This window comes from Aequorivita sp. 609, assembly GCF_014212065.1.
Classification (GTDB): Bacteria; Bacteroidota; Bacteroidia; order Flavobacteriales; family Flavobacteriaceae; genus Aequorivita; species Aequorivita sinensis.
In genome coordinates, this window is the sequence record NZ_JACJVM010000036.1 from 57,672 (window position 1) to 115,342 (window position 57,671).

47 protein-coding genes and 1 pseudogene are annotated in these 57,671 nt (G+C 34.0%); 12 read left to right on the top strand and 36 right to left on the bottom strand.

Translation table 11 applies throughout. From position 1 onward, the window contains the following. Positions 1–226: 226 nt before the first annotated feature. On the top strand, positions 227–3,055 hold the full coding sequence (locus tag H4O20_RS12340; RefSeq protein ID WP_185099436.1) for a pitrilysin family protein: 2,829 nt from the start codon (positions 227–229) through the stop codon (positions 3,053–3,055). 105 nt (positions 3,056–3,160) lie between these two features. On the opposite strand, the gene purL is transcribed toward H4O20_RS12340, so the two are convergent. Beyond that, positions 3,161–6,856 carry a phosphoribosylformylglycinamidine synthase gene (purL, locus tag H4O20_RS12345; protein ID WP_185099437.1) on the bottom strand — a complete coding sequence of 1,232 codons (3,696 nt, stop codon included), beginning with the start codon at positions 6,854–6,856 and terminating at the stop codon, positions 3,161–3,163. Positions 6,857–7,040: 184 nt separating this feature from the next. Then, a complete protein-coding gene (locus H4O20_RS12350) occupies positions 7,041–8,252 on the bottom strand; it encodes an RsmB/NOP family class I SAM-dependent RNA methyltransferase (protein WP_185099438.1) in 1,212 nt (403 codons plus the stop codon). A gap of 310 nt (positions 8,253–8,562) precedes the next feature. Between H4O20_RS12350 and H4O20_RS12355 the strand changes: the two genes are divergently transcribed. The 3 genes from H4O20_RS12355 to H4O20_RS12365 all read left to right on the top strand — a co-directional run bounded on the left by H4O20_RS12355 (position 8,563) and on the right by H4O20_RS12365 (position 13,708). Continuing rightward, positions 8,563–9,606, top strand: a complete 1,044-nt coding sequence (locus H4O20_RS12355) for a YCF48-related protein (RefSeq protein WP_185099439.1) — start codon at positions 8,563–8,565, stop codon at positions 9,604–9,606. Positions 9,607–9,816: 210 nt separating this feature from the next. After that, complete coding sequence (locus H4O20_RS12360) at positions 9,817–10,554, top strand: hypothetical protein (protein WP_185099440.1); 738 nt, start codon at positions 9,817–9,819, stop codon at positions 10,552–10,554. Between the two features lie 355 nt (positions 10,555–10,909). Continuing rightward, a complete protein-coding gene (locus H4O20_RS12365) occupies positions 10,910–13,708 on the top strand; it encodes a GEVED domain-containing protein (RefSeq protein ID WP_185099441.1) in 2,799 nt (932 codons plus the stop codon). A gap of 94 nt (positions 13,709–13,802) precedes the next feature. On the opposite strand, the gene H4O20_RS12370 is transcribed toward H4O20_RS12365, so the two are convergent. The 10 genes from H4O20_RS12370 to H4O20_RS12415 all read right to left on the bottom strand — a co-directional run bounded on the left by H4O20_RS12370 (position 13,803) and on the right by H4O20_RS12415 (position 24,019). Further along, a complete protein-coding gene (locus H4O20_RS12370) occupies positions 13,803–14,372 on the bottom strand; it encodes a GNAT family acetyltransferase (protein ID WP_185099442.1) in 570 nt (189 codons plus the stop codon). A gap of 26 nt (positions 14,373–14,398) precedes the next feature. Next, complete coding sequence (locus tag H4O20_RS12375; protein WP_185099443.1) at positions 14,399–16,096, bottom strand: sodium:solute symporter; 1,698 nt, start codon at positions 16,094–16,096, stop codon at positions 14,399–14,401. Positions 16,097–16,218: 122 nt separating this feature from the next. Then, positions 16,219–18,711, bottom strand: coding sequence for a PIG-L family deacetylase (locus tag H4O20_RS12380; protein WP_185099444.1), 2,493 nt, complete (start codon positions 18,709–18,711; stop codon positions 16,219–16,221). Positions 18,712–18,764: 53 nt separating this feature from the next. Beyond that, a complete protein-coding gene (locus tag H4O20_RS12385; protein WP_139856398.1) occupies positions 18,765–19,328 on the bottom strand; it encodes a mechanosensitive ion channel domain-containing protein in 564 nt (187 codons plus the stop codon). A 1-nt stretch (position 19,329) separates the two neighbouring features. Then, on the bottom strand, positions 19,330–20,271 hold the full coding sequence (locus tag H4O20_RS12390) for a septum formation inhibitor Maf (protein ID WP_185099445.1): 942 nt from the start codon (positions 20,269–20,271) through the stop codon (positions 19,330–19,332). Positions 20,272–20,303: 32 nt separating this feature from the next. After that, entirely contained in the window at positions 20,304–20,891 is a 588-nt protein-coding gene (locus H4O20_RS12395; protein WP_185099446.1) for a Maf-like protein, read from the bottom strand. Between the two features lie 79 nt (positions 20,892–20,970). After that, on the bottom strand, positions 20,971–21,885 hold the full coding sequence (locus tag H4O20_RS12400; RefSeq protein WP_185099447.1) for a geranylgeranylglycerol-phosphate geranylgeranyltransferase: 915 nt from the start codon (positions 21,883–21,885) through the stop codon (positions 20,971–20,973). Between the two features lie 52 nt (positions 21,886–21,937). Beyond that, the gene (locus tag H4O20_RS12405) at positions 21,938–22,465 is read right to left on the bottom strand and encodes an HAD family hydrolase (RefSeq protein WP_185099448.1); all 528 of its coding nucleotides are present in this window, start codon (positions 22,463–22,465) and stop codon (positions 21,938–21,940) included. A 30-nt stretch (positions 22,466–22,495) separates the two neighbouring features. Then, the gene (locus tag H4O20_RS12410; RefSeq protein ID WP_185099449.1) at positions 22,496–23,251 is read right to left on the bottom strand and encodes a Rossmann-like and DUF2520 domain-containing protein; all 756 of its coding nucleotides are present in this window, start codon (positions 23,249–23,251) and stop codon (positions 22,496–22,498) included. Between the two features lie 180 nt (positions 23,252–23,431). Beyond that, positions 23,432–24,019, bottom strand: coding sequence for a Crp/Fnr family transcriptional regulator (locus H4O20_RS12415; protein ID WP_185099450.1), 588 nt, complete (start codon positions 24,017–24,019; stop codon positions 23,432–23,434). A gap of 78 nt (positions 24,020–24,097) precedes the next feature. Between H4O20_RS12415 and H4O20_RS12420 the strand changes: the two genes are divergently transcribed. From H4O20_RS12420 to ccsA, 3 genes are all read left to right on the top strand, one after another. Continuing rightward, a complete protein-coding gene (locus H4O20_RS12420; RefSeq protein ID WP_237608678.1) occupies positions 24,098–24,385 on the top strand; it encodes a hypothetical protein in 288 nt (95 codons plus the stop codon). 5 nt (positions 24,386–24,390) lie between these two features. Beyond that, a complete protein-coding gene (locus H4O20_RS12425; RefSeq protein ID WP_165148702.1) occupies positions 24,391–24,777 on the top strand; it encodes a group III truncated hemoglobin in 387 nt (128 codons plus the stop codon). Between the two features lie 174 nt (positions 24,778–24,951). Beyond that, positions 24,952–28,143, top strand: a complete 3,192-nt coding sequence (gene ccsA, locus H4O20_RS12430) for a cytochrome c biogenesis protein CcsA (RefSeq protein WP_185099451.1) — start codon at positions 24,952–24,954, stop codon at positions 28,141–28,143. Positions 28,144–28,641: 498 nt separating this feature from the next. Here the strand turns inward: ccsA and ggt are convergent, their stop codons facing one another. Next, complete coding sequence (ggt, locus tag H4O20_RS12435) at positions 28,642–30,357, bottom strand: gamma-glutamyltransferase (RefSeq protein ID WP_185099452.1); 1,716 nt, start codon at positions 30,355–30,357, stop codon at positions 28,642–28,644. Further along, on the bottom strand, positions 30,354–30,938 hold the full coding sequence (locus H4O20_RS12440; protein WP_185099453.1) for an ACP phosphodiesterase: 585 nt from the start codon (positions 30,936–30,938) through the stop codon (positions 30,354–30,356). The genes ggt and H4O20_RS12440 overlap by 4 nt, the downstream gene beginning before the upstream one ends. 40 nt (positions 30,939–30,978) lie before the next feature. On the opposite strand from H4O20_RS12440, the gene H4O20_RS12445 reads away from it, so the two are divergent. The 3 genes from H4O20_RS12445 (at position 30,979) to H4O20_RS12455 (ending at position 35,651) form a co-directional block, all read left to right on the top strand. Continuing rightward, positions 30,979–32,049: an acyltransferase gene (locus tag H4O20_RS12445; RefSeq protein WP_185099454.1), complete on the top strand. Its 1,071-nt coding sequence runs from the start codon at positions 30,979–30,981 to the stop codon at positions 32,047–32,049. Further along, the gene (glmM, locus tag H4O20_RS12450; protein WP_139856386.1) at positions 32,046–33,434 is read left to right on the top strand and encodes a phosphoglucosamine mutase; all 1,389 of its coding nucleotides are present in this window, start codon (positions 32,046–32,048) and stop codon (positions 33,432–33,434) included. Before H4O20_RS12445 ends, glmM begins: the two co-directional genes overlap by 4 nt. A 654-nt stretch (positions 33,435–34,088) precedes the next feature. After that, a complete protein-coding gene (locus tag H4O20_RS12455) occupies positions 34,089–35,651 on the top strand; it encodes a T9SS type A sorting domain-containing protein (RefSeq protein ID WP_185099455.1) in 1,563 nt (520 codons plus the stop codon). A gap of 345 nt (positions 35,652–35,996) precedes the next feature. On the opposite strand, the gene H4O20_RS15185 is transcribed toward H4O20_RS12455, so the two are convergent. The 5 genes from H4O20_RS15185 to H4O20_RS12475 form a co-directional block, all read right to left on the bottom strand. Beyond that, a complete protein-coding gene (locus H4O20_RS15185) occupies positions 35,997–36,275 on the bottom strand; it encodes a hypothetical protein (RefSeq protein ID WP_260402680.1) in 279 nt (92 codons plus the stop codon). 3 nt (positions 36,276–36,278) lie between these two features. Beyond that, positions 36,279–36,476: a phosphoethanolamine transferase domain-containing protein gene (locus tag H4O20_RS15190; protein WP_260402681.1), complete on the bottom strand. Its 198-nt coding sequence runs from the start codon at positions 36,474–36,476 to the stop codon at positions 36,279–36,281. Positions 36,477–36,626: 150 nt separating this feature from the next. Then, a complete protein-coding gene (locus H4O20_RS12465) occupies positions 36,627–37,061 on the bottom strand; it encodes a hypothetical protein (RefSeq protein ID WP_139856384.1) in 435 nt (144 codons plus the stop codon). Between the two features lie 225 nt (positions 37,062–37,286). Beyond that, positions 37,287–38,279 carry a hypothetical protein gene (locus tag H4O20_RS12470; RefSeq protein WP_185099456.1) on the bottom strand — a complete coding sequence of 331 codons (993 nt, stop codon included), beginning with the start codon at positions 38,277–38,279 and terminating at the stop codon, positions 37,287–37,289. A gap of 243 nt (positions 38,280–38,522) precedes the next feature. After that, entirely contained in the window at positions 38,523–39,737 is a 1,215-nt protein-coding gene (locus H4O20_RS12475) for an MFS transporter (RefSeq protein ID WP_185099457.1), read from the bottom strand. A gap of 480 nt (positions 39,738–40,217) precedes the next feature. On the opposite strand from H4O20_RS12475, the gene H4O20_RS12480 reads away from it, so the two are divergent. Further along, positions 40,218–41,219: a T9SS type A sorting domain-containing protein gene (locus tag H4O20_RS12480; protein ID WP_139856381.1), complete on the top strand. Its 1,002-nt coding sequence runs from the start codon at positions 40,218–40,220 to the stop codon at positions 41,217–41,219. A 447-nt stretch (positions 41,220–41,666) separates the two neighbouring features. Here the strand turns inward: H4O20_RS12480 and H4O20_RS12485 are convergent, their stop codons facing one another. From H4O20_RS12485 to H4O20_RS12510, 6 genes and pseudogenes are all read right to left on the bottom strand, one after another. Continuing rightward, positions 41,667–42,785, bottom strand: coding sequence for an oxygenase MpaB family protein (locus tag H4O20_RS12485; protein ID WP_158319143.1), 1,119 nt, complete (start codon positions 42,783–42,785; stop codon positions 41,667–41,669). 45 nt (positions 42,786–42,830) lie between these two features. Then, positions 42,831–43,226, bottom strand: coding sequence for an MFS transporter (locus H4O20_RS12490; RefSeq protein WP_260402683.1), 396 nt, complete (start codon positions 43,224–43,226; stop codon positions 42,831–42,833). A gap of 159 nt (positions 43,227–43,385) precedes the next feature. Continuing rightward, positions 43,386–43,652 (bottom strand): DUF4298 domain-containing protein, encoded by a 267-nt coding sequence (locus tag H4O20_RS12495; protein WP_185099459.1) that lies wholly within the window; start codon positions 43,650–43,652, stop codon positions 43,386–43,388. Positions 43,653–43,941: 289 nt separating this feature from the next. Next, positions 43,942–44,244 (bottom strand): annotated as a pseudogene (locus tag H4O20_RS12500) (HigA family addiction module antitoxin). Positions 44,245–44,255: 11 nt separating this feature from the next. Continuing rightward, positions 44,256–44,558 (bottom strand): type II toxin-antitoxin system RelE/ParE family toxin, encoded by a 303-nt coding sequence (locus H4O20_RS12505; RefSeq protein ID WP_185099460.1) that lies wholly within the window; start codon positions 44,556–44,558, stop codon positions 44,256–44,258. Between the two features lie 262 nt (positions 44,559–44,820). After that, a complete protein-coding gene (locus H4O20_RS12510) occupies positions 44,821–45,282 on the bottom strand; it encodes a hypothetical protein (protein WP_185099461.1) in 462 nt (153 codons plus the stop codon). Positions 45,283–45,592: 310 nt separating this feature from the next. Between H4O20_RS12510 and H4O20_RS12515 the strand changes: the two genes are divergently transcribed. Continuing rightward, complete coding sequence (locus tag H4O20_RS12515) at positions 45,593–48,190, top strand: DUF262 domain-containing protein (protein ID WP_185099474.1); 2,598 nt, start codon at positions 45,593–45,595, stop codon at positions 48,188–48,190. 78 nt (positions 48,191–48,268) lie between these two features. On the opposite strand, the gene H4O20_RS12520 is transcribed toward H4O20_RS12515, so the two are convergent. The 11 genes from H4O20_RS12520 to H4O20_RS12565 all read right to left on the bottom strand — a co-directional run bounded on the left by H4O20_RS12520 (position 48,269) and on the right by H4O20_RS12565 (position 57,656). Beyond that, complete coding sequence (locus tag H4O20_RS12520) at positions 48,269–48,907, bottom strand: IS3 family transposase (RefSeq protein WP_368856698.1); 639 nt, start codon at positions 48,905–48,907, stop codon at positions 48,269–48,271. A gap of 9 nt (positions 48,908–48,916) precedes the next feature. Next, on the bottom strand, positions 48,917–49,774 hold the full coding sequence (locus tag H4O20_RS12525; protein ID WP_185099463.1) for an IS3 family transposase: 858 nt from the start codon (positions 49,772–49,774) through the stop codon (positions 48,917–48,919). Beyond that, positions 49,774–50,169, bottom strand: a complete 396-nt coding sequence (locus H4O20_RS12530; protein ID WP_260402684.1) for a transposase — start codon at positions 50,167–50,169, stop codon at positions 49,774–49,776. Before H4O20_RS12530 ends, H4O20_RS12525 begins: the two co-directional genes overlap by 1 nt. 364 nt (positions 50,170–50,533) lie before the next feature. After that, the gene (locus H4O20_RS12535) at positions 50,534–50,821 is read right to left on the bottom strand and encodes a DUF6804 family protein (protein WP_185099464.1); all 288 of its coding nucleotides are present in this window, start codon (positions 50,819–50,821) and stop codon (positions 50,534–50,536) included. A 2-nt stretch (positions 50,822–50,823) separates the two neighbouring features. Continuing rightward, entirely contained in the window at positions 50,824–50,991 is a 168-nt protein-coding gene (locus H4O20_RS12540; protein WP_185099465.1) for a hypothetical protein, read from the bottom strand. Positions 50,992–51,002: 11 nt separating this feature from the next. Further along, a complete protein-coding gene (locus H4O20_RS12545) occupies positions 51,003–52,532 on the bottom strand; it encodes a DUF4407 domain-containing protein (RefSeq protein WP_185099466.1) in 1,530 nt (509 codons plus the stop codon). Then, a complete protein-coding gene (locus tag H4O20_RS14995; protein ID WP_221442848.1) occupies positions 52,513–52,728 on the bottom strand; it encodes a hypothetical protein in 216 nt (71 codons plus the stop codon). The genes H4O20_RS12545 and H4O20_RS14995 overlap by 20 nt, the downstream gene beginning before the upstream one ends. 385 nt (positions 52,729–53,113) lie before the next feature. Beyond that, entirely contained in the window at positions 53,114–54,928 is a 1,815-nt protein-coding gene (locus H4O20_RS12550; protein ID WP_185099467.1) for a protein kinase family protein, read from the bottom strand. Between the two features lie 5 nt (positions 54,929–54,933). Beyond that, entirely contained in the window at positions 54,934–55,506 is a 573-nt protein-coding gene (locus tag H4O20_RS12555) for a phospholipase D-like domain-containing protein (protein ID WP_185099468.1), read from the bottom strand. A 2-nt stretch (positions 55,507–55,508) separates the two neighbouring features. Further along, positions 55,509–56,522, bottom strand: a complete 1,014-nt coding sequence (locus H4O20_RS12560) for a protein kinase (RefSeq protein WP_185099469.1) — start codon at positions 56,520–56,522, stop codon at positions 55,509–55,511. A gap of 3 nt (positions 56,523–56,525) precedes the next feature. After that, the gene (locus H4O20_RS12565; RefSeq protein WP_185099470.1) at positions 56,526–57,656 is read right to left on the bottom strand and encodes a hypothetical protein; all 1,131 of its coding nucleotides are present in this window, start codon (positions 57,654–57,656) and stop codon (positions 56,526–56,528) included. Between the last annotated feature and the right edge of the window lie 15 nt (positions 57,657–57,671).

Here is a 57,671-nt window from a genome sequence, read left to right on the forward strand (position 1 = left end):
GTGAAATTATTCGATATTCCATATTTACTATTTTCAAAGTAAATATAATTATAAAAAAAAAATCTATAAATCGAAGCAGTTGGTTTATTACTATCTTAGCGGATTCTTTGTTTGCTAAGTTATTTCAAATTTTTACAACATAAAAACTGAATCTATTATAATAATAATCGCCGAGATAATTTAACGAACTACGATTGATATCTCACAAATTCTAATTTATTGAACTATGAAGCTTTTTAAATATTTAGCTCTTAATTTATTTTGTTTAACCCTTTTTATTTCCTGCGATAATGCTCAAGAAAAAGTTTCTGAAAACAAGGAATTTAAAGTCGATTTCGAAACGTACACTCTAGATAACGGTTTACAAGTTATCTTTCATATAGACCGTTCAGACCCTGTGGTGGCAGTAGCCTTAACAAGTCACGTAGGTTCAGCTAGAGAAATTGAAGGTAGAACTGGTTTTGCACATTTATTCGAGCATTTACTTTTCTTAGAATCAGAAAACCTAGGAAAAGGCGGACTTGATAAATTGAGTGCTCGTATTGGGGGTTCTGGCGCAAATGGTTCTACTAGTAGAGATAGAACAAATTATTTCCAAACCGTGCCGAAAGACGCTTTAGAAAAAATGATTTGGGCAGAAGCTGATAAACTTGGATTCTTTATCAATACAGTTACAGAACAAGTCTTGGCAAAAGAAAAGCAAGTGGTGAAAAATGAAAAACGCCAAAGAGTAGACAACGCTCCTTATGGTCATAATTTTTACGTGATTCATAAAAACCTTTATCCAGAAGGGCATCCTTATAGTTGGGAGGTAATCGGGTCTTTGGAAGATCTTCAAAATGCAACACTTGAGGATGTAAAAGACTTCTATAACCGTTGGTACGTGCCGAATAACGTAACGCTTACCATTGCTGGAGATATTGATGTTGATCAAGCAAAAAAATGGGTAGATAAATATTTTAGTGAAATTAAACGCGGCGAGGATATTCCTAAAATGGAAAAGAAGCCTGTTACGCTTTCTGAAACTAAAAAGCTGTATTACGAAGATAACTTTGCCCGTGTACCTCAATTAACGCTTACTTGGCCAGGGGTCTACCAATATCATCCAGATTCGTATGCCCTAGAGGTTTTGGCAACCTATTTAGCAAAAGGTAAAAAAGCACCTTTATACCAAACGCTAGTAGAAAATATGAAGCTAACCGACGAAGTGGATAGTTATCAATACAACTCTGAAATTGCGGGTCAGTTTATGATGCAGGTTACAGCATTTCCAGATACAAACTTGCAAGAAGTTTTAAATGGAATTGAAGAAGGATTAAAAAAGTTTGAAGCTGAAGGGATTTCTGAAGCCGATTTAAATAGAATTAAAGCAGGGCAGGAAACTGCTTTTTATCAAGGACTTTCAAGTGTATTAGGAAAGGGATTCCAGTTAGCTCAATATGAAATATTTGCAGGAGACCCTGGATTTGTAAATCAAGATGTGAAAAACATTCTTGCAGTTACGCCTGATGATGTAATGCGTGTGTACAACCAATATATTAAAGGTAAGAATTATGTGGCAACGAGCTTTGTTCCTAAAAATCAGAAGGCTCTAGCTCTAATAGATTCTAAATTAGCAGATGTAGTGGAAGAGCCAATTGTTGAAGGTGCTGAAGAAAGTTTTGATTCAAGCGTAGTTGCGGAATATGAAAAAACACCTTCAAGCTTTGACAGAAGTGTGGAGCCTCCTTATGGTGAAAGTCCAGATGTGAAAGTTCCAGAAGTATGGAAAGACGAATTGTCTTCAGGTATTAAATTATTTGGAATAGAAAACAATGAAGTGCCTTTGGTGCAGTACAGAATTCAACTTGATGGCGGAATGCTTTTAGAAAATTCAGAAAAAATTGGTGTTTCAAATTTACTAGCAAGTCTCATGACTCAAGGAACTGCTACTAAAACTCCTGAAGAGCTAGAAAATGCAATTGAAAGTCTCGGGGCAACTATAAATACTGTAGCTACAAAAGAAGCTATTATGATTTATGGAAATACATTGGCTAAGAATTATGATAAAACGATGAGTCTTATTGAAGAAGTTCTACTTCAGCCAAGATGGGATGAAAAGGAATTTGAACTTCAAAAGCAAAGTGTTCTAAGTCAAATTGAACGTCAAAAAGCCAATCCAAATAGTATTGCAGGTATTGAATTTGACAAGTTGATTTACGGTGAAAGCAATATCTTATCGCACGACAATTTTGGAACTAAGGAGTCTGTAGAGGCTATTACTTTAGATGATTTAAAAACATATTACAACACATATTTCTCGCCAAACATTACTAAATTTCACATAGTGGGTGCTGTGTCACAAGCTGAGGTTTCACGCTCGCTAACGTCATTAAATGATAAGTGGGCATCAAAAGAAGTATCGTTTCCTGAAATAGCTGAAATTAAACACCCTGAAACTTCAAAAATTTATTTTTATGATTTCCCAGGAGCGAAACAATCTGTTCTTAATTTTGGTTACCCAGCTATAGCTGCTACACACGCAGATTTTTATCCTGCTAGCCTTATGAATTACCGATTAGGCGGTGGTGGTTTTGCGTCGCAACTTACTCAAGAATTACGCGAAGGTAAGGGTTACACTTATGGTGTTCGTTCTGGATTTACAGGTTCAAGTATTGAAGGGACGTTTATGATAAGCAGTGGTGTTCGCTCTAACGTTACCTATGAGTCCACAGCCTTAATAAAAGAGATTTTAGAAAACTATGGAAAGAATTTCAATGAAAATGATTTGGAAATTACCAAAGGCTATATGCTAAAAAGCGGAGCAAGAGCTTTTGAAACATTAAATAGCAAGCTGTCTATGCTTTCAAATATTAGCAACTACAATTACCCAGTTGATTATGCAAAACAACGCGAAGCAACTGTAAAAGCGTTGACAGTAGAAGAAGTTAAAGCATTAGCAGAAAAATACATTCGTCCAGATAGAATGATATATGTAATAGTTGGCGATGCAGCAACTCAATTGGTTAAACTAGACCAACTAGGATTAGGAAAACCAGTGCTTTTGAATAAGTAATTAAAAATTGATAACTACGAGAAAATAACTTGTAGTTACTTTTATAAATGAAAAAACCGTTTACAAATTTTATGTAAACGGTTTTTTATTATTTATAGAATAGATCTATTTCTTTTCAATCCATTTTCTTGCATTAACTAAGGCTTCAACCCAAGGAGAAACTTTGTCATCCTTTCTATCTTGTGGGTAATATGCCCAGTTCCAAGGGAACGTAGAACGCTCTAAGTGAGGCATCATTACTAAATGGCGACCTGTTTTATCAGTCATCATAGCAGTGTTGAAATCACTTCCGTTTGGATTTGATGGCAATTTATCATAACCGTATTTTGCAACAATATTGTAGTGGCTTTCCTCTTTTGGGAAACTGAATTTTCCTTCCCCGTGAGCCGACCAAATTCCTAATGTGCTTCCTGCCATTGAAGATAACATCACAGAATTATTCTCCTGAATTTTTACCGAAGTAAACACACATTCAAATTTATTGGTATCGTTATGAAGCATTTTTGGTTTTTCTTCATCTTCAGGATTAAGTAATCCTAACTCCACAAATAACTGGCATCCGTTACAAACACCTAAGGATAATGTATCGTCTTTAGCAAAGAAATTCTTTAATGCTTTATTCGCTTTTTCGTTGTAAAGGAAAGCTCCAGCCCAACCTTTAGCACTTCCTAAAACATCACTGTTACTAAATCCACCAACAGCAACTAAGAATTTTATATCCTCAAGATCTTCACGACCTTCAATAAGATCGGTCATATGCACATCTTTTACATCAAATCCTGCCAAGTGCATCATATAAGCCATTTCGCGCTCACTGTTACTTCCTTTTTCACGGATTACAGCTGCCTTGGGTCTCGACTGCGCTCGACCTGACATTGTCTCCTCGAGCGCAGTCGAGAGGTTGCCTGTGAAATTCTTTGGAAATTCGAAAGTTAATGGCTGATTTTTAAAATTGTCAAAACGTTCTTTAGCTAGTTCTATACCGCTTTGATTTCTGTCTAATAAATATGAAGTTTCGTACCAAGCATCACGCATTTCAGGAATGCTGAATGAAAGTTCTTCACTGTTATTTTTAATGGTTAGGGTTTCATTAGTTGTAACAGTTCCAATCTTTTTGAAATCGATATTGTTTTCAGATAGAAGTTTTTCAACTGAAGTATCTTCCGAAGCTTGAATTACAAGTCCTGCGTTTTCAGCAAAAAGAACTTTTACCATATCACTTTCACCTAAGTTTGAAAGATCTAAATCTGCTCCAAGATTAACGTTGGCAAAGCACATTTCTAATAAAGTAGTAATCAATCCACCTGAAGCAACATCGTGTCCAGCAAGAATTTTACCTTCTTTAATGAGTTCTTGTAACGTATTGAAAACGGTTTTTACGTATTCAGCACTTTTTACATTTGGCGCTTCGTTTCCGATAGCGTTTAAAATTTGTCCAAAAGAAGATCCGCCTAGTTTAAAGTTGTCTTGAGATACATTGATATAGTAAATACTACCACCACCGTTCTGAAGAACAGGCTCAATTACTTTTTGAATATCGTTACAGTTTCCTGCAGCAGAAATAATTACAGTTCCTGGAGAAATAACCTCTTCGTTTTTGTATTTCTGCTTCATTGAAAGTGAATCTTTTCCGGTTGGAACATTGATTCCTAAATCAATTGAAAAATCTGAAACAGCTTTAACAGCTTCGTATAGTCTTGCGTCTTCACCTTCGTTATTACAAGGCCACATCCAGTTGGCTGAAAGTGAAACACTTTTTAAACCATCTTTTAATGGAGCCCAAACAATATTGGTTAGTGACTCGGTAATAGCATTGCGCGATCCTGCAGCAGGGTCTATTAAGGCTGTTAACGGAGAATGTCCAATAGAAGTGGCTACACCCTCTTTACCTTGATAATCTAAAGCCATTACACCGCAGTTGTTTAATGGTAATTGTAATTGTCCTACGGTTTGTTGTTTTGCAACACGACCAGTTACACAACGGTCAACTTTATTGGTAAGCCAATCTTTACAAGCTACAGCTTCTAATTGAAGAACTTGTGTAACGTACTCTTTTATTTTTGAAGCTTCGTAAACAGAGTTTTTATAGTTTCTATTTACGGTTTTGTCTTTCATTATTGTTTTTGGTGAGCTACCAAACATGTCTTCAAGAGCAAAATCCATAGGTTTTTTGCCGTCTTTGTTTTCAAAACAGAAACGTTGGTCGCCTGTAACTTTCCCTACTTCGTACATAGGAGAGCGTTCGCGGTCTGCAACTCTTTTAAGGTTTTGAATGTCTTTATCACCAATAACTAAGCCCATTCGCTCCTGGCTTTCATTCCCCATTATTTCTTTGTCGGATAGGGTAGGGTCGCCAATAGGAAGTTTGCTTATTTCTATACGTCCTCCAGTTTCTTCAACTAATTCACTTAAACAGTTTAAGTGTCCACCTGCACCGTGATCGTGAATAGAAACAATTGGATTGTGGTCGCTTTCTACCATTGCTCGAATGGCATTGGCAGCGCGTTTTTGCATTTCTGGGTTACTACGTTGAATTGCGTTAAGTTCAATTCCGCTGCTAAATTCACCTGTATCTGCCGATGAAACTGCAGCACCACCCATTCCAATTCGGTAGTTATCACCACCTAAAATTACAATATTATCACCTTCTTGAGGCTTGTCTTTTATAGCTTGACTTGCTTTTCCGTAACCGATACCACCAGCAAGCATTATCACTTTATCGAAACCTAATTTACGAGCGTCTTCTTCGTGTTCGAAAGTAAGAACAGATCCAGCGATTAATGGCTGACCGAATTTGTTTCCAAAATCGGAAGCTCCATTACTAGCTTTAATTAAAATATCTAAAGGCGTTTGGTAAAGCCAATCGCGTTCTTCCATTCCTTTTTCCCAAGGCTTTTCTTCGTTCAAACGTGAATAAGAAGTCATATAAACCGCTGTTCCAGCAAGCGGTAAAGAACCTTTTCCTCCTGCCAAACGATCGCGAATTTCACCTCCACTACCAGTTGCAGCACCGTTAAAAGGCTCTACTGTAGTTGGGAAGTTGTGCGTTTCAGCTTTTAATGAAATCACACTGTCGAAATCTTTTTCTTCGTACCAATCTGGTTTATCTGCGCTTTTTGGAGCCCATTGTTTTACCTTAGGTCCTTTTACAAAAGCTACGTTGTCTTTATAAGCCGAAACAATATCGTTCGGGTTTTCTGATGAGGTCTTTTTAATAAGTTTGAATAGAGAAGAAGGCATTTCTTTTCCATCTATTTCAAATACACCGTTGAAAATTTTATGACGGCAATGCTCACTATTTACTTGGCTGAAACCAAAAACCTCACTATCGGTAAGCTTTCTACCTATCTTTTTTGATAAGTTTTCTAGGTATTCAACTTCTTCAGCATTTAGCGCTAAACCTTCTTTTTCATTGTATTCAGAAATATTTTCAATTTCTAAAATTGGTTCAGGTTGCACGTTAATATCAAAAACCTCTTGATTTAGTTCCTGAAATTTTTGAGAAATCATAGGGTCGAAAGCCTCTTTTACAACTGAACTGTTGTGAAATTCCTCTATACGAATTACGCCTTCAATCCCCATATTTTGAGTGATTTCAACCGCATTAGTACTCCAAGGAGTAATCATAGCTGCGCGAGGACCAATAAAAAAATCCGACGTGTTTGTGGACAGGACGGATTCCTCTAACTTAGCCTGATTGCCAAAAAGCCATTCCAGCTTTTTAGTATTTTCTTCTGAAATTATTCCGTGGGTTTGAACTGCAAAAACAGCGTTTTCTACGTTACCAAAAAAGTGAATCATCTATTTTTATTTTGAAGCTGCAAAGTTAACTATTTTAAAGGATAATCTATTTATCTAAAAAGCTTCAAAATGCTCTAATTATCATTTTTAATTAACAACAATTCGATTTTTTGAAGTTCTAGAGGTGTAAAATAGAAAAGAGCAGGCTTTTGCCTGCTCTTTTCTTATATAAAATCAATCTTTTTTATGCCTTCTTTTGTAATAAAGAAATGTAAAAACCATCATAACCACTTTTGCTAGGCAAGATTCTCTCTTCATTTAATAACGTAAAATCCTTACCAGCTTCACTAGCTAAAAATGCTTTCACTTGTAATTCATTTTCTGAAGGCAGGATAGAGCAAGTAGCATAAACTAAATCACCACCTGGTTTTACCATTCTAGAGTAGCTTTCTAATAAATCCTTTTGAGTAGCTCTAATCTTATCTAAAAATTCAGGCTGAAGTTTCCACTTAGCATCAGGGTTTCTTCTTAAAACTCCTAATCCAGAACAAGGAGCGTCAATTAAAACCTTATCGGCCTTTTCTATCAACTTCTTTATAACTTTAGTGGAATCAATTACTCGAGTTTCAATATTGAAAATATCGTTTCTTCGAGCTCTACGCTTGAGTTCGTTAAGTTTATTCTCGTAAATATCCATTGCAATTAGCTGGCCTTTATTTTCCATCATTGTCGCAATATGAAGGCTTTTTCCGCCTGCCCCTGCACATGCGTCAATAACGCGCATTCCAGGTTTTGGGTCTAGCATAGCAGCTACTTTTTGTGAAGAAGCATCTTGTACTTCAAACAAACCGTTTTTAAAAGCATCTGTAATAAATACGTTTGAACGCTCTTTAAGTTTTAAAGCATCTGGATAACCTTTTATTGTTTCAGTTTCAATTTCAAGGTCCCATAATTCATTTTGTAAGGCTTCAACTGTAGTTTTTAATGTATTTACGCGTAAAACAACGTCGGCTTGTTTGTTTAAGGCTGCAATTTCCTTATCCCATTTCTTTCCTAATTCTTTTTCCCCTAACTCATCCATCCAATCTGGAATAGATTCACGGTATTTTCTAATTTTAGAAAGTTCGTCAAACCTTCCTTTTATACGACGGGTAGGAGTATCTTCAAATTGTTTCCATTCTGGAATTTTAATTCCGTTTAAGGTTGCCCAAACAGTAAATAGTCTAAATAGGTTAGGACGGTCAAAAGGTTCGCGTACTTCAGCAATTTCTGAATATAGGCGTTTCCACCTTACAATATCGTAAGTGGTTTCTGCAATAAATGCTCTGTCTCGCGCACCCCAACGTTTATCACGTTTCAAGGTGCTTTTTAATACTTTATCGGCTTGTTTATTTTCGTTGAAAATAAGGTGAAGTGAATCAATAGTAGCGAATACTAGGTTTCGGTGTAATTTCATTTAATAGGGTATTCAATTTATATAACACAAAACCAGATTAATTAATAAAATTACTCCTGAAATTTGTGCTTGACTTTAAGGCTTTCAATTAGTTGAAAACTTTTGCGAGTGCAAAGGTATCTCTTTGAAACTGAAATTGAAACTTAAATCGAAATCAAAAAAATATTTTATAAATTATTTTTTAAAATTAACTACCAAAAGACTTAAAAGTCGAAAGATATTTTCAATTTATCTTATGTTCTCAAGCATTTATAGATAGGTTATGATACTTGATATTTTAGAATGTTTACTTTTGCCAAAAAATTTACAGATGCGATTTCTTTTTACTCTATTAGCTGCTTTTATATTAGTTTCTTGTAACTCTAAACCTGAAGTAGAATTTAATTCTGTTGAAATTACACCAGTTTTTATAGACAGTTTGAGTATTCGCGCTATTCAACCCCTAGATGAAAACAGAGTTTGGTTTGCGGCAGATCAAGGAAAAGTTGGCTTAATTGACGGCGACACTCCAAAGTTAGCTGTAATTAAATACGAAGACACCTTGCTTCATTTTAGATCTATAGCATCAACAAAGGAAGCGGTTTTTGTCTTGAGTATCGCTAATCCTGCAGTGCTTTATAAAATTGGTTTTGACGGAAAAGAGGCAACTAACATAGAGGAGGTTTATTCAGAGAAAAGCGAGAATACATTCTACGACTCGATGAAGTTTTGGAATGATATGGAAGGGATTGCAATTGGCGACCCTACAGATGACTGTATGTCTGTAATAATTACCCGCGATGGTGGAAATACTTGGCAAAAGTTACCTTGTGAAAATCTTCCAAAAGTAGAAAAAGGCGAAGCAGCATTTGCGGCAAGTAATAGTAATATTGCCATTTATGGAGACAATGCATGGGTGGCAACAGGTGGCAAAAAAGCTCGAATTATGCATACTTCTGATAAGGGAAAAACTTGGGAAGTATATAAAACACCAATCATTCAAGGACAAGCAATGACTGGGATTTACTCTGTTGACTTCTTAGATGAGAAGAACGGCGTTATTTTCGGTGGAAATTGGGAAGACAAAGAGTTTAATGAAGGGAATAAGGCTATAACTAAAGATGGTGGTAAAACTTGGAAATTGATGGCAAATGGAAAGGAGCCAGGGTATCGCTCTTCTGTAAAATATATACCTGACACAAATGGGCAAGGGCTCGTTGCGGTAGGCTCACCTGGAATTTCGTTTAGCGGTGATGGCGGTAAAAACTGGAAGGAACTATCAAAAGTTGGTTTTTTCGCTATTGAATTTGTTAACGATAGTGTAGCTTTCGCTTCAGGCAATAAAAGAATTTCTAAATTAGTGTTTAAAAAGTAACTTCATAAATTCTTCACTTTTTGCTTAATTTCCAGAATACTTAATGCATTGATACTCTGAGCTAATGAAGGTTTGAGTTTGGAAAGTCTTTATAGCTATTAACACATGCTTAGTACTAATTTAAGAATAATTTAGGGCATTATATATATCATTTCAAAATATAGGCCGTTCTAGATGTTATAAGTCAAACTAATTCTAAAACCTAAACTTATGAATTTGATTAAAAATTTTAAAAAACCTTTATTCGCCATTGCTTTAGCGGGCGCATTTACAGCGTGTTCAGACGATGATGATTCATTGTCTGTTGAAGATGGAAATGGAAAGCTTGGTATTTACGCTTCAGCTAACTATTCTCCAAACGCAGGTAAAAACACTGTTTTAGATGGTCCAGTAGTTGAACTGTCTAAGTTCTTAATTAATTTAGAAGAAATTGAGTTGGAGTACGACGATATCATCGGCGATGACAACTTCTATAATAGTGAAGAAGAGATTGAATTAAAAGGTCCTTTTGAGTTGGATTTATTATCCCCAACTCCAGTTGTAGTTACTGTAGTAGATGCACCTAATGGTCGTCTTGAAGAAATCGAATTCGAATTTGATAAAAACGAAAATCCAGATAGCGAAATTTATGAGCAGAGTATAAAAATGGAAGGAACTATAGACGGTGTTCCATTTGTATTCTGGCACGATTTTGAAGAAGAACTAGAAGTAGAGTTCGACGAAGGAGAAACTAATACTGTTATATCAAACGATCAGAATAGTGTTGTTATTAATTTCGACTTAAATAGTGTTTTTGATGCTACCACAGGTGTAGATCTTTCCAACGCAGTTGATGGAAATGGTGATGGAATTATTGAAATTAGCCCTAACGATGAAGATGGAAACCGCGATATTGCCGAAGCAATGAAAGAACATATAAAAGATAAAATTGATTTACTTGACGATTAATCTAGTAAACAATTAATACCATTTTTATTACCGGCTCCAATTTGGAGCCGTTTTTTTTTTAATCATTATCACTTTCATAAAAAATTTAGGTTTTCTATTGTAGTTTACTAATTTTTCATTTTTTATTTAAAAATTTCATTTTTAAAAATGACATGAAATTTTTTATACAAATTTAATGGTCTAATAATTTGATTGTTTGTTCATTATCACAATTATCAAATAGAAAAACCGGACTATTTAATCTTTTAAAACTCTTCAAAAGCCCTTAATTAGCCCGTAAATCCTAAAGTCTTCATTTTGGATTCTGATATATTAATGACATATTTGGTGAAATTTTAATAATTAAACCAATATAATGAAGAACAAATTACTTAAAAAAGGGTCAATTTTATTAGCGTTGATGATTTCATTCGCTATGACCCAAACAATGAATGCCCAATACTGTGTTCCAGAAGGAACAAACTCTGATCGATTTATCGATAATTTTTCAACTACAAATGGAGTTGACAATATTTCAAACCTAGGCAGTGGATTTTCCACCGACGGTTATGGCGATTTTTTTGATACTCATACCTTATCACAAATTACAGGTGGTTCAGTTGATTTTTCTGTAGATATTGAAGACGAAACTGCTGGATTTAGAATTTGGGTTGATTGGAATCAAGATGGAGTTTTTGATGTAGCTAACGAAGTAGCATACACATCATCATCATACGATACAAGCCATTCTGGAACTATTAGCGTACCTGCTAATGCCTTAGAAGGTGAAACTAGAATGAGAGTTGTAAGCCATTGGTTAAGTTCATCTGGCGATACTGACCCATGTGTAACAGGCTTCACTTATGGTGAATTTGAAGACTATAAGTTTATAGTAACAGGTCTAACTGCTTGTACAGGAACACCTGATGGAGGGGTTGCATCGGTAGATCCAACATCTGGAAACCCAGGTTCTACATACACTGTATCAGCGCAAAACTATACAGTTGCCAGTGAAATGACGTACTTATGGCAGTCTAATACAAACAACGAGGGTTGGGAGGATCACGGTACAGCAGCTGCTTTTTATGAAGATTTTTCTGCAACAGCGTCTAGTGAGGTAGGAGATATTACAGAATGGAGATTAGAAGTAACTTGTACTGCATCTGGAGAAACTTCTTACTCTGATGTATCGACTTTCTCAACAGAAATTTCATACTGTGGCGCTAATAGTAGCACAGTTGAAGCAATTTCTAAAGTTGTTTTTGCAGGAATCGATAACGATTCGCCAGTGTCTAGTACTGAAGGATATGAAGATTTTACTGCTATTGTAGCACAAGTTGAAGCTGGTGGAACATATAGTTTTGCAGCCGAAGGTAATACAGGTGGAAATTTCACAAATTATTTTTCTGTGTGGATTGACTGGAACCAAAATGGTGAGTTTGAAACAAGCGAATTTGTAGAAATAGGTTCAATTGTAAATTCGGATGGAACAGATGGACAACAAGCAGTTAATGATATTGTTGTTCCTAGTGATGCGGTTGAAGGTGAAACTCGCATGCGTATCAGAAAAAACTTTAATACTCCTTCTTCAAGCCCATGTGGAACAAATACATATGGTCAAGTAGAAGATTATACGGTAAACGTTGTTGGTGCTGCGCCATTCCCAAGCCCTTATTGCGAAATTGAAGATGCTGCTGATGTAATTGTTGAAGAAATTACTAAAGTTGAATTTGCAGGAACAACTATTACAAACGAAGATACAACCTCTGTGTTAGTAGATAAAACTGATATTGTTGTGAATGTTACAGCAGGTGAAACTTATACACTTAGTGTAGAAGGTAATACTTATGGTGACTTTGAAACCAATATTGTTGCATTTATAGACTGGAATCAAAATGATATATTAGACGATTCAGGTGAAATTTATGAATTGGGAACTTTACAAAATTCGACTGGTGACGATGGAATTTCAGTGAGTATGGACATTTTAGTTCCTTCGGATGCTGTAGTTGGAGCTACTAGAGTTAGAATTACAAAAACTTATTTTGACGATCTTTCCGACGCAATTGTTACTCCTTGTGGTATTCAATTTGATCCATTCGGAATGGGAATTGAATCAGGTTATGGACAAGCTATAGATTTCTCATTAGAAGTTGAAGAAGCTAGTACCGTAGATTGTTCAGGAACACCTGAAGCTGGTATCGCAACGGTTACTCCAGAAGAGGGTGAGGTTGATACTGAATACACTGTTGCTGCGGCTGGATTTACAACTGGAACCGGATTGGAATACCAATGGCAATCTAATACTGACGGCGCTGGATGGGTAAATGAAGGAGCTGCATCTGATACTTTCGCTACATATTTAGCAACTGCACCTTCAGTAAGTGGAGTTACTGTTGAGTGGAGATTAGAGGTTACTTGTACTTTATCGTCTGAAACAGCATATTCTGAAATTGCAACGTTTACCACAATAGAGACTTCGCTTTATTGTATTCCTACATTGGATTGTAGTGATGGTGATAATATTGTAAACGTAACTTTCCAAGAGATAGATAATACTACAGACTGTAGTGCTGGCGGATATGGCGATTACACTTCAATGGCTGCAACAGTTGAGGCTGGTGGTACTTATCCAATTTCTGTAACTGTTGGTGATGGATGGGATGTTGAATCGGCTTCAGTTTGGATTGATTTTGATAACAGTGGAAGTTTTGATGAAAATGAATTCTTTTACATTGGAACAGGAAGTGGAGAAACTCTAACCGAGAATATTGCTATTCCTGCAGATGCTGCAGATGGAAACTACAGAATGAGAGTTCGTGTGGCAGCAGTTCCAGATACAGATGCTACTTGGGATATGTCTTGTGATGAAGATCAAGGATACGGTGAAACTGAAGATTATACAGTTACTGTTGATGGGGTAGCAGGAATTAATGACTACACAAGTTCTAATTTCACATACTTCCCTAATCCAATGGAAAATGAGTTAAACATTACTTCAAATAAAAACATTGAATCTATTTCAGTGTATAACTTATTAGGACAAGTTGTGATGAACAATGTAAACTTTGCAGCTGGTAAAGTGGATGTTTCTTCACTTTCTACAGGTACTTTCTTATTCCGTGTTACTTTTGAAGACGGAGTAGTTGAGAACTTTAAAGTTTTAAAGAAGTAGGAAATACTTTTTAAAATGTATTTTATAAAGCTGCCCTATGTAGGGCAGCTTTTTTATTGAATGAGTTTGGAAATATAAAACACCTAATAGCCGATTATTGTAGTAAAACCGAATTCTTCATATTAAAAGCTAAACTGATATAAGTGTTGTTGTTGAATTCAAACTCATCTATAATTACCCAGCCTAATTTTTTAGTGTGTGCTTTTATTGAAATTATATTCACTTTATTAATAAAGGTAATAGAGATAGGATACTTCTTATAAAACTCTATTCTCATCTCTTCAAAGAGCTGATTGAGTAAGCCAGTTCCTCTGTATTTTTTATCAATACAGATAGGTCCGTATTGGAAAGTGTTTTCGGTGGTGATTTTGTTTTCATTGAATGAAAGTTGAGGCAATCGGGCAATCATTAGCTTGAAAATATCCCATTGCTCAAAATACTTCCAACTTCCAGCGAAAGCATAAGCTACAACTTCGTTAGTTTCATTTTCTGCGATAAATAATCCGTTAAGACTGATTATTTCTTCCAATTGAGAAGTTGTAAATGGAGTTGTTACAAAACCTTGCTTCCGTTCGTCTTCACTTAAATTGCGATATAAATATTTCTCTTGAAGTAAAAGAACGCCTTCAATGTCCTGCTTATAAGCCAATCTCGTATTTATCACAATTTCAAAATTTAGAATGAGAACTACTATACAGCTATTTCTTCTTCTTTTTTATTGTTCGGCAACACAGTTTGAAGTATTACAGCAATAGTCATTACAATAACACACCCAACTAAGTTAAGCCATAAATAAGGCATCAAATCGATATACCAGAAGTAGATTATTATTATTTGAGTAATTAGCGCTGCAATGAAAACTGCTTTGCTACGCACATATTTTATGAAGAAGGCTAGTAGGAATATTCCTAAGACGTTTCCATAGAAAATAGATCCGATAATATTTACCAACTGAATAAGGTTGTCAAACAAATTGGCTGTACAGGCTACACCAATAGCAATTACTCCCCAAAGAAGCGTAAAGCCTCGCGAAGCTGCAACGTAGTGCTTTTCACGTTTCCCTGGTACATTTCTTTTGTAAAGGTCTATAGTAGTTGTACTTCCTAAAGCATTCAGCTCTGAAGCAGTCGATGACATTGCCGCACTTAAAATTACAGCAAGCAATAAACCAATAAGTCCGCGTGGAAGGTTTGTTAAAATAAAATGTATAAAAACGTAATCCTTATCGTTAGTTTCAGCATTAGGATTTGCTTTCTTTATAAGTGATACCGATTGATCGCGAAGTTTTTGTTCACTCTTGTTTAAGTCTTTTATCTTTTGTGCGATGCTTTGTTTTTCAGCATCTGTATCTGCTTTTGCATAATTTAATTGAGCTGAGTTTAATTGTAAATCAAGCGCACTTTTTTCCGCCTCTAAAGCAGTGTATTCATTTGAATACTTCGATTGTTTTACATCTTTAACTGCGGAGGGATTAAAGTGAAGGGGAGAGCTATTGAATTGATAAAACACAAAAACCATTATACCTACAAGCAGAATAAAAAACTGCATTGGTACCTTTAGCATCCCATTCATAATTAGGCCCATTTGGCTTTGCTTAACACTTTTTCCAGAAAGATATCGCTGCACCTGACTTTGATCTGTACCAAAGTAGGAGAGGGCTAAAAAGGAACCTCCAATAATTCCACTCCAAAATGTGTAACGATTATCAAAATCGAATGAAAAATCAAGAATGTCCATTTTTCCGTTGGTACCTGCAATTTCTAATGCTTTGGTAAATGTAATGTCTAGTGGAAGGTAGTTTAGGATTAGAAGAAAAGCAATCAGCATTCCGAAGAAAATCACAGCCATTTGTTGCTTTTGAGTAACACTTACGGCCTTGGTTCCACCACTTACCGTATAGATTATAACTAATACTCCAATTATAACATTTAAGTAAATAAGGTTCCATCCAAGAACAGCGGAAAGAATAATAGAAGGAGCAAAAATAGTAATTCCACAAGCCAAACCTCGTTGTATCAAAAACAGAATTGCCGTTAAAGTTCGAGTTTTTTTGTCGAAACGACTTTCAAGGTATTCGTAGGCTGTATAAACGTTGAGCTTGTGATAAATAGGAATAAATACCAAGCAAATAATTACCATAGCTATTGGCAATCCAAAATAGAATTGCACAAAGCCCATCCCGTCGTGAAAAGCTTGACCTGGAGTAGAAAGAAAAGTAATCGCACTGGCTTGTGTAGCCATTACACTTAACCCTATTGTCCACCAATGAGCGTTGTTTCCACCTTTTAAATAATCACCCGTATCTTTTTGCTGGCGCGATTTCCATGTGCCATAAAGCACGATAAATACTAGGGTTCCAATTAAAACAATCCAATCTATCTGCTGCATTTAGGCGAAGTTTTGCATTAGTAAATAAAACAAATAGATGTACACAGCATTCAAAAGAAGTACTATTGTAAAACTTCTTTTCCAAACAAATTTTTGTTTTTCCTCATTCATAATTTTATAAATTACTTTCCTATTGATAACATATTAGCAAACAATCTAAAAGCTCCTGGAACACCTGCAGGAAGTTCTCTGAAAAAACTTAAACCTGTATAAATATAGTGTCCTTTGCCATATTTGGCAACCAAGAGTGAGCCTTTTGTTTGAACTTCCCCACTATCTTTCATACCCAGAATTGGAGTAAATTCTTTTGCCCATTCATCAGGGAAATACAAACCGCGTTCTTGTACCCAACCTTCAAAATCTGCTTGAGTGATTTTGTTTGGGCTGTTCATTACTGGGTGTTTTGGTGATAGAAACTTTACATCAGAAAACTCATCAGTAACTCTGTCTCTTGAAAGTTTTAAGGAGTAAGGTGCAAGATCTTGAGTAACCAAGGCGTGGCTTGTGTTGTATTGTACAATCATTGTTCCACCGTTTTCAACGTATTTGTTCAAAATAGGTTGTGCAAAAGCTAAGTCTGAAACTACGTTATAAGCGCGTATTCCAACTACAATTGCATCAAAATCTTTTAATGATTGTTCTGAAATGTTTGAAGGATTTATAGTTGTAACTGAATACCCAATTTGCTTCAGACTTTCTGGAATAGCATCGCCAGCTCCGTTTATATATCCAATACTCTGTCCTTTCTTTTGAATATCAATTTTCGCAACCTTTGCTTCCGAAGGTAATAGTACACTTTGATAAGGAATATGGTCATAATCGATAAGCACTAACTCCTTATCAAAAGTATCATTTTCAGCATTTATAATTGTTTGTAAATACCCTTCACTTTGATTATTTGGTGGAGTAACTTTAAAACTAAAAGCTTTTGTTTCACCTTTTCGGCTCAGCTCAAAGTTTTGCTTACTTGGTTCAATTTTCCAGCCTTCAGGATGTTTTAAACTTACATTCCCTGAAATATTATCTTTTCCAGCTCTAACAATTACCGAAACATTTCTTGAACTATTATCTGCGAAAATTAAAACCTTCTCAGGAATTGAAGCGGTAACCTTTGGTAGAATTTCAAGAGGACGATACACTTCTCCTTTTACGGGGTCGTTGAATTTATATATGATATCCTTAGTAAATGGAATTACAGTATTTCCAAATTGAAGTTCAAAAATTAACTGTTCAAATACAGGGGTTTCTCCAAGGCCAATTAATTTTTTTGGTGCAGCATACATGCCCACTGTTCCTTTTTCATTTAGCCAATAGGGTGAGGAGTAAGGTGGGGTGTTTTTTTCTGAATGAAGGGTAAGTTCAATATTTTTTTTGTTGTTAAATGGAAGCGATTCGGTAGTATTCCAAAGTACTTTTCCATTAGAATTTTTAATCGATTTTAACGCCACATTATTTCCTCCTCGATTAACTGCTTCAACTGTTACATTAAAGTTGTCGTTAGGATTGATTGTGTTTTCTTCGGAAACTGCTTCCAAGAAAATTCCACCACAATCTAAAATGAGTTGCTTTAGTTGTGCTAATTTTATTGCTTTCCAATGCTTATCTTTTAGGTTTGACACAAGTGGATAGGCTTCCAATAATTGCGGAAGCATTTGTGAAGGATTTTCAAAGTTGAAGTTTTCTTCTAAAGGCTTTAGGATAGCAGCAATTTCATTTCCTCCTTCAAGTCTCGACCAATTAGTGTTTATTCCTTCAAAAAGATTGTTATCTGAAGGCTTTGAACCTTTAAGAATTTCCAAATATTCAGTTTCAGAACCGCGAGAGCCCGTACTTCCAAATCCTTGCGATTTGTGCATACTTCTACTCAACGAGGCTATTTCACCATTCGATAATCCGAGAGAAGGAAAGTAATTACCAATTTCTACTTTTACGTGATCTGATTTATCTGCTTTTTCAAATTTTTCTTTACTTCCATAAAACCAATACGATGTATTAAAAAACAAACGTTGAGGTTTCCATACTCCGTGTTCTTTTGCAGATTCAGGGAATTTTGTTGCATCATTTGCCAAATCGAAACTTTCTAAACTCAGCATGGCCGAAGCTGTGTGATGTCCGTGTGTGCTACCAGGGCTACGATGATCGAAACGGTTTACAATAATGTCTGGTTTAAACTTTCGGATGGTCATTACTACATCGCTTAAAACATCTTCTTTTTTCCAAAACTCAAATGTTTCATCTGGATTCTTGCTATACCCAAAATCATTGGCGCGAGTAAAAAATTGCTGTCCGCCGTCAGTTTTACGAGCTTCAAGAAGTTCTTGCGTACGAATAACGCCAAGTAATTCTCGAAGTTCAGGGCCTATTAGATTTTGCCCGCCATCACCTCTTGTAATTGAAAGATAGGCAGTATTTGCGTGAACATCATTTACCAAATACGAAATAAGCCTTGTGTTTTCATCATCGGGGTGTGCAGCAATATATAATGCCGACCCTACAAAATTTAGTTTTTGGAGGTTGTGATATATTTCGGATGCGGTTGGTTTTTTCGGGGCTTGAGCAGTAGCAGCTAGTGTAAATAATAAAAGCAGAAAGCTATAAATCGATGTTTTTTGCATAAAAATAGTACTGTTTTATTCGATAATTTTTCAAAGATACCTATTTGAGAAAACTATATGGGAGGCAACTCTTCCTTATTTTTCTCGAGATTTTGTAAGTGCTCTTGAATTTCTTCTGGGCGAATAATACTCACACCTTTCTGAAGCATCATACTATTTGGGTAGGTAATAATTTCATTATCTGGGGTATGTAGGATAATATGAAACGTTTTAATATCCTCAATTGTTCCTTCGCAAGGGGCTTCCTTATCGTGAATTTTTATATAATCCCCGATTTTATATGGGAAAGTAAAAAACATAATCACCCCACTTGTAATATTGCTAAGTATAGACCATTGAGCAAAAAACGCAATCCCGATAACGGCAAAAACCGACGACATTACTAATCCTAAGTTTTCAAAATCAAGTCCCCAAATAATAAAAAACCCTAAAGCACCTAAGCAATATACAGAGTAATCTATGTGCTTCATGATAAGTCCTGTGCGGTGCTCCAAACGTTCAATTTTATCGGTGAAATTTCGAACCGTTCTTTTTAAAATTATTCTTATCAGGATCAGTACAGCTATTAGAATGATAGATTCTAATAGCTCTGGGTATATTTCTTTAAGGTTTATCATATTAGTATGTTTTCAATCCCAATGAATCGCGAAGGTGCAAAAACTCATTTTTGTTTTCTTTCCAATAAGCGCTTTGTAAAAGCTTAGATTTTATGGCAGTTGTTTTAAGATGACTAGTGTCATTAGTTTTTTGAGCATTTACCTCTTCCCATTTTTCAATTTCATATGGAAAATTACTTTGAAAAAATAGCGTTAATTCTCTTTGTAAATCAGGATAATTTAAGGTGTAAATTGAAATAGAATCTCCTTGCTTTAAACTTGCTGTAGCCTTGTAGGCTTTTACTTCTTTATGATAAAATCTCAAGTATTCAAATGAAGGGATTAGCGTTATATTACCCGTAGGTAATTCTTCTGGATTGATACGGATGAGGTTCCAAAGCTCATTTTCTAACCAAGTTTTGGGTAAACTAAAGTTTTTATCGCCTTCATCAGCAAAGTAAGAGTGGCTTTTAATTTCGTATTCATTTCTATTGTTGAGTTGCATATAAACATGCCCACACCATTCCTGCACACTATTACTGATCTTTATTGCATTTTCTTGGATGGAAATAGGACTAAATGTGCTTGTCATTACAGAATAAGGATAAATACCAGTATTGAAGTTCTTAGTTTGATTTAATTTTAATACTGAAATATTTTCTTTGGAAACGTTATCTGCTTTTACTTGTTCCTTGGGTAAGAAATTTTCTGAAACAAAAATGTTTACCGCTTTCCCTTTTCTAATTTCACCGTAGCGTTCTTGTGATAAATCGTACGAAGTAATTTCTGCCTTTCCGCTGTACCAATAATCTTTAAACTCTTGCGAAACGTTTCTGTAGGTAACATCTTTTTCCTTAGTGTTCTCTTTTTTATTTTCAGAGAATCCTTTTTTTTCTTCGGAAGAATTACAACCAAATAAAAATAGAGATAGGAAAAGTACTGCAAGAAGTCTGAAGAGATACATGGGCGAAGGTTTTACGTAAAAATAGCAAAAAATCAGCGCTCGGCAATCTCGGTTAACGTTTTATAAACAAGGCGGGTAGGTAATCCCATTACATTAAAATAGCAACCTTCAATTTTCTCGATTCCTATATATCCAATCCATTCCTGAATTCCATAGCTTCCCGCTTTGTCAAAGGGTTTGTAAGTTTTAATATAATAGTCAATTTCCTCTTCAGTGAGCGTTTTAAACCAAACCTTTGTAGTGTCGTTTACCGTTATTTGAAACTCTTTGGATGTAAAACAAACCGATGTTATAACCTCGTGAAATTTGCCGCTTAAGCTTTTAAGCATTTCTTTGGCTTCTCGACTATCTTTTGGTTTGCCAAGAGCACTGTTTTCCTTCCAAACAATAGTGTCGCTAGTAATTAAAATATCGTTTGTTTCAAGTGATTTAAATACAGATGCTTTAAGCTGAGAGAGGAAATCTGTGATCTCTTCTCGATTTAAACCTGAATTGTATTTTTCATCAACCTCTTTTACTTGAATGGAATAATCTACATCCAAATCTTTAAAAAAAGCTTGTCTTCGTGGCGAGCCTGAAGCAAGGATGATATTATAGTTTTTTAATTTTTCTTTTAACATTTTTAATTCAAGGTTTCTCTGTGTTGTGGTTTTATAGATGTAGATGATGTTAAGATCACTAATTCAAAATTTAAATTGATTACTCCAAAACTACATATTGAAAAAGCGGAATTGAGCAAATTCCCAAAAACATTACAACTTTTAATACTTTAGAGAGTAATGTGTAATGTTTTACTGTTTTTGCGTCCCAAATCTTAACACAGAAAAAGAGTAGGGGACCTACAATTGCAAAAAGGAAGTAAAGTGATAAAGCTTGATAATTGTAAAGGTATTCGTACATATAATAAATAATCCCTAAAACCATCAAGGCCGCTAATACGAAAACAATTCTACTTGTTCTTTTTCTACCAATAGCAATTGGCAGGGTGTTAATTCCTCCTTTTTTATCACCGTTTATATCTTGTAAATCCTTAACTATTTCACGAATAAAATTAAGTGCTAGCGCAAAAATTGAAAAGTATAGCACAACTTTAAAAACCGCCGATTGTATTTCTTTGTTTTCGATTGTAATTGCAGGTAACAAATCAAAAAGCGTTACAATTATAAGACTCATTGCAACTAAAAAGGAGACTACTAAATTTCCTATTATAATAATTCCCTTTAAATAAGAAGAATACAAATAAAGCAAGGCAGAGAAAACAATGAAAAGCGCAGCAAAACCTGGTTTACCGATGCTGTTAGAGAGATAAAATCCTATTCCTACACCTATAACATTTAGGGCGATAAATAGGTTGTTTGCGGTTTGTTCCGAAATCTTTTTACCGATTAAAACTTTCTGTGGCTTGTTGATTCTATCAATTTCAACATCATAAATATCATTGATAATATTTCCGGCTGCAGCAATGCAAAGTGTTGCTATTACAAGCAAAGAAAAATTGAAATCACTTAGTGTAATATCAACTTCAAAAGGTATAAAAAGCCCATACCTAATAAGTATTTGCACCAAGGCGATAAAAAACAGGTTTTGGTAACGAACTAGCTTAAGGTAATTCAAGAGTTAGATTTTAAATTCAGCAATTTTTTTAGGTGTCAATCTTCAACTTAAATTAATCGTATTTAGCACTAACTTTTTCAGTCACTAACCATTTTCCGTGTACTTTTAGCACTTGCTCAATAACATCTCGAACGCATCCTTTTCCACCGTTTTTATGTGAAACGTATTTAGAGATGTTTTTTATTTCCGGTACTGCATCTTGTGGGCATGAAGGCAAACCAACTTCTTGCATTACTTCATAATCGGGTAAATCGTCACCCATATAAAGAATGTTCTCTTTCTTTAAATTATGAGTTTTTAAGTAGTTTTCTAAAATTTCAGTTTTATTATGAGCTCCAAGAAAAACATCTTTTATTCCTAGATTTTGAAGTCTAACTCTCACGCCTTCATTAGATCCACCAGAAATAACACATACATTAAAACCCTTGTCTACAGCAGTTTTAAGTGCGTAGCCATCTTTCACATTCATTGTGCGAAACATTTCACCTTGGGTGTTAACTTGGATGCTTCCGTCGGTAAGAACACCATCTACGTCAAAAATAAAAGTGTTTATGTTTTTTAAATATTCTTTATAACTCATTTTCTTATTTTTCTGTGAATACTTTGTTTTTTATTTAAAATTATTCTTTAAGGCATCAGTAAAAAGTTCGTAAACTTTTCTATAGTTACTGTCATCCAACAAATTTAAGTGTTTTTCAATGGTTTTAACGTCATTTCGTTTTGCTGGACCTGTTTGTGCCTCTTTTGGGGATAGGGTTTCAATTTTTAATGCTGTTTCCTGAATTAAAGGCTTAAGCAAATCAAATGGAAGTTTTTCCTTATTTAATATATCACCACCTATATGATATAGATAATTGGTAAAATTATTTACAAAAACTGCTGCCAAATGTAGTTTAGCCCTTTCCTCGGAAGAAATTACTGTAACATTTTCAGAAATGGTTTCTCCCAACTTTTGAAGTATTTCCAAATCTGAAGCGTTTTCGGCTTCTATACATATTGGGATATTCTTAAAACTAACTTCTCGTTGTTTCGAAAAGGTTTGTAGTGGATAAAAAATTCCACGTCTGTTGTTTTTAGAAAGTACATTCATAGCAGCACCGCCTGAAGTGTGTACAACCAATTTATTTCGAAGGACCAAGCTTTCAGAGAAAGATGAAATAGCATCGTCTGGAATTCCAATAATATAGACATCGGCTTCTTCAATTTCCGAAATTTTATCAGTAAAAGAAATTGATTGAGAAGAAGAATCTAAGTCGATTTTACTTCTGTTAAAAACTTGTTTTACAGTTGCTTGACTGCTGTTTTTAAAAGCTTTGTATAAGTGGCTGTTTACGTTGCCAAAGCCTAAAAGAATCACATTTATCATAACGCGAAGTTAGCCTTTTTATAAATTTCAAAATTAATTTTATGATTAATTATACACTCCATAAAAAGTTGAATAATAAATTTTAATTTTCTAGTTTCTAGTTTCTAGTTTCTAGTTTCTAGTCTCTAGTCTCTAGTCTCTAGCCTCTAGCCTCTAGTCTCTAGTTTCTAGTCTCTAGTCTCACCTATACACTTTATGCTTGATAATTTTCACTTCACCATCTTGTTCAAGTTGCTTGATGGCTCGAATTACGGTTTCAACGCGTTGACCCGTTAAATCTGCAATTTGCTGTCGAGTCAGTTCTACTTGAAATAATTCCTCGCTTCCATATTTCTTTTTTAGAAAATCTATCAACGTCAAAATGCGATGTTCTGGAGAGTGAACAGATATTTCTTTTAAAATTGTGGCTTTATAGTACAGCCGTTTAGCTAAAGCTTTGGTGAATTTTAAATTGATTTCAGGATTGTGGGTGAGTAATTCAAACAATTTTGTTTTCGACAGTTTGTAATACTCTGTTTGTTTTACTGCTGCCGCTGAAGCGGGATACTTAAAATCTGCAAATAGAGGGGGCTCTGCAAAGCTTTCACCATTGTAAAAAAATCCTTGAACAAATTCCTTCCCGTCATCGTTTACATTAAACATTTTCACTTCTCCAGTTTTTATCTGAAAATAGAAATATGCACGAGTATTTTCGTTTAAAATAATCTCTGAAGCGGCAATGTTTTCTAGTGTTGCTTCATAATCTAATAATAATTCTTCAGGAATCATCTCTTTATGATTTGCCTCATAAAATAAGGCTTGGTTCGCTTTGTAAATTTACTCCAAATTATACAAAACCCTAATATTATGAGACATCTATCTATAAAAGAAATGCAGCACGAATTTTCAAAGGACTATTATATGTATATTCCCTTAACCATCATTCTAAATAGTTGCGTGGGTTCTATCGCGGCGATGGCAATTTTGGCTCAAGGTACAAGTTTGTTGTCGGGAATAGAACTTACTATTGTGGTCTCCCTTTGTATGGGCTATAACGCAGCACTTTTGGCGGGCACAAATAAAAAATTCGCCTTTTGGCTATTAACAGTAAGTATGGTTGTGAACATATTGCTGATTTTGATAACTTTGCTGTAAAAACAATGAAAAAGAAAATTGAATCTCGGGAAGATGTATCTTTACTTGTAAATACTTTTTATTCGAAAGTCAGGAAAAACGAACTTCTCGGACCTATTTTCAATGGAATTATAAAGGATTGGCCTTCACATCTGGAACTACTTACAGATTTTTGGGAGACCAATCTTTTCTTTCAACGAAAATACTTCGGAAACCCAATGCATGCTCACGTTGAAGTTGATAAAAAAGTGGGCGGTACAATCAACGAACTTCATTTTGGAACGTGGATTAATCTATGGCACGAAACCATAAATGAACTTTTTGAAGGCGAAACAGCCGAAATAGCCAAAAATAGAGCTAGAAATATGGGAACATTTCTGAATTTAAATATATTCAATTCTCGAAATAATTAACTTCAATAATTACTGAGTTTAATAGGTAAAAATCAATGTGTTTAACGAAAACATTGAATTAAATTCAAGTATTTATAACATTAAATAAACGTGTGTTTTAGCAGTGTAAGTACTATGTGTTTTTAATAGATTAAATGAACGCAATTACTTATTTTTGCAGCAAAATTTATCGAAATGCAAAAAAAGATTGCTTCCGTCCTTTTCTCTACCAAATTAACAGCAGTTTTATTTATCGTTTACGCCATTGCAATGGCAGCGGGTACATTTATGGATGCAGACTCCCAAAGTCCGCCAACACCATATACTCGTGAGCTTATTTACAATGCCTGGTGGTTTGAAGCTATTATGGTATTGTTTGCCATAAACTTCGTAGGAAATATTTTCAGATATAATCTTCATAAACCTAAAATGTGGGCTACTTTATTGCTTCACGTTTCTCTAATTTTAGTTATAGTTGGAGCTGCGGTAACAAGATATATCGGCTTTGAAGGGGTGATGCATATTCGTGAAGGACAGACAGAAAATTCTATTCTTTCTGAAGAAACTTACCTAGACGTATTTATCGATGGAGATTACATGGTTAATGGTGTAGCGCAACGCCGAAAAGTAAAACCAAAAAAACTTCGTCTTTCTGAAAAGTTAAATAACAACTTCACTATAAACACTGATTATAACGGCAAGGATGTTACAATCAGGTATAAGAATTTCATCAAAGGCGCTAAGCAAGATTTAAGAGAAACTGAAGATGGCGAAGAATATATAAAGATAGTTGAGTCTGGAGATGGAGAACGTCACGAACACTGGGCTAAAGTGGGTGATGTTTCTAATATTCACAACATTCTTTTTGCTATTAATAAACCTACTGATGGGGCGATAAATATTACTTTTTCTGAAGATGGAAATCACACGATTTCTAGTCCATTTGCCGGAAACTTTATGCGAATGGCAGACCAAATGGAAGGGGAGGTTGTAGCCGACAGTGTTCAACCGTTTAATATGCGATCGCTTTACCGTATGGCAGGAACATCATTTGTAATTCCTGATCCAATTACTAAAGGTGAATTTGGAATGGTTAAAGCTCCTGCTGACGAACCTAGCAACCAAGATGCACTTATTCTTGAAGTTTCTACTGATAATGAAACCAAAACAGTAGAGCTACTTGGAGGAAGAGGAACTTCGCCAAATCCAAACGAAGTGCATATCGATGGCTTAAAAGTTTATATGTCTTACGGCTCTGAAAGCATTGAACTTCCATTTTCTATAACACTAAACGATTTTATTGCTGAAAAATATCCTGGAACTGAAAAAGGATATTCTTCATTTATGAGTAAGGTTACTGTTATCAATGAGGATAAAACACATTTTGACGCCGATATCTTTATGAATAACGTACTAGACCATGAAGGTTACCGTTTTTTCCAATCTGGATTCGATCCTGATGAAGGAGGAACAATTCTTTCTGTAAACCACGACTGGTGGGGAACTTGGATTACATACATCGGTTACTTTTTACTGTATGTGGGATTAATGGCAATTCTTTTTACCAAACACAGTCGATTTGGTAAGCTTGAAAAAACGCTTACTAAAATTAAAAAGAAGAAGAAAAACATGATTACTGTTTTGATGCTACTACTTTCTTTTAGTGGTATGGCACAACACAGTGAGCACTCAACGCATAAACCTGTTGATAAAGCAAAGATAGATTCGTTAATCGTTGCTAATGCTGTAAGTAAAGAACACGCAGCCGAATTTGGACACTTGATTATTCAGGACAATGGGCGAATGAAGCCTATCAACACTTTCTCAAGTGAATTATTAAGAAAAATAAGCCGAAGCGACCACTATCAAGGATTGGATGCTAACCAGGTGTTTATTTCGATGACGGAATTTCCTAGACTTTGGGTTGAAGTGCCTTTAATTGCGCTTAAACGCGGAAACGATAGTATCCGTCACGTAGCTGGAGTTTCTGAAGATCAAAAAAATATTTCGCTATTAGATCTTTTTGACGACAAAGGAAATTACAAGTTAGAACCATTTTTAGCGGCTGCAACAAGCACTAATACTCCTAACCAATACCAAAAGGATTTTATAAAAGCTCACGAAAATTTTTCGCTTTTAAACTCAGCCTTAAGTGGAGGGATTTTAAAAATCTTCCCAATTCCAAATGATGAGAGTAAGAAATGGGTTTCATACCCAGAATTGAATGAAGCCAACCTAACAGGAATGGACTCGTTGTATGCTAAAAACATACTTCCGTTGTATTTTGATAGCCTTAAAAAAGCACGTGAAAATGGTGATTACTCCAAATCTGATGAATTATTAGAGAGTATTACCAATTTTCAGAAAAAATACAGCGCAGATATAATGCCTTCTGAAAATAAACTGAGAGCAGAAACTTTTTACAATAAAGTTGATATTTTCAATCGCTTGTACAAATACTTCGCAGTATTTGGAATTATAATGATTGTATTCATTGTAGCTCAGCTTATAAAAGATCGAAAAGTGCTTAGAGTTTTAATAAGATCTACAAAAGTTATTATGTGGGTTTTATTTATAGCAATGACGCTAGGGCTTGCTTTACGCTGGTATGTGAGTGGTCACGCACCTTGGAGTGATGCTTATGAGTCTGTAATTTATGTAGCATGGGCAACAATTTTCTTTGGACTTTCTTTTGGTAACCGAAGTGATTTAACCGTAGCAGCTACATCGTTTGCGGGTGCAATTATTCTATGGGTTGCACACCAGAGTTGGTTAGACCCTTCTATTGCAAACCTACAACCGGTACTTGATAGTTATTGGTTAATGATTCACGTAGCAGTAATTGTAATGAGTTATGGTCCATTTACACTCGGAATGATGCTAGCAGTAGTTTCTATGTTCCTTATGATTTTCACTACCAAGAAAAACTTTAAGCGAATGGAATTAAACATTACCGAGCTTACAGTAGTGACGGAGTTAGCGCTAACTGTTGGATTGGTTCTACTTACCATCGGAAACTTTTTAGGTGGACAGTGGGCTAACGAAAGCTGGGGTAGATACTGGGGCTGGGATCCAAAAGAAACTTGGGCACTTATTAGTATTATGGTTTATGCTTTCGTAATCCACGCTAGGTTAGTACCAGGATTACGCGGAAAATGGACATTCAACATGTTGGCGTTGTTTTCATACGCTTCAATTATGATGACGTATTTCGGAGTAAACTTCTACTTAAGTGGTCTTCACTCTTACGCTAGTGGTGATGCACCTGCAACACCAACGTTTGTATGGTGGATTACTTTATTTGCAGTAGTATTAAGTGCGGTGTCTTACTTTAGATACAAGAAGTTTTATATTAAGAAAAAGAAAAAATCCAAACGAGTTGAATAGAGGTTTGTTGTAAAGAATTGAGGTCATTTCCTAGAAGAAAGAATAAAGATTAAAAATTAGTCGTGTCCGACTAGGATGTAAGACCGCTGCGCTGAAAGATATAAGACGTAAGACTCACTCCTTAATAGGTTGAAATTAGAAAAAGTTGATTAAATATACTTATTAATTTATAAATTTCAATGCCAAATTTAATAGCAAGCGGTCATTTGGTAAAAATGTTTGAATCACTTGTAATTTTTGACACTGCAGAGTTTCTTATTATTTTAGTCGGACACTAATGATTAAAAAACCATCTTAGAAGCAGGATTAAAAAGGAAACAAGAGTCAAGACTTTTTGCGTTATCAATTTAAATTAAAACCTAATAAAGAAACTCAGTGTTTTAAAAGTAATTAAAGCGGTCAATGGTAACAATGGATGTTTAAAGCCTCTGGAAAACAGACTATTTAAATAATAGATGCGGCTAATTCGCTATTCACCATTAACAAATAACTCATAATTTAAAACCCAATCGCTGCATCATCTCCACGGTGGTCTGCACCGCCTTGTAATTTGCCGTTTTCTAATCTTAAAATTGCATCAACTTTTCCAATAATTGGATCAGTTTCGAGGTTTTCAGGATATCCTTTTTGTTTTAACTCCTCAATGATTTCACTAGGGAATCTTTCAAATTCATATCTAACAGCATCTGGTAACCATTGATGATGGAAACGAGGGGCATCAACGGCTTCTTGCATATTCATATTAAACTCATAAACATTTAAAATTGTTTGTGCTACCGAAGTGATAATTGTAGAACCTCCAGGCGTACCAACTACCATAAATAGTTCACCATTTTTTTCAACAATTGTTGGTGTCATAGAGCTTAACATTCGTTTTTGAGGGGCTATAGCATTAGCTTCGCCTCCTACGAGTCCGTACACATTAGGTGCTCCTGGTTTTGCACTAAAATCGTCCATTTCATTGTTTAGGAAAAAGCCTAGTTCACTAGCATAAAGTTTAGAACCATAAGCTGAATTTAATGTTGTAGTAGCCGAAACTGCATTTCCAAAGGAGTCTACAATAGAATAATGTGTGGTTTCTGTACTTTCATACCCCATAATTACTCCTGGTTTTACTTCTGAAGAAGGCGTAGCAGCATCAAAAGAAAAACTTTGCATTCGCTGTGATAAATAGGCGTCATTGAGAAGTGAATCTGTTGGAATTTCTACAAAGTCGGGATCTCCAAGGTAAAAACTTCTGTCGGCATACGCACGACGTTCGGCTTCAGCTAGCACCTGAATGTATTTTGCACTGTTGTGCCCATAGTTAGAAAGTGGAAAGGGTTCAACCATTTTTAAAATTTGTGATAAACAAATTCCACCGCTGGATGGAGGTGCCATCGAAATCACTTTTAAATCTTTATAGTTAAAAACAATTGGCTCACGCCACTGTGATTCGTAGGCTGCCAGATCTTCTAGCGTTATAATTCCTCCTTTTTCATTTAAAAAGGAAACTAATTTTTTAGCTGTTTCTCCTTCATAAAACTCAGAACGTCCATTTTGCGCAATTAACGTTAAGGTGTTTGCTAAAGCTGCGTTTTTAAGTGTGTCACCTTTCTTATATGTTTCAGTAAAAAGATTTTTTTCACCGCTAACTTCTTCAAATATGGTTTTGTAATGTTCCAACCTTTCTGCCTGTTGTTCGGTAATAATATATCCGTTTTTAGCAAGGTCGATAACAGGTTTTAAAATTACTTCCATCGGTAAACTTCCCAACTTTTCGTGTACTGCAAACATTCCTGCTACTGTACCAGGCACGCCCACAGCAAGCGCTCCAACAGAGCTTTTTTCGGGTATAAAGTTTCCTTCTTCGTCTAAATACATGTTTTTTGTAGCGGCAATAGGAGCTTTTTCACGATAGTCTAAAGACCCTATTTCACCGTATTCGCTGCGGTAAACCATAAAGCCACCGCCACCTAAATTACCAGCATAGGGGAAACAAACAGCTAATGCCATTTCGGTAGCAATCATAGCATCAAAAGCATTTCCGCCCATTTTTAGGATTTCTGTGCCAATGCGAGAAGCTTCTTCTCTAGCTGAAACTACCATTGCACTATCAGCTACTACAGCTTCTTTGCTTTCGGTTTTTGGTTTTTCGTAGCTGTTTTGGGTGGTAACTTTTTCTTTGCAGGCAAATAGTAATAAAACAATTAAAATTAATGAGTAATGTTTCATAATTCGATAAGTTTTTGGTTAGAATGTATTATTAATTCATCAAAAAATGAGGTAAATTCAGATTCAAATTCTTCGTAATATTCTTCGAGTTCCACTACTGCTAAGTTCATTTTTGCAATTCCTTTAGTGCGTACATTCATTTGGGCTAGTATTTTTCCTATACCTTCAACAGTGGCGTAGCTCAGCAACCAGTTATCAGCTATCATATACGGCATCATTCGCTGAATTCTAGCGGGAAGTATGGTGAAGTTATTACGAAGCAACTCATAAAATTCTTCAACATATTCATCCAAAGGTTGATCGGAATATTTTTTCCAATTTTTTGCAAGATAATGGTCGTAAAGTATATCTACAATTACACCACTATAATGGCTGTAGTTTTTGTGAAGTCTCTTGGTGCTTTTATGAACAGTGGGGTGAGAATCGGTAAAGGAATCGATCTCGCGATGCAATAAAATACCTTTTGCAATTTTAGGTGGGTATTTAAGGTAACGCTTTCCTTTTATGCCATCTGCAATAAAATTGCCAATTGTAATTTCGTCGTCATCTCCGGAGAGATATATATGTGCTAAAAAATTCATTCAATAAATATATGTATTTTTGATCTGTAAATACTGAAAATTGAAGAGGTTACCCAATTTAGACCCGTTGCGGTTTTTTCTAGCATCCCTTGTGTTGCTGTTTCACTTGCCTCAACTTTCCGCTAACCAGGGACTTCCTTATTTTGATGGGCTTCCTATATTTCATCGTGGTTTGGAGGCCGTTTATATGTTTTTTGTACTTAGCGGGTTTTTAATCATTAGAATTATTTACCGCGCCAAAATTCGGGGTACATTCTCTATTAGAGACTTTTACATTAAAAGAATTCTGCGAATATTTCCATTGTATTATCTAGTTTTAGGTTTTGGATTTTTCTTTTACAATGTGATTTTACCCTATTTAAATATTTCTTTTGAGATAAAATATACGTGGAAGGAAGCTCTATTATATAATATATTCTTTCTACCGAATGTATTCGCAAAAGTTTACGAACCCGGTGGAATTATTGAAATTCTATGGTCAATTGGGATTGAAGAACAGTTTTATTTATTCATAGCCCCTTTACTGTTTTTTATTAAAACCAAATGGATTTTGCCAGTTCTAAGTGCTTTGCTGCTTGGGTATTTCATTCTATACTGGTCAAATGTTTTTGAAGTACTTCGCGATTATACTTTTGTGTTTTTCTACCTTTTCACAGGTGGAGTAATTGCTATACTTGAAGAAAAGAAAATGTTAGAGGTTTTTAAACGTAGAAAATTTTTTCCCCTGCTAGTTTGTTTGGCAACATTGCTGTTTTATTTCACCGATATATTTATGTTTGAACCTTTGTGGCTTCGTTCTTTAATAACCTGTTTGTTGTTCGGATTCTTTGTACATACCTTGGCATTCAACAATCGCGGAGTGGAAATGAATAATAAAATAATTAATCATTTTGGAAGTATTTCGTACGGAATATATATGTATCACGCCATAATTCTAAACGCTGTTGTATTTTTGTTTTTAGAACTAGAAATCCTTCAAAACCTTAATAAAAAATTAACCGTATTTTTGATGCTCCTGCTTACCTTCGCAGGAACTATTTTAATAGCTCATATATCGTATACTTACTTTGAGCTTTACTTTTTAAAATTGAAAAATAAATTTAGAAAATGACTTTAATTAAATCTATATCAGGTATACGCGGAACAATTGGCGGCCTACAGAGTGAAAACTTAACTCCAATCGATGCTGTAAAATACGCAGCTGCATACGGTAGTTGGGTAAAGAAACAACGCAACAAAGAAACACATAGAGTAGTGGTGGGTCGTGATGCCAGGATTTCTGGTGAAATGATTCAGCAATTGGTTATGAACACCTTAGTAGGGATGGGTATAACGGTAATAGACCTAGATCTTTCTACCACTCCTACAGTTGAAATGGCCGTAATGATGGAACACGCCGACGGTGGAATTATACTTACAGCTAGCCACAATCCAAAGCAATGGAATGCTCTTAAATTATTGAACAATAAAGGTGAGTTTTTAAATGCTGCAGCGGGACAAGAAATTCTTGATATTGCTGAAGGAGGAAATATAGAATTTGCAGAAGTTGATGACTTAGGCGAAATTCATAAAAACGATGCCTATATAGATTTACACATCGATGAAATTTTAGATTTACCTCTAGTAAATGTCGATGCTATTAAAGCTTGTAAGTTTAAAGTAGTGGTTGATGGTGTTAATTCAACAGGAGGAATAGCGATACCGTTATTATTAGAAGCTTTAGGAGTAGAGCCAGTAAAATTGTATTGTACTCCAAACGGTCAATTTCCTCACAACCCAGAGCCTTTAAAAGAGCATTTGGGCGATTTGATGAAAATGGTAGTAGATGAAAATGCCGATTTCGGAATTGTAGTAGATCCAGATGTAGATCGTTTAGCTTTTGTTGATGAAAAAGGTGAAATGTTTGGGGAAGAATACACTTTGGTAGCTGTTGCTGATTATGTTTTAAAACATACACCAGGAAACACTGTTAGCAATATGTCTTCGTCTAGAGCCTTACGCGATGTTACCGAAAAACACAACGGAACTTATACGGCTAGTGCAGTTGGGGAGGTGAATGTGGTTGAAATGATGAAAGAAACCAAGGCTGTAATTGGCGGTGAAGGTAATGGTGGAATAATTTATCCAGAATTGCATTACGGTCGTGATAGCTTGGTAGGAGTAGCTTTATTCTTAAGTCATTTGGCGGAACAAAAAATGGCTGTTAGCGAACTTCGTAAAACATACACCTCATATTTTATGAGTAAGAAGAAAATTGAGCTTACTCCAACATTGGATGTAGATGCAATTTTAAAAGCTATGGAAGCCAAGTATGCATCAGAAGATATCAATACCATAGATGGAGTTAAAATTGATTTCCCTGAAAATTGGGTACACTTACGTAAATCCAATACAGAGCCTATTATTAGAATATATACCGAAGCCAAATCGCAAGAAGAAGCAGATAGCTTAGCCGATAAGATTATTGCTGAAATTAAAGCAATAGCTAATATTTAGTAAACATCATAGATTAAATATTAATGGCCCCAGTTGGGGCCATTTTTTTATGAATTTAATTCCCTCAATTCAATATAAAGAAGATTCTTAATCAAGATGAATCGAGCATTTTAAGTTTATTTCTTTGTGAATGGAATAAGCGTAGGCAATTCTTTTTGATAGGTTTCATATTGTTTGCCAAGTGCTTTTTTTAAGTGTTTTCTTAGCCTCCCGAGTTTTCTAAAGTCCATTTCAGGTATTTTTCTTTTAGCTCTTTACCTTTTTCGTTTATTCTAACAATTGTGCTATTGTCTTGATAATTTTTTAGTGTAGTAATCACCACCGGTTCCGGAGCCAATACATACGAAATAGTTTGACTATTTTCAATCTTGACTCCCTATATAGGATAATAACCATCACATTCAGGAATCTTCCATATTATCTCTTTTCCTAATTCTAACCTACTACTATTTTCTGAAATAAGGTACTTACTTATTACCTCTGGCTTAACAATTTCATTAAAAATTTCTTCTAAGGATTTACTATATGCCCTCCCTATTCCAATTTTAAAATCAGCCCTTGTCAGAAAATGTTGAGGGGTAAGTTTCTTTTAATTTATTTCTTCAGGTTATGTTAAATTTCAATATTTGTAGATACAACCAATTTGTATCTATTATGAAATTTACTGCTATATTCCTTTTTATCTTTTTTATTGCTCTTGTAGAAAACACCCATGCACAATATATCAGTGGGGTATATCAAGGGGAACAGACTAGTGGAAATTATGGAGCTAAGGCAGTTAAAACTGTGCCGAATGACGGTTACATTATGGTAGGAAGTAACACGATGAGAATTCCTGAAAACAAAGATGAAGTTTATATTCTTAGAATTTCAGACAGTCTCGAACCAAAATGGTCTAAGACCGTTAAGATAGAAGGAAAGGTGTGGGGAAATTCTGTAGAGCTTACACCAGATGGAGGGTTTATCATTGCTGGAACTTCGGAGGCTAAATTCACTGAAAAAAAATCTATTTATCTGTTGAAGTTAAGTTCCGCTGGAGAAATTGAATGGTCGAAAAATTTGAGTGAAATAGAAGGAAATCAAGAAGGTAATGCAATTAAAGCAACCGAAGATGATGGGTTTGTTATAGTTGGTTCTACTCAAATAGTAGGTGAAGGTAAAAATGTATATATCGTTAAGTTGGACAGTGAGGGAGAGGTTGAGTGGAGTAATAGTATTGGTGGGCTTGGAAATGATATAGCACATGCAGTTGATACCACCTTAGATGGACAAGGAGGCTATATAATAGCTGGAGAAACAGACTCTTTTGATGTAAATCAAGGTTCAGCCGATAGTTATATTGTTAAGTTAGATTCTTTAGGAAATCTTGAATGGTCTACGCTAATTACCCCTTTTCAATGGAGTAAAGCTTATGGCGTAGTTGCTATTCCTGGAGATGGATATGCCGTTGCAGGGAGACTATATCCAAATGGTTATATTGTGAAATTGGATGCCTATGGAAATTTAGAATGGAGCAATAAGTACGTTAATCAAACTCATTATTCAGGCTTTCACGATATTGACTTAATCGGTAATGGCAATTTGGTTGCTAGTGGAGTTGCGTCAGGAGGAGTGAGTTTTTTAATGGTAGAATCTAATGTAAATGGCGACTTTGTACAAGGAAATCAATATTTTGGGCAAGAGAAATTTGCAGCCTTCGCCTCAGCGCCAACCGATGATGGGGGCCTTATTACTGTTGGAACTAAAAATGCTAGATATAACGAGTGGGGGGATCGGGTTTTTTATGTAAAGCAAACACCATCTCTTCTTACTTGCGAATCTTTAATTCCAGTTTATTCTTATGACGATATACCTGGTGTTGCGAGACGTTCGGGAGGAGTTGTAACCAAAGGGGGAGCGAGTTTAACAGATGTGATGTCTATAGAAGGTGAAGGATTCGATATATTTCGTCGTTGTAATTCGTTAGGGAAGTTAGATCACTCTAAATTGGAGTTTTCTATATATCCCAATCCTGCATATGGTTTCTTTTTCATTAATTCAGAAGCTCTAATATACCGAATTGAAATAACAGCCCTAGATGGAAAGAAAATTTATTCGTCCGAAGTGCGGAACCACTCAGTTTCTGTTAGCACGCGAGATTTTTCAGCAGGTATGTATCTCGTAACTATTCATTCAGAAGCTGGAAGCAGCACAAAGAAAGTGATGGTTTCTAAATAAGGCATCGTACTCTCTACTTGTTGTATTTAGAATTTTGTTATTTGTCTGCCGCGTGGAAGTTTCACTTTAACCGAATAATATCTAGAAGTGCTATTTAGTATTATTTTGCTGTTTTCAGATGAATACTAAACCTGTACTTAAAAGCCATGAAAAGTCTAAGCACTACGGTTACTTATGGACTCGATTTGCTATTATCATTATGAAGGAGGATAAATAGAAATATGTATTTGTAATTTTGATGATGTTGATGCACCTAGGCATTAACCATTCCTTCGAAAACCTATTCTACAGGATTTTGAATTTAAATTAGAGCCTTAGATTCTAATATCATTTATTCACATTAAATTATTTCTTGATTTTCGCTAATATTTCTCTAAGTTCTGTTTCTTTCTGCGTTCCGGTTAGAAATTTTTTTCCATTCAGAAGTTCTATAGCTAAACCTCTATTTCCTTTAATGTTGTAGACAGTTCCATATTTTGTACCAAGCCGGATGCCCCATCCACCTACAAATCCGTAATTAACTACTTCAGCACTTTTTACATCTTTCCAATTTACTTTTTTCTTGACAAAGGGGAAGAAACGCATTCGGATTTCATTTTGGTCAATAATAGTTTTTAGTCGCATAAATCAAAACAAAGTAATTAAGCCAAAAATGAAAATAGAAAAAATAATGAGCCCTAAATCGGACATAGGATTATCACCAAATTTTTCCTCGATAATTAATTGTTTATAAATCCCTATAATGGGTAATACTCCAATTCCGATTAAAATTAACCAAAGCCACCATTGTGTGAATTTTTGTTCTTCTTTGAAAACGATCTTCATATTCAATTAACTAATAAGGTTAAAATAAAAACACTTAAGTTTATATAGAATTAAATGTAAGGAATTTTCGAATGAAAATGGGTGCTGTAAACCTTAAACTAACGCAGATAAAGCCTAAAATATTCTATCCAGCTAATTTTAATAAATGTCTTATGATTTTCTTTTTTCCAATTCTTGAACTGCTAATTTCAGAATTTTTATTTGTCCGTAAATATTATTCCACGGTTCAGCATTAATTTGAAAAGTTTCTGTTTTTTTTCCGAAAGAGTTTTTATACTTAACGACAAATCCTTTAAAGTGATCCAATTCAATAATTTCACTAGTTTTTAGTTTTAGTTCTTTTCTACCACCTAAAATGGAATAACTTATTAGGCTTATCTGATCTCCATTAACACCTATTTCAAGTAATATTTTCTGTTCCTTTATTGTTAAGTACATCGGATAAATTAATAATATCAACCAGGTATACCATTCAATTCGCTTAACGGTATTGAATAAATATATAATCAAGCCAACTGTTATAATATTGACCAGTAATCTCCAAAGTATTGATATTTTTAGGTTATGTATTAAATGGTCATTCATATCTAAATTCCTGAGTTTTAATTAGTGCCGAAGTATAGAATAAGGTGCATTTGAAGGATATTATTTGCATTTCTGTATTCCTTTCATTTTTCTAAGTTGCCGTTATTTAAATACTTAACATTATTTGTAAAATTAAAATCTGTTTTGTTATTTTATACGTATCTGTTCAAATCTGTAAAATTAAAATCGGGAAATATCTGCTACATCGAGTATGCCTTTTAAACTTCATAAGTTTGTAATATGAAGTCCATATTGATCAAAATGCCGAATTAAATAAGCTTTTTCTTTTGGGGATTTGAAATAAAACGGAATAGAAAACTCGATGTAATCAGGAAAAAGTTTACCCTTAAAATTAGTAAAAGAAGTTTCCCCATCTCTGAATTTGACTTTGAAACTAATATAGTTTTCTTCTTGCTTTAGCCATATACCTATGTCTTCATTAAACTCTCCTTTTTTAATAACGCCATAATTATATTGATGATTATAATCAACGGCTGTGTAAGTGATTTCTTTCGTGATTTGAGCTTCATTATTCACCCACACAAGAGGTGTAAAAGGAAAGGTCCATGCACCCACATAGGAATAATATCCACTGCTTAGCATTTCAAATGTTTTTTTAAAGAAGTTAGGATGTGAAAGTTTTTCTTCCTCCCAACTACCGGAAATATCTAGCTCGTCCGGCCATAGGTAATGTGCCAATTCGGGAATAAATTTCACACATTCTTGCTTTACTTCTCGTTCTCTTTTTTGCATCCGCAAGGACTTTTCATAATAAGGAGATTCCTTGTCCTTAATAACTGAATAGTCAAATAAACACAAATTCTTTTTTTCTTCTAAACAAGTGAATAAATAACCTCTATGATATTTTGATAATGAGAAGTAGTTTTCCTTGTAAAAATAAAACACAGTAGTTTCAATAAAAGATTCTCTGATACCTGGACCTTTTTTAGTAACTAGTGCAAAGGAATAATCACCAGGCGGAGGAAACTTACCTTTTTCCCAAGTGGCTGGAGCGGTTAAAACAAAACTTCGTCTATTTTCTTGAAAGGGAGCTACAAACTTATTTTCCTCCTTTTTTGAGTTAGCCCAGAAACCACATTCCTCCCATATTTCATGCATGGCTTTAATATCTTCGGGCTTGTCAGAATCCTTCAAAATACGCAGTAAATCGTATATATGGTTAGATTTTTTTAGCTCGTATATTGTTGTTTTTGCCATTATTGGATGATTGGATTTGTTAAAGTCTTGGCTTTAGACCAAATCTGTTTACCTTTCTTAAACCGTTCTTTGTATGATTGGTGGCTTGTTGATATAACCAATTTAACAAAAAAATCACAAATAGACATGAGTGAAGTGCACTGTGGAAAATAAAACCATGTGCCGTTACCTATCGGGATTGGTAAGTAGGTGAGAACTAGCCATTAATTATACACATCTTAAGTTTGATTTTCTCTAAATCAGTTAACTTAGTGTTTTAGCTGTTTTTTTATTCCAGGCTATATATCCGAATAGACCAATGGCAACTATAATCATAATTGTTACTCCTAATTTTAATCCAAAAATTGGGTTGTCATAAAATCTGTCATTAAAAAATCTAGTACTGAAAATTAACATTGATGTTGGTATAAAGGCTAAGCTAATTAAAATTGCCAAATATTTTGGATTTGAATACTTTGTTAATGTGGAATAAAGAATTGGTGCAATATGGATTTCCGAAATGCCCATAAAAAGGATTGATAACAAATAGAGGACCATATGTTTTTCAGTAAAAACGTCTGGAATTGACATTAAAACAATAAGTGAAATAGCACCAAAAATAAAACCCAAAATTAATTTGAAGAATTGCGAAGTATAGAAATATGTCCATCCTATTATTGCAATTATACCTATTGGCAAAATGAGGAGGGAATTAATTGAGTGCCAATCATTTTTAAATATTTCAATGGTAATAACATCTCTAAATTGAACTTGTAAGTCTATAATCCTATAATACGAGATTTCATAAATTGCCCAGAAAAGTCCAACTACCATCAGAACGATGGAAATATTTAAAATTCTTTTCTTAATAGTTAAATCGTGCTTAAATTCTTTTTCTACAACTTTTTCTTTGGTTCTAAGTATAGGAATTAAGGAGGATAACATTAATAAGCCACCGATTATAAAAGCATAATTATATCCGTATTTTTCTCCTATTAAGCCAATTAATAAAGTGCCAAGAAATGCCCCTAAATTTGTTGCCAAATAAAAAATCGAAAAACCCGAATCCAATTGTTTCTTATTGTTTAGATATGATTTCCCAAAATTTGAGATAATATTTGGTGTGTAAAATCCGTTGCCAATAACTATCAAAAATAACCCAAGATATAATCCTAATGTTGATGGAATACAAAGACAAAAAGCCCCAATTGCCTGAATCATTCCTCCTATAAACAAAGCTTTTTTATTTCCAATAACCAGGTCCCCAAGAATGGCTCCAATAATTTTTGAAAGCATAAGGGAACCCGTGAACAACCCATAAATGCTTAACGCTTCTGTACTATTCATTTTTAGGACTTCTCCAGTCATATATATAATAATCAGTAATCTTAAACCATAGTAAGATGCTCTTTCCAAAATCAACGATATACTGTAGTACAAAGTTTCTATGGAATGTTTTTGTATTCGAATTCTTTCCATTCAGAGTTTTTTGTTGATAAATTCCGTGTTTGTATCTGGATTGTTACGTTTTTTAAGCTAGTAATTTAGGAAATACAAACCATTTAAAAATGAACAAAGTGAACTATAAGAAGTGAAAATCCATGTGCCGTTAGTTATCGGGATTGGTAAGTAGGTGAGAACTAGCCATTAATTATACAGGGTATTGTAGTACGTTATTCATTCACTATTCGTTCTTGTAATTTGGAATGAGCCTTTCTTCCCTGCTAAATTCTTTTATAATGGTTAGCAATTTTCTCACCTTGATCAATAGTTTTATTTAATTCCCAATAAACACTATTCAATGAAGAAGGGCTTTAGATAATAGTCAAGTTAGTAGTTTAACAAAAAGTCTATTGGATATTAGTTAAAAGTATAATTATATGATGTTTTATTAGATGGAAAGGTTTTAGTATATGTAATTTTGTGAAATACCCTTTTTAACCCCTAAAAATTAATATCATGAAAAATACTTTACTCTTTTTTTTATTTATGCTTTTTGCATTTAAGGTTAGCGCCCAACTGCCAAAAGTTGCTTATATATATGCTGAAGCAGGTCCTGATGCTGCGCAGGCATGTGAAGACCTTGCGACTGACTTATTTGCCACAGGGCATTTCGAGATAGTAGACACATACAATGCTAGCGATAATATTGGAAATCAACCATCATTAGCACAAATAATGACCTATGATGCAGTTCTTATTCAAGGAAATTCTTCTTTTGCAGATGCTGTAGCTCTCGGTGATGATATGGCGGCCTTTGCTGCTTCTGGAGGAGGAGTTATACTTGCTTCTTATACCTTGGATGATTATGGTACACTTTTTAATTCGAAGTTACTAGGGGAATGGCAAAATGGAGGAGAATGGCATATTGTATTAAATCAACCTCTAGATTTTTTATTTACAGTTTGTGGTGATGGTATTGGGACAATATACGAAGCTGACCATCCTGTTGTAGCACATGCAAGTGAACTAGAATTCTCCGATTATCATGCAGGTGCATTTCCTTTAAACCCTCTTGTAACAGCGGATGCAGTACGTTTGTTAGATAGTGCTACCGGCAACCCAATTGCTTATGCTTCAACAACTTTACCTAACAGGCTTGACCTCGGTATTTTTATGAGAAAACCTGCCGGATGTAGCTGGGATGGAATTTTTAATGTATCAAACTTTCTTGCAGATGCTTTTTACTATGTAATAGGTGAGGGGTTAAGTGTTAACGACAACAATATCGAGGATTTTACTTTTTCTCCCAATCCAGTAAATGATAAAATCGATCTTTTATCAGTAGAAAAAATCAATAACGTAGAGATTTACTCCGTATTAGGTAATAGGGTTTTTGAACAAAGTAATATGTCTACAGCATCGGCACAACTAGACCTTTCTAACTTGGTCGCTGGAATATATTTAATGAAAATTACTGTAAACGGACAAATTGGTACTTACAAGATTATTAAGAATTAACAGTAAGTCGATACTATTTTAGGTCACTAGTATCTGATTAAGATTTTTTAAAAGCGGGATTTTCTTTTAAGGATTCCCGCTTTGGTTTTTATTTTCATTTTAAGGTTGAAAATTTAAATTTCATATCAGATGATTTAAAGAATGAATAAGTGTATATGATTATCTACCTGGAATTTAAAATGTCATTTTTACACCTATTAATTTTAAATATAAAATCACGATTTAAATGCTCCGAAACTTGCCTCGAAATCAATTCGTTTTTTTCTTTTAATTCTTAATGAGCTTGCCTAGAGGTAGTTTGCAAATTCAAAAATTATATTCCATTCTTCATCAGATTAAAAGTATTTTATCGGTTTCTTCTTAATTAACCACAACGGAAAAGGAGAAGTGACTAAATATTACTAAATTCTAAATTACCCCATAACCCAGATTTTTACAAGTACGATGTTAGGCAATGCTATTTTTATAATCTGCCAAAACACTTAATTGCTCCGTGTTCCCTGTTTTAATTTGATGGTCTCTGTCAAATTGAATTTCATTTTTTAATTGTATTGCTCTAGGGATTATGTTTTTAAATCTAACCGGTGGTATATTCAAGCTATTACGAGTCTCTTTATCAATAAGATAATTGGCGATGCTTCGGTGGATATAGCCCATATTCCTCTTAACGATATCCAGTTTTAATAGACTGATGGGCGTATTCTCATCCAAAAGTGAATTGGTCAGTATCATAGAATCTTCGTCGGGAGCGTTCTGATACTGTGTCCAAAATTTAAAGAAACCCAAAGCCTCCTCCTTATTATTTGGGATAATGTCCAAAGGTACCCCCAAGAGATAGGTTACATATTTCCACAAGTGGAATATTCCTTTTTCTTCCTCTTGGGAATATTTAAAATTGAGCTTTTTCAGACCAAAAAGATAGTAAACAGTAAAGGCAATATTAGTGGCTACCATATCAGCATAATTGATGGCGATACCATACTTCTCCCGATCCCAGTGCGGCATTTTTTCCTGAATCATTAACCGAGAAGCACTATGCACCAACCTCGTGCTCAAACACGCATTGAGGCGCCTGTTTTGGGAGTCTGCTGCCGTTCTTGAGACATTCACCCAAAAGTTTAGAGTATTATGAAGGCGGGTAACTGCACCTTTATCCAAAGAGCCTGTCGCAACAAGAGGTTTTGTAAGGTTTGCAAAATTATATCCGCCCAACAGAGCAAAGTTTCTTAAAACCAAAAGTCCTATTAAACCGCTTCGTTCAGATAATTCTGAACCTACTTTTATTAGTTTTTCATCTAACCAATCTGGTTTTTTTTCTAAGTTTTTCTTAAAATCGAGGTAATCTTGTGGTAGATTTTCGTCTGTGCCACTGTGTAAGGATTTCATAATGGTTTTGAAATCGTTATTTTTCATCCACTTTTTAACCAAAACATCTACTTCTTCATCATATTGATAGAAAAGATTTGAGTTATTTTGACTTGTAGGCACATCTTTTCCCGCCCATTCTATGAAATTTTTCCCATTGCCATCTTTCCAAAAATTCACATTTGTATTATTTAACTTCATTGTCATACGGTTTTTCTATACTATCGTTTAACCATTACACACGGCTTATTTTTGATTTTTAAAATTACTTAAATAAAATATAATAGCTAATACTGCCATTGAACCAAAAGCGATATGAAATGCGTAAGTCAAATTAAATTGACTAATTATCAATGCAATAATCAATGGGGAAACAAACTGACAGAAAAACAACATAGACGACATGGTGCCTATTATTTTTCCTCTATTTGAAACAGGAACATGTTTTATGAGCCATACATTGCCGTTTGGAAGCAATAGTCCAATTCCAAGACTCGAAATGGTTAAGCCTGAGATTATGCCAAAATAGCTTTTATTAAATGCCATTATAAAATAACCAATGGCCATTAATAAGAAGGCAAGACTAAAAAGTGATTTGAATGGGATTTGCTTTTTTATTTCTCCGTTCCTAGGCGATTGCATCGCGTGGTCTCTAAAGCTTTAATGTAGTAATATTTTAATTATTATTTTTTCTTTATTCGATATCCGCTATTGCCTTTCTGTATTTAGGTCGGGTAGCTGGGCTTTTTATTGAACTGTAGGAGAGGACTCGTGCGGTAGCGGGGTAATTTGACATTAAAATTATCTTATTTTTTTACTCAATTTTTTCATTTTGAATGATAATTCAACTAAATCGGTTAGAAGCATATGAACAGCATCTTCACTTAAAACGCCGCGTTTAAGATCTTGAGGGACCTCCCCCCTCTTCTCAGCCATAACATCTTTCATATATTGAGATTCATAATATTTCTTTAATATCTCTAAATCTTCCAAAGATTCGGCAAGTTCATTCATTGCTTTATCAGATTTTTCAACGACGATTGTGAGTTCGTCTAATATGTTTTCCATTTTTGTAATACGGTCTATTATATTATTCATAGGTAGATGTTTTTTAATTTTTATTTTTATTTCACAAATCTGTGATTTTAAATTTGTTAAGTTATAGAATGCGCAGGTTTTTTTGGTAATGACTTATCCTAAAATATGGCTACAGGTTAAATTAGCAATTATTTTCGGTTTGACACAGACTAAAGCAATTACAATTAGATTCTAGCCTGCCCTGAGCGCAGTCGATTGGTAGTCGAATCTGCCGACACGAGTGTAACGAACTGGCAAAGCAAATTGCGGTTATAGCTTGTTAGGGAACGTTTTTATCCACGTGTTGCTTTATTTCGCTCAGTTCTTTCTCTTTATTTTCTTTTTCTTCTTCGATATCAAAATCATTTTGAAGACCGAGCCAGAATTTTGCAGAATTCCCAAAATATTTGCTTAATCGTAAAGCTGTGCCAGCCGTAATTCTTCGGTTTCCTTTAATAATTTACGAAATTCTGGTTTGAGGTATTTTCAAGTCTTTGGAAAGTCGGTATGCGGTGATTTCCAACGGCTCAAGAAATTCGTAATTCAAGATTTGTCCAGGATGTACATTTGCTAACTTTTCCATTTTTATATTTTTTAATGATAATCAATTACCTGCTCGTCCGGCAGGCGGGTTTGCACTTCGTTTGCGTTTCCTTTATCCCAAATGAAAATAATCCGCCATTGTTTATAAATTCGAATACTGTAAAATTTGCTTAATTTTCCGGTCAGTTTTTCCAGTTGGTTGGATGGTGGAATTCTCTTATCGGAAATATCTTGCGATTTGTTCAATGTTCTTAATTTCCTCCGTCCAACGTTTTGAATATCAATCGGCATTTTCTTAACTCGGATTCCGTCCCAAATTTGTTCGGTTTCTTTTGAACCAAAGGATAATATCATATCTTTTTACGTTACTTACGTCAAAGGTGAGTATATTTTTGAATGTTTGCAGAATTTTTCTTCAAATGTGTACAAGTTTAGCGGCTATATGTCAGTTGCCAATCAAGGCGCACTGAGTTCTCTCGGCCATGATAAATATTATTCGTGAAAAAGAACTTCCGGCATGAATATATTTGGCAATTGCATTTATTCGCTGTTGTGTGCCGTTCAGTATTCTGTCAAGATCAGATTTTACTTTTATACCGTTCACAATCACATTTGTTTATTTTCGGCTTACGCTTATGTACGGGAACAATATGGTAGACTCATTAACTACTTGAGCAAAGGGCAGAAATTTTTTCAATTTCTTGTTTAGATTATTAATGAACATATTCATTTCTCTCACAATCAATTCATCATCTAGACCCGCTTGATGCACAAATCCATCCCGATTTAAAATAGACATGCCATGATAATTAATTTTTATCAGTTCATTATCGAGTGCTATTTCTATCATTCTCATTGTTATACGAAAACTGTCACTGCTTTGAATGGTTGCAGGCAAGAAAGTTTCCCCCCTAGACGCATTCTCCACTTTTTTATATGCTGCTCTAATTTCTATAGCGGGGTTATTTGTTGCGTCATTATATAACCTACTTATTAAAACTGTAGGATTACCTATTTCGGTTTCAGGTATTTTTCTAGACAACCAATCATTCAGCATTTTTATTAAACTTCCTCTCATTATATATAGATTTTCGATTTAAAAGTAATAATAGCCGTTTCTTTGCGATGGCTACTATCACGGGAATGGCACACAACGTTACGTATATGAGCTGTGGCGTGTCTCGTCACGGACAATTGCAAACAATCACTAGCATTGGAAAATCCGCTCCCGATAGCTATCGGGATTCTAAGTAGGCTAGAACTAGCAATAAATTATATACGGCTTTAGAATTATTTTAACAGTTCTTAATAATCTCTTTATAGATTTTATTAGATTTGTTTTGATTACAAAATAATCACTATTTGTGAACCAGCTAAAATTTAATTTTATGAATATAGACGAGATGAACAAACAGGAAATGTTTGAAAAGATTTTCAAAGAGCATATGAAAGTTGAGACTTATTCAAAATCTATTGAAAGCCTATTTAGCATTAGATCAAAAAGTAAAATTGATTTCGCTCCATACTACCAAAGGAATTATGTTTGGGACTCTCACAAGGCTACATATTTTATTGAAAGTATATTAATGGGTACGGAAATACCACCGTTAATTTTCTTTAATAGTAATGATTCAATAGAAGTTATTGATGGAAGGCAAAGGTATGAAACTATTTTAAGGTTTATGAATGGTGAATTTTCACTAACGAACAAAGGTCTAAACGTTCTTAAGCAGTTGAAAGGACTTACTTGGGATAGCTTAAGTAAAAAACACCGAGATATAATAGACGTTTTTTCTGATGCTAAGATTAGAATAATAGAATTTCGATTGGTTAATACACCTCCTTTAGATGTTCTACTTCAAGATAAAGTTAAAAAAGAAATATTTTCTCGGTACAACTCTGGAATTACTCCTTTAAAAAAGGATGAAATTGATAATGCAATTTATGACAATGACGACTTATCCAACTTCTTTAAACAACATTACAAGGATAATTTAAAAGATAAGGAACTTGTATTTAGAAATTTCTTTAAACAACCCGTTAATCCAGTTATAGACTATCCAGCTGCGAAAATAATGTCATTTACAAGAAGATCACTGGTCTTAGCATTGTATCCTATTAATTATTATGTTAGAGGAACTGGTAGAACAAATATTCTGTCTAAACTTTACGAGTATTTTTCCGATGCCAATATAGAAAATCAGCAAGCTGTACTAAAAAAATATTTTGAAAAAATAAAATTTCTTAATAAAGTCAGAAATTATTCTAAGGAAAATGACTTAGATAATAATCGGCTAGCGCTGGAATGTTTTTTGTGGGGACTTAATATTTTGGATTTAGAAGAAATTGATTATAAAGATACTAATGAGTTCATTTCAGAAATTGCAAATCATATTAATGATAATATAAGCTATTACACTTTAGTTGATTATAATTTTTCATCCGAAGTTATGTCAAGATTTCTCAGTACATCAGACTTTCTCTCCGAAAAATTTAATATCTCATTTGATAAGTATATAACAGCTGATGACAAAACTAAGAAGAAGATTAAGGAATTTAGTAAACCTGAAGAAAGTACAACAAGGTTAGCCGAATTAGAATCTCTACGTTTATCAAAACCAGAGCCAGTAAATAATTCTATTGATGACATTATGAGAGTAATGACGCGAAGAAGATATATGATTAGGCCATCTTATCAGAGAAAAGAAGTAATAAATATTAATAAGGCTTCTGCAATCATTGAAAGTATTTTATTAGGCATAAAACTACCTCCAATTTTTGTGTTTAAGAGAGCAGATGGGGTAAATGAAGTAATCGATGGACAACAACGTTTACTTACATTGTTAGGTTTTATTGGTGAAGATTACCTTGATGAGAACAACAATTTGGCGTCATCCAAGAATCATAAATTTAAACTACGAAAACTGAGAATTTTAAAAGAATTAAATGGAAGTGCATATACAGATTTAACGGAAGACGAAAGAAATAAAATTTTAGATTTTCAAATTTATGTCGTTGAAATCGATGCACTACAAAATCCATACTTTGACCCAGTTGATTTATTCATAAGATTAAACGATAAGCCTTATCCAATACGTGAAAATTCGTTTGAAATGTGGAATTCTTGGGCTAATGTAGATATTATTGGTGAAATTAGACAATTGAAAAACTCCATTGATGAGTGGTTTTTTATTAAACAAATAAAGAAGGCTAATGATAGAGACAGAATGGAAAATGAAGAACTTTTAACATCGCTTTCTTATATAGAATATTATCGTGATTCGTCATCATTTCCTAAGACAATAGATGTTTATCAGAAAACTGATAGAATGAATTCAAGAATAAGTACTAAAGGTCGAATAAGCTCTTTAATGCTTCATATTTCTGAAGACGAAGAAGCATTAAAAAAGTTTAAACGTTCAATTAAAGATGTAAAAAATAATATTAAAAAAATTAAATTCGTATTAATCGATAGGGATGTCAAAAAAGAAGATTTAGCTGAATTTCTTAAAAATGAACTAGATTTTGTTTTTAGTGGAGGCAATGTAAGTAAAGGCTTTAGAAGAAGAATACAAGATTTTTATTTTTTGTGGATTCTACTAGAGAAGATAAACTTTGAAATGGTAAAATTTCATCGGTTAGCTATTAAAAAAGAGGTGACTGAAATTATTAGTTTTATAAAAAATATACCTGAGGAATTACAAGAAAATAATTTAGGATATAAGGAATATGTAGATAAAGTTAATTCTTTTCATAAAAAGTATAAAAAAGCAAAAAGAAAAATTAAACTAAATGAAGAAGAGAAATTAGATTTAATTAAAACACAAAGAAATAAGAGTTCTTTAAGTGATGCCCCAATTTTTTTGGGCGATGAAATAGAAGTCGATCATATTGAGCCTCTTTCTATTGGTGGTGATGATATTATGGAAAATTTAGGTATTGCGCATAAGAAAGAGAACCGTCAGAAAGGTTCAAAAATGAGCTAAGAATTATTTTTCCTGTTGCATTCAAATGTCTTGTCCTGAAATATGGCTACAGGTTAATCCCGATAACTATCGGGAGATTTACGCTGTTTTTAAATATACCATATTCGGTGTTTTATAGTCTAAAGATAAATGTAATCTTATTTCGTTGTATAAATTAATTGCATTTTTTGTTGCTCTCTTTGCGTGTTGTAGGCTATCAAAGGTCTGATCTAGATAGAACTCGTCTTTTAGAATTCCGTTTACACGCTCAGCCATGGCATTTTCGTAGCAATGATTTTCTTCTGTCATGCTAATATCGATGTTGTTTCTCTTTAAAATTTGAGTGTAAACATTGCTGCAGTATTGTATACCTCTGTCGGAATGGTGAATAAGTCCAGTAGTGTTTTTAGCTTGATACAGCGCCTTGTTTAAAGCTCTTTCGCAACCTTTTAGTTCCAGGCTGTTACTTATATCATATCCTACAATTTTTCGGCTGTACGCGTCTGTAATGAGTGCCAGGTAACAAAAATCTTTTATGGTTCTAATGTAGGTGATATCGCTTACCCAGACTTGGTTTGGTCTAGTTATTTCAACATCTTTAATGATGTTTTTGTACTTGTAGAACCTGTGCAATGAGTTTGTTGTTCTTGAGCTGTATTTCTTTCTAAGTGTGAGCATATTGTGTTTTCTAAGTATGTTGAACAAGGTGTCTCGTCCTAAAATACGTCTACAGGTTATTGATTAAAATTAAGCTGCATTTTTGTGTACGTTATTAGGTGTTTTATAGTTTAAAGATAAATGTAATCTTTTAGAGTTATATAATTTGATTGCATTTTTAGTTGCTCTTTTTGCTTCTTCCACGCTGGCAAAGGTCTGGTCGAGATAAAATTCATCTTTAAGGATTCCATTTACTCTTTCTGCGAGTGCGTTTTCATAGCAATGATTTTCTTCGGTCATACTAATTGCTATTTTTTTCCGCTTTAGTTCTTTTGTGTAGACATTGCTGCAATATTGGATGCCTCTGTCTGAGTGGTGCGTTAGGTTTGTAAGTCCCTTATTGTGGTACATAGCCTTTTTTAAAGCCCTTACACAACCGGTAAGTTCTAAACTATCACTCAGGTCGAACCCTACTATTTTACGCGAATACATATCTGTTAAGAGTGCCAGGTAGCAAAATCCCTTAATAGTTCTGATGTATGTTATATCCGCAGCCCACACTTGGTTAGATCTATTGATCACAACATCTTTTATGATGTTTTTGTATTTGTAAAATCTATGATGCGAGTTGGTTGTTCTGGACGAATATTTTTTTCGCCGTATCAAGAGCTCATTGTCTCTGAGGATCCTCAATAACTGGTCTCTACCAATCTTGATGTTGTGTCGTTCAAAGTCAGTTTTCAGTGATCTCATTAGCTTTCTAGCACCTTCTCTTGGTAGGGTTCTTCGTCTTTTATGAACTATTTTCAACACTTGGTATTCTATTCTTATTCGCTTGACATAGCGTTTTTTGTATTTATAAAACGCATCACGAGTTAAGTCAAATCCCTTGCAGATAGCAAGGATGCTGAAGGATCTTTCTATTGGATTGTTTTCTATAGTTTCCATTAGGGCTTGATGTTTAGTTTTTTTTTAAGTTCTAAAGCATCTTTGTAGCCTAATTTCTTAGCGGCCACTGTAAGGTAACTATCATCTATAAGTTTATCTAGATCCTTCTTAATAAGAAGTTCCTTAAGCTGTTTAAGCTCTTTTTGCAGGGCTTTAATTCGGATAAGTTCATCATCTGTTTGCACGAGTACACGGGTGTTCATTAAATCTTTACGATTGTACTTTTTAATCCATTCATTAATGGTACTTGGCTGTATGCCATAGAGCAGTCCTACTTGTCTTTTAGAGTGATTACCCTTGGAGAGTTCATCAAGAACTTTGAGTTTAAAGCTTTCGCTGTAACGTCTTACATATCCGTCATTTTTATACATATACATTTGTTTTAGTGTATACATATTTCAGGACGGGTCAAAATGTGTGGCAACGGTTCTCGGCTTTACGAGGTAGCAAGTATTGAGCGCTAACTTTGAAACGAAGCAGAAATTTCAAATATAATACAAAAGTTTAAATCGAAGACGTTCGCCCGCTATCTTGCAAAACCGATGTTACAGGCTGGCCATCATTCAACGCTATATCTTTATTTTTACGGTTCACTGTATTTTTATTTTTTTAGAGAGGGAAAACAATATTTATTTGGGTAGTGAAGCAAGCTCTTTTGCAATTTTTGGTTTGTGTGTTGACTTCTGCGAAACGAAGTTCACGAACACCAAAATGAAATATAAACCCGTGAGTAATTGCATATGTGCTTGCTGGCGTTGCTTATTTCTTTTTTTTTAGAGAAATTAGTAAACCAACTCCTACAATAACATCAATAATATTCCATAAAGTCCTGCCTAAACTTATTTTTAATAGAGGCTGAAATAAAATCGCCAATACGATGTATATAATCATTTCTGTTTGTTTATCTTCTTTATGTGCTTGTAATGCCAAGATACCAAAACCGACTAAAGCAAGAAATCTGACGAATTGATAAAACCCATAGGGCATATCAATTAAACATAGAAAGAATAATATCGCCAAAATTATTTTTATTGTTTTGCTTTCCATTTTTATTTCTTTTTCTTAAACAAAATATTTAAAATAAGGTTTCCTAACTTACGCTCAACTCCAATTTTTGAGGTAGGGATTCCTGTTTTACGAGCAAATTTTTGCTTAACAGAGGTTATACCTAAGGCTCTTTTCCAAGAAAAGGAAAATCCATACTTCTTTTTTGCCATTTCTTTATTTATTATATCTCCATTCCATTTTGCTTAACAGGAAGGTGCTTTTGCTTAAATTCTTCAATCTTTTTGCGTGCAACTTCGTCTTGTGCTTTTGCAATTTCCGTTAATAAGCTCCTATGCAAATCATTTTCGATTTTGGTTCTTTCTTTGATTTGCTCTTGTTCAGCTAAATCTTCTATTTCTCTTAATCTTTGCTGCTGTTCTAAATATTTAGATGTTTTTTGTTCTAAGTCTTTTCTGATATCCTCCTCTTTTCGATAAATAGCCCAATCATAAGCACCAACTGGAGTCGCTATTTTAGCAACAGTAGGTAATATCTCGATTGTGAAAAACAATATGCGTATTAACCATAATAGAAAAAATATTGTTGCACCTTCGGGATCATATTGAGTTACCTTTTTAAATTTTTGAGGCGTTTGTGATACTTCAGGGTTTTCAGATTCGTTTAGTTCGTTGTTATTGGTTGAGGTTTCAATAGGTATAAGAACCTCCTTAGTTCTTTTAGCTGCATCCTCCAAAACCATAAAATTAAATACGAAACCATTTTGATTTTTAACCAATAACGAATCAATCTGATTTCTTGCACCCGTAATATTATCATCCGCTGTTCTTTCTTTATTACGATTCTTTGCTTTATCATCTAAAAGTTCCTTCTCTTTTTCGGTTAAATTCTCTCTCCAATCCTTTATAAAATCATCTTTTTGCTTTTGTAAAGCATTTAAACTTGCTTGGTCAAAAGCATTAAAGTTCTGCGTAGCTTGGGTTGCTTCATTTCGTCTTATTTCCCAAGTTCTATATTGACTTGAATTAGTGTTTTTCTTATAGATACTGTCTCTTGAATCAAAATAAGTAGGAATTGCAGACCAAGCATTTTGCCTTGCTGTAATTGCAGAATTCATTTTGGTTCTTAATGCTTCCTTTTTAGCTATTTTATTGTTTAAATCTCCCTTTATATGGTCAAATGCGGGATTGTTTTGTGGTTCAGTAAATTTACTTTCTTCTTGTACTTCTGTTAGGTCGTTATCAATTCTTTGTCCTCTATTCAAAATATCATCAATACTTTCAATTGTCTTTTGATTTCCTTGAATGGTCATAATTTTATTTTGAATAAATTCAGGCTTATGGACTTCTATATTATCCTTAAATATTAATAGTTCTAAAGGAATTGAAATAACAAACGCTATCAAAAGTGCCAAAATAGCTCTTGTAATAAATGCCATCCAAAAATTTTGTTTCTTTTTAGTCGGGTCTTTCTTTAATGTAATAACCATACTTCGGTCAATACTAAATATTAGAGTTGCCCAAATAAGCCCAAATATAATTGCTGATATCCAACTTTCTCCAAAGAAGTAGCCTGCATAGCTACCTGAACAAAAAGCTAAAAAAGATGTCATAAAGATAGTGAACCCTATTCCTGCTTGTCTATTGTAATCAGTAGGGCAATCCTTTAATACGCTAATTTCTGCACCGGATAAGAGCCAAAAAAAGTATTGTATCTTTGAGTATTTATATTTGTTAGTTGAATCTTTCTTCATAAATTTTTAAAATAGATTGATATACCGATTTTCTATCTCTTAGTATTAGAAAATAAGGTGCGATAGATATAAATAAAACCATTGTAAAAATGGCTAATGAGAATATCAAGATTATTGTTCCTTCCGATTCTGAAAACCAAGAAAGATAAAGCCCGTAAGGTCTTAAACTAAATTGCTCCCAAAAACCCAAATTCATTTTCCCTTTAATTAATAAAAGTTGATAAAGAGTCTGGTTCTCAAATAAAAAAAGAATAAAAGGTAAAGAAACAATTGCCGAAAAAATAAGTTTAAAAAAACATATTAAAATTATGGTCCCCCAGCTTAAATACCGATGAATAAATTTTAAAAGAAACTTTGACCAAAAATTGAAAATAAAAACATTAATTATCCCTAATGGAACTCCAAAAAATAGCCAATCAATTTTAAAAACCGAAGAAAAGGCTATTGTAGAAAAAAATGCAATGATAAATTGAAATGCCAATAAAGCACCAATGCCCGCTATTTCATTATAATGAATAGAGCAGTATTTCATTATAAATGCTTTATAGCCACCAATTTCCCAAAGCCTTTTTTGCAGTAAACTATATTCCAATTTTCCTATTAGTTTTAAAGATTTTAGAAATAGAACTTTTTAGACTAAATCCATTATTAGGCTTCATTGTTTTCTCAAAATCCAATTCTGATTTCGATAAAATGGAATTTGATATATTTTGAAAGTCTAAATCAAATGTTGGTATCAATTCCTTGCTGTTAGGAATTATATTTTGAATACGGGGCATAGAGGGTAAAGCCTGAACTTCTATTTCAAGTCTTTCTTGTGCTGTGAACAAATCATTGCTTGCTTTTAAAAATAAAACTGTGTTTCTTTTAGGTTTAAGTTTTAAATCTGTTTTTCCTGTAACATCAATGTCAGACTGATAATTGCTTGTTAAGGTTAATTTAGAAGCATTTTCTACCTCCCAAGAAAGAGTAATGGGTAAGCTTTCTACAACGAAATTTAAATTAGATTGAAATGAATTTATTTTTACTAGTTTAAAAACTTCAACGGTTAATTCTTTTTCGAAAGTTGTTTTGCCGTCTAATGCGGTTGCCATTAGTTTATAGAGAGTAGTTTCATTTGGAGATATCGTTAATTCTCCTTTTTGCTCAATAGATTCTGTATTGCCGATGGATATTATTTCGACTTTTTTAGAATTTAAAACTTCCCAATTCAATTGTGTTTCTTTGCCATATTCCAATTTTCTATGTTGTGAAATGAAGGCTTTTATTTCAGGTAAAGGAAAAACAGTTATTAGAATTTCTTTTTCTATTTTACCAAAAGCATTCTTAGCTATGAGTGTAAGTTTGCTTAGATTTTTAATCTTAATTTCACGAGCACCTTTATTACTAACATAACCGATTTCAGTTATTTCAACTTCATCAGAGTTACTAACAGACCAAGATATTTCTACTTCACTTCCTATAAGTGCCTCTTTTTTATTAATTGAAAAAGATTCTACAACAGGAGGGGAAAGATAGTTTTCAAAAGGCTTTAGATTGAGATAATTTAATTCTTTTATATAAAGGTCAAGGACACGAACTAATGATTTAACTGAATTAGATAATTGGTTTAGCTCTTTGTAAATAGTAGACTTTTCAAAATTTTTGAAATCTGATTCACTAAATAAAAGATACTCGGTATCTTTAACCTGGTATTTTTCCCATAATTCAGGTTTTTCAATAAGAGCAAGAATAGAGAGGTAAATTACTAGCTCTGAAAAATAGTCTGATTTCAGTGAGGCTTTTGATGTTTTGAAGCGTGATAAATGTTGGTAGCCTTTTTTGCCTGTGACCAACTCTTTTTTTCCTTCAATATCGGGAATACAGATGGAGTCATAATCAACTAATTTTATATCCCCGTTTTTGTCTATCATTAGGTTTCCGTGCTGTAAATCTCCGTGTGAAATTTGATTTTCATGCAAGGTTTGGCACATCTTCAAGAAATCATCCGCAAAAGTTTTTAACTTCTTTTTATTTTTTAAATTCTGATCAATATATTCTTTTAGCAATAAGCCCTCGATCCATTCCATTCTTATGGTATCTACAAGAGTTCCATTGACTAAAAGAGCTTTTTCATCATATATGAAATCTGCAAAATAAGGCAACCTCTTTTCACCTAAATATTTAGAAATTAGCTGAAAACGGGTTTTGTTTTCACCTATAGGAACGTGCCAAACACGAAACGCCCATTTTTTATTATTATGCAATAATTGAAAAACCATATTGAAGCCACCTACATACGAAAATGGTTTACCGTTTGAATTTATTCTTGCTATCGCTCCGTTAAGCTCTGGAATCTTTAAAAATAAATCTAAATTCTTTATTGCAGTAATAATACCTTGAGTGCTTATTGTCATATGTCTCAAAATTTATTTAAGATATCTTGAGCAGAATTACTCTTGCTTATTTTAGTTGTTTCTAAAGGTTTTTTGTCCCATTTTTTCATTATTCTCTCAATCGGTAGGAGTTTAACTTGATTGTTCTCCACAGCAAATCCATATTTAGGTTTTATGCTTTCAAATTTATTAATAAAGCGTGAAGTAGTTTGTGGTTGATTATTTATGATTATAATATTTTCATCATTAAATCTAGCTTTATAAGTCCAATTATACGAGCCTGTTATAACCGTTTCATTGTCGATTATACAAAATTTATTATGCATTAATTTATCTCTTGAGCCATCGGATAACTTTCCGATATAACCTACATATCCATTGTGTTGGAGTAATTTTTTAAAGTCAACTTTGGAATTTCTATTAAATTCGTGGTTGGCTATAATGATGGATACTTTTATACCTTTTTTTTGAACGTTTAGGATAGTGCGATAAATTTCAACATCCGTAAACCAAGCAACGCAAATCTTTAATGATTTTTGAGCCTTTGAAATTTCATTGATAATTTCCTCGTGGATATTTTCAAAATAAACCTCTGTCATTTTTAAAATTTGTCTGTTATATTTTTTGCGTCAGGAGTTTTTATTTCTTTTCTGGAAGGTGGATTGGGTTGTTTATCCCATTTGTCCATTATGTTTTCTTTTGTAACCTCCATTTTATCTACTAACAGATTTTCTAAAGGTTCTAAGCTTTTAATGTCATTAATTTGTAATTGATTAATTAGTTTTTGAGTTAGGTCAATAATGTCAGAGTTTCCTGAATTTATAAGGTTATTGATTAATTTAGATTGGTTAGGATTGGCAAAATCGTCTCTTGAGAAAAGAATATCTTCTGTTTCATAATAATTATCCCACAAATCAGGTTGGTTCTCATAAACAAGCAATGAAAGATAAATTACCAATTCAGAAAAATAATCGAGTTTTGAATTGATAAGCCTATTGTTTTGGCGAGCAGGGTGCTGGTACCCTGGCAATCCTTTTATTGTGTCAGTCATTCCTTCTAATGGTGAAATATACATTGAATCATAATCGATTACTTTTACATTTCCATCGCTATCAACTAATATATTTCCGTGTTGTAAGTCCCCGTGAGCAATGTTTTCTTGATGAAAATACTGCACCATTCCTTGAAAATTCTTTCTTAAAGACGTTATTAATTGCGGTTTGCTAAAAATGTTGTCATTAATAAATTCTTTTAATGGTTTCGCATCGACCCAATCCATAACTACAATTGGATAAATTTTACCATTTATCAATATTGCATCATCTAAATATTTAAAGTCGCAGAAATATGGACTATTTAGTCTGTCTAAATAACCCGATATTTCTTGACTTCTTTTTTTAGCGTCACCAATATCTGCAATCCAACAACGTATGGCTACTTTCTTAGAATCCTTTGTGTGAAATGGAAAAACAGTAGTATATCCACCTGAATATTGTATAACTCTGGAACCATTTTGAATAACCGAACCTCCAATTAGTTCATCCACTTTATAACTTACCTGCGGATTTTTCATTGCGGTAACAATATCAGTCCTTGATGGGTATTTGTCTGCCATAATTTAAAACTTATCAATTATGGATTGAGGCCTTTCTTCGTCTCCATCCTGTTTTTTCTCGTTTCTTGTTTGAGGTTTCTCTTTTTCCTCTTCCTCTTTTTTGGGTTCGTTTTCCTTTATGATAGAATCGGTGTTTTCAATTTGATTTTCAATTTCTTCTTGTGATTTGTTGTTTTCCTCTTCTAACTCTGAAATTTCTTCATGATTCTCTGGAGTCTCTGGTTCTGTATCTTTTTGATTAATTTCTTCTGAGACAGAACTTAAACTGGAAGATATTTCTAATTTTTCTTCGTCTTCTTTTTTTTTCTCCTCCTTTTCAATCTCCTTTGATTGAATTTCAATTAAATTCTTTAAGTTGGAAACTTCTATTTCAGAAAATGATACTTTTTGTTTTCTTGTATTCGATACTTCAATAATCAATAGAGCACTGTCATCATTATGAAGTCGATTTGCTTTTCGTTCATTATCAATAGTCTCTAAAAATTGTTCTTGGTTTTTGATATTCTCAATAGTTGTAATAGCATTTTCTATTCCTTTACCTTGTAGAAACCATTCGGCTAGAGCATCAGTCATTAAATAAAATGTTCCATCTCTTAATTCTTGCCCCTTGATTTTTCTGCTATTTCCTTTATGTGAGTCACCAATGCTTGATAAGTAATCAGGATAATTGTCAAAAACGAAAGGCTCATCTTTACTTGATAGCTTTATCGCATCTTTATCAAAATCTTGACAGTCTTTGGGAACAAAAAATAAGAAACTATCACCCAATGCTTGTGCAATCCATTTTTTTTCTTTGGGAAGGAATTGTAAACCTACAAAAGTCGCTAATCCTGGTGTTTTTCTATTATAGGCGTTTCTTGTAAAGTACATTGTGTCAGGAGATTTGACAATTTCATCTACTTTATTTTGCCAATGTTCTTGGCTAGAAAGGATAAAATCTTCTTCTTTCCACGTATCTTTTTCTACATATCTTTCTACTAAAATTCGTGACCAAAATTTAGGGAAAAATGAGCGAGAAACGCCATCAGAAATAGCAAATTTGAGATTTTCTGTACTGAAAGCATAGTGATCTGCGCAATCAGAATACAATTCAGATTCTTTGCTGGTTATAAACCCCTTTAGTTTTATCTTCATTAAAAATTGAATGAA

What these genes read in the sequence shown, in the direction of transcription:
- H4O20_RS15190 (WP_260402681.1), bottom strand. Translation starts at nt 36,476, where the DNA reads ATGAAGATCGTTTTCAAAGAAGAACAAAAATTCACACAATGGTGGCTT.
- H4O20_RS12465 (WP_139856384.1), bottom strand. Translation starts at nt 37,061, where the DNA reads ATGAATGACCATTTAATACATAACCTAAAAATATCAATACTTTGGAGA.
- H4O20_RS15185 (WP_260402680.1), bottom strand. Translation starts at nt 36,275, where the DNA reads ATGCGACTAAAAACTATTATTGACCAAAATGAAATCCGAATGCGTTTC.
- H4O20_RS12350 (WP_185099438.1), bottom strand. Translation starts at nt 8,252, where the DNA reads ATGAAATTACACCGAAACCTAGTATTCGCTACTATTGATTCACTTCAC.
- H4O20_RS12420 (WP_237608678.1), top strand. Translation starts at nt 24,098, where the DNA reads ATGAGACATCTATCTATAAAAGAAATGCAGCACGAATTTTCAAAGGAC.
- purL (WP_185099437.1), bottom strand. Translation starts at nt 6,856, where the DNA reads ATGATTCACTTTTTTGGTAACGTAGAAAACGCTGTTTTTGCAGTTCAA.
- H4O20_RS12530 (WP_260402684.1), bottom strand. Translation starts at nt 50,169, where the DNA reads ATGTATACACTAAAACAAATGTATATGTATAAAAATGACGGATATGTA.
- H4O20_RS12410 (WP_185099449.1), bottom strand. Translation starts at nt 23,251, where the DNA reads ATGATAAATGTGATTCTTTTAGGCTTTGGCAACGTAAACAGCCACTTA.
- ggt (WP_185099452.1), bottom strand. Translation starts at nt 30,357, where the DNA reads ATGAAACATTACTCATTAATTTTAATTGTTTTATTACTATTTGCCTGC.
- H4O20_RS12525 (WP_185099463.1), bottom strand. Translation starts at nt 49,774, where the DNA reads ATGGAAACTATAGAAAACAATCCAATAGAAAGATCCTTCAGCATCCTT.
- H4O20_RS12340 (WP_185099436.1), top strand. Translation starts at nt 227, where the DNA reads ATGAAGCTTTTTAAATATTTAGCTCTTAATTTATTTTGTTTAACCCTT.
- H4O20_RS14995 (WP_221442848.1), bottom strand. Translation starts at nt 52,728, where the DNA reads ATGAATTTGGGTTTTTGGGAGCAATTTAGTTTAAGACCTTACGGGCTT.
- H4O20_RS12510 (WP_185099461.1), bottom strand. Translation starts at nt 45,282, where the DNA reads ATGAGAGGAAGTTTAATAAAAATGCTGAATGATTGGTTGTCTAGAAAA.
- H4O20_RS12495 (WP_185099459.1), bottom strand. Translation starts at nt 43,652, where the DNA reads ATGGAAAACATATTAGACGAACTCACAATCGTCGTTGAAAAATCTGAT.
- H4O20_RS12425 (WP_165148702.1), top strand. Translation starts at nt 24,391, where the DNA reads ATGAAAAAGAAAATTGAATCTCGGGAAGATGTATCTTTACTTGTAAAT.
- ccsA (WP_185099451.1), top strand. Translation starts at nt 24,952, where the DNA reads ATGCAAAAAAAGATTGCTTCCGTCCTTTTCTCTACCAAATTAACAGCA.
- H4O20_RS12470 (WP_185099456.1), bottom strand. Translation starts at nt 38,279, where the DNA reads ATGGCAAAAACAACAATATACGAGCTAAAAAAATCTAACCATATATAC.
- H4O20_RS12540 (WP_185099465.1), bottom strand. Translation starts at nt 50,991, where the DNA reads ATGGCAAAAAAGAAGTATGGATTTTCCTTTTCTTGGAAAAGAGCCTTA.
- H4O20_RS12405 (WP_185099448.1), bottom strand. Translation starts at nt 22,465, where the DNA reads ATGAGTTATAAAGAATATTTAAAAAACATAAACACTTTTATTTTTGAC.
- H4O20_RS12395 (WP_185099446.1), bottom strand. Translation starts at nt 20,891, where the DNA reads ATGTTAAAAGAAAAATTAAAAAACTATAATATCATCCTTGCTTCAGGC.
- H4O20_RS12360 (WP_185099440.1), top strand. Translation starts at nt 9,817, where the DNA reads ATGAATTTGATTAAAAATTTTAAAAAACCTTTATTCGCCATTGCTTTA.
- H4O20_RS12375 (WP_185099443.1), bottom strand. Translation starts at nt 16,096, where the DNA reads ATGCAGCAGATAGATTGGATTGTTTTAATTGGAACCCTAGTATTTATC.
- H4O20_RS12390 (WP_185099445.1), bottom strand. Translation starts at nt 20,271, where the DNA reads ATGTATCTCTTCAGACTTCTTGCAGTACTTTTCCTATCTCTATTTTTA.
- H4O20_RS12440 (WP_185099453.1), bottom strand. Translation starts at nt 30,938, where the DNA reads ATGAATTTTTTAGCACATATATATCTCTCCGGAGATGACGACGAAATT.
- H4O20_RS12475 (WP_185099457.1), bottom strand. Translation starts at nt 39,737, where the DNA reads ATGGAAAGAATTCGAATACAAAAACATTCCATAGAAACTTTGTACTAC.
- H4O20_RS12505 (WP_185099460.1), bottom strand. Translation starts at nt 44,558, where the DNA reads ATGATATTATCCTTTGGTTCAAAAGAAACCGAACAAATTTGGGACGGA.
- H4O20_RS12535 (WP_185099464.1), bottom strand. Translation starts at nt 50,821, where the DNA reads ATGGAAAGCAAAACAATAAAAATAATTTTGGCGATATTATTCTTTCTA.
- H4O20_RS12355 (WP_185099439.1), top strand. Translation starts at nt 8,563, where the DNA reads ATGCGATTTCTTTTTACTCTATTAGCTGCTTTTATATTAGTTTCTTGT.
- H4O20_RS12565 (WP_185099470.1), bottom strand. Translation starts at nt 57,656, where the DNA reads ATGAAGATAAAACTAAAGGGGTTTATAACCAGCAAAGAATCTGAATTG.
- H4O20_RS12560 (WP_185099469.1), bottom strand. Translation starts at nt 56,522, where the DNA reads ATGGCAGACAAATACCCATCAAGGACTGATATTGTTACCGCAATGAAA.
- H4O20_RS12490 (WP_260402683.1), bottom strand. Translation starts at nt 43,226, where the DNA reads ATGCAATCGCCTAGGAACGGAGAAATAAAAAAGCAAATCCCATTCAAA.
- H4O20_RS12515 (WP_185099474.1), top strand. Translation starts at nt 45,593, where the DNA reads ATGAATATAGACGAGATGAACAAACAGGAAATGTTTGAAAAGATTTTC.
- glmM (WP_139856386.1), top strand. Translation starts at nt 32,046, where the DNA reads ATGACTTTAATTAAATCTATATCAGGTATACGCGGAACAATTGGCGGC.
- H4O20_RS12485 (WP_158319143.1), bottom strand. Translation starts at nt 42,785, where the DNA reads ATGAAGTTAAATAATACAAATGTGAATTTTTGGAAAGATGGCAATGGG.
- H4O20_RS12380 (WP_185099444.1), bottom strand. Translation starts at nt 18,711, where the DNA reads ATGCAAAAAACATCGATTTATAGCTTTCTGCTTTTATTATTTACACTA.
- H4O20_RS12415 (WP_185099450.1), bottom strand. Translation starts at nt 24,019, where the DNA reads ATGATTCCTGAAGAATTATTATTAGATTATGAAGCAACACTAGAAAAC.
- H4O20_RS12480 (WP_139856381.1), top strand. Translation starts at nt 40,218, where the DNA reads ATGAAAAATACTTTACTCTTTTTTTTATTTATGCTTTTTGCATTTAAG.
- H4O20_RS12550 (WP_185099467.1), bottom strand. Translation starts at nt 54,928, where the DNA reads ATGACAATAAGCACTCAAGGTATTATTACTGCAATAAAGAATTTAGAT.
- H4O20_RS12545 (WP_185099466.1), bottom strand. Translation starts at nt 52,532, where the DNA reads ATGAAGAAAGATTCAACTAACAAATATAAATACTCAAAGATACAATAC.
- H4O20_RS12365 (WP_185099441.1), top strand. Translation starts at nt 10,910, where the DNA reads ATGAAGAACAAATTACTTAAAAAAGGGTCAATTTTATTAGCGTTGATG.
- H4O20_RS12555 (WP_185099468.1), bottom strand. Translation starts at nt 55,506, where the DNA reads ATGACAGAGGTTTATTTTGAAAATATCCACGAGGAAATTATCAATGAA.
- H4O20_RS12455 (WP_185099455.1), top strand. Translation starts at nt 34,089, where the DNA reads ATGAAATTTACTGCTATATTCCTTTTTATCTTTTTTATTGCTCTTGTA.
- H4O20_RS12385 (WP_139856398.1), bottom strand. Translation starts at nt 19,328, where the DNA reads ATGATAAACCTTAAAGAAATATACCCAGAGCTATTAGAATCTATCATT.